This is a genomic window from Caulobacter sp. GW821-FHT10C03, assembly GCF_059415485.1.
Genome location: NZ_JBWKNI010000011.1, coordinates 113252 through 154810 on the forward strand (window position 1 = coordinate 113252; position 41559 = coordinate 154810).

At 68.4% G+C, this 41559-nt stretch carries 38 protein-coding genes and 2 tRNA genes (1 of these 40 running past the window's edge); 10 read left to right on the forward strand and 30 right to left on the reverse strand.

Annotation, left to right across the window (positions count from 1 at the left end; genetic code table 11):
- The 7 genes from AC07NG_RS15805 to zwf all read right to left on the reverse strand — a co-directional run.
- Positions 1-1439, reverse strand: the start of a protein-coding gene (locus AC07NG_RS15805) for a TonB-dependent receptor (protein ID WP_487290961.1). Its footprint begins 1528 nt before the window's first position; only the first 1439 of its 2967 coding nucleotides appear in the window; the start codon lies at positions 1437-1439; its stop codon lies beyond the left edge, outside the window.
- Between the two features lie 360 nt (positions 1440-1799).
- On the reverse strand, positions 1800-4727 hold the full coding sequence (locus tag AC07NG_RS15810) for a TonB-dependent receptor plug domain-containing protein (protein WP_494595032.1): 2928 nt from the start codon (positions 4725-4727) through the stop codon (positions 1800-1802).
- 348 nt (positions 4728-5075) lie between these two features.
- Complete coding sequence (locus AC07NG_RS15815) at positions 5076-6098, reverse strand: LacI family DNA-binding transcriptional regulator (protein ID WP_492856933.1); 1023 nt, start codon at positions 6096-6098, stop codon at positions 5076-5078.
- A gap of 233 nt (positions 6099-6331) precedes the next feature.
- Positions 6332-7321: a glucokinase gene (gene glk / locus AC07NG_RS15820; RefSeq protein WP_494595035.1), complete on the reverse strand. Its 990-nt coding sequence runs from the start codon at positions 7319-7321 to the stop codon at positions 6332-6334.
- Positions 7322-7337: 16 nt separating this feature from the next.
- A complete protein-coding gene (edd, locus tag AC07NG_RS15825; RefSeq protein WP_110119355.1) occupies positions 7338-9149 on the reverse strand; it encodes a phosphogluconate dehydratase in 1812 nt (603 codons plus the stop codon).
- A gap of 5 nt (positions 9150-9154) precedes the next feature.
- Positions 9155-9856 carry a 6-phosphogluconolactonase gene (gene pgl / locus AC07NG_RS15830; protein WP_494595037.1) on the reverse strand — a complete coding sequence of 234 codons (702 nt, stop codon included), beginning with the start codon at positions 9854-9856 and terminating at the stop codon, positions 9155-9157.
- The gene (gene zwf, locus AC07NG_RS15835) at positions 9856-11322 is read right to left on the reverse strand and encodes a glucose-6-phosphate dehydrogenase (protein WP_487290955.1); all 1467 of its coding nucleotides are present in this window, start codon (positions 11320-11322) and stop codon (positions 9856-9858) included. The genes pgl and zwf overlap by 1 nt, the downstream gene beginning before the upstream one ends.
- A gap of 199 nt (positions 11323-11521) precedes the next feature.
- Between zwf and AC07NG_RS15840 the strand changes: the two genes are divergently transcribed.
- Positions 11522-12034 (forward strand): GNAT family N-acetyltransferase, encoded by a 513-nt coding sequence (locus tag AC07NG_RS15840; protein ID WP_494595040.1) that lies wholly within the window; start codon positions 11522-11524, stop codon positions 12032-12034.
- A gap of 202 nt (positions 12035-12236) precedes the next feature.
- On the opposite strand, the gene AC07NG_RS15845 is transcribed toward AC07NG_RS15840, so the two are convergent.
- The 17 genes from AC07NG_RS15845 to hisD form a co-directional block, all read right to left on the reverse strand.
- Positions 12237-12386 carry a hypothetical protein gene (locus AC07NG_RS15845; RefSeq protein WP_199232610.1) on the reverse strand — a complete coding sequence of 50 codons (150 nt, stop codon included), beginning with the start codon at positions 12384-12386 and terminating at the stop codon, positions 12237-12239.
- 69 nt (positions 12387-12455) lie between these two features.
- A complete protein-coding gene (locus AC07NG_RS15850; protein WP_494595042.1) occupies positions 12456-13334 on the reverse strand; it encodes a transglutaminase family protein in 879 nt (292 codons plus the stop codon).
- Positions 13335-13638: 304 nt separating this feature from the next.
- Complete coding sequence (locus AC07NG_RS15855; protein ID WP_494595044.1) at positions 13639-14307, reverse strand: TetR/AcrR family transcriptional regulator; 669 nt, start codon at positions 14305-14307, stop codon at positions 13639-13641.
- A 151-nt stretch (positions 14308-14458) separates the two neighbouring features.
- Positions 14459-14535, reverse strand: a tRNA-His gene (locus AC07NG_RS15860).
- A 178-nt stretch (positions 14536-14713) separates the two neighbouring features.
- Positions 14714-15454 (reverse strand): energy transducer TonB, encoded by a 741-nt coding sequence (locus AC07NG_RS15865; protein WP_492856928.1) that lies wholly within the window; start codon positions 15452-15454, stop codon positions 14714-14716.
- A 10-nt stretch (positions 15455-15464) separates the two neighbouring features.
- Complete coding sequence (locus tag AC07NG_RS15870) at positions 15465-15899, reverse strand: biopolymer transporter ExbD (RefSeq protein WP_110133137.1); 435 nt, start codon at positions 15897-15899, stop codon at positions 15465-15467.
- 5 nt (positions 15900-15904) lie between these two features.
- Positions 15905-16813 carry a MotA/TolQ/ExbB proton channel family protein gene (locus tag AC07NG_RS15875; RefSeq protein WP_487290950.1) on the reverse strand — a complete coding sequence of 303 codons (909 nt, stop codon included), beginning with the start codon at positions 16811-16813 and terminating at the stop codon, positions 15905-15907.
- A gap of 591 nt (positions 16814-17404) precedes the next feature.
- Positions 17405-17722 carry an addiction module antidote protein gene (locus tag AC07NG_RS15880; protein WP_494595047.1) on the reverse strand — a complete coding sequence of 106 codons (318 nt, stop codon included), beginning with the start codon at positions 17720-17722 and terminating at the stop codon, positions 17405-17407.
- 45 nt (positions 17723-17767) lie between these two features.
- On the reverse strand, positions 17768-18070 hold the full coding sequence (locus tag AC07NG_RS15885; protein ID WP_494595049.1) for a type II toxin-antitoxin system RelE/ParE family toxin: 303 nt from the start codon (positions 18068-18070) through the stop codon (positions 17768-17770).
- Positions 18071-18295: 225 nt separating this feature from the next.
- Positions 18296-18371: transfer RNA gene (locus AC07NG_RS15890), tRNA-Phe, on the reverse strand.
- A gap of 101 nt (positions 18372-18472) precedes the next feature.
- Positions 18473-18643: a DNA gyrase inhibitor YacG gene (gene yacG / locus AC07NG_RS15895; RefSeq protein WP_110133139.1), complete on the reverse strand. Its 171-nt coding sequence runs from the start codon at positions 18641-18643 to the stop codon at positions 18473-18475.
- Positions 18640-19680 carry a ribonuclease E/G gene (locus AC07NG_RS15900; RefSeq protein ID WP_494595051.1) on the reverse strand — a complete coding sequence of 347 codons (1041 nt, stop codon included), beginning with the start codon at positions 19678-19680 and terminating at the stop codon, positions 18640-18642. The genes yacG and AC07NG_RS15900 overlap by 4 nt, the downstream gene beginning before the upstream one ends.
- Positions 19677-20276 carry a Maf family nucleotide pyrophosphatase gene (locus AC07NG_RS15905; protein WP_494595052.1) on the reverse strand — a complete coding sequence of 200 codons (600 nt, stop codon included), beginning with the start codon at positions 20274-20276 and terminating at the stop codon, positions 19677-19679. The genes AC07NG_RS15900 and AC07NG_RS15905 overlap by 4 nt, the downstream gene beginning before the upstream one ends.
- A gap of 13 nt (positions 20277-20289) precedes the next feature.
- Positions 20290-20508, reverse strand: a complete 219-nt coding sequence (gene infA, locus AC07NG_RS15910; RefSeq protein ID WP_004617696.1) for a translation initiation factor IF-1 — start codon at positions 20506-20508, stop codon at positions 20290-20292.
- Positions 20509-20606: 98 nt separating this feature from the next.
- Positions 20607-21065 (reverse strand): arsenate-mycothiol transferase ArsC, encoded by a 459-nt coding sequence (locus AC07NG_RS15915; RefSeq protein WP_494595054.1) that lies wholly within the window; start codon positions 21063-21065, stop codon positions 20607-20609.
- A 4-nt stretch (positions 21066-21069) separates the two neighbouring features.
- Entirely contained in the window at positions 21070-21546 is a 477-nt protein-coding gene (locus AC07NG_RS15920; protein WP_494595055.1) for a UPF0262 family protein, read from the reverse strand.
- 21 nt (positions 21547-21567) lie between these two features.
- A complete protein-coding gene (gene hisD, locus AC07NG_RS15925) occupies positions 21568-22866 on the reverse strand; it encodes a histidinol dehydrogenase (RefSeq protein ID WP_494595056.1) in 1299 nt (432 codons plus the stop codon).
- A 147-nt stretch (positions 22867-23013) separates the two neighbouring features.
- Between hisD and AC07NG_RS15930 the strand changes: the two genes are divergently transcribed.
- Positions 23014-24714: an Hsp70 family protein gene (locus tag AC07NG_RS15930; protein WP_494595058.1), complete on the forward strand. Its 1701-nt coding sequence runs from the start codon at positions 23014-23016 to the stop codon at positions 24712-24714.
- Entirely contained in the window at positions 24711-26486 is a 1776-nt protein-coding gene (locus AC07NG_RS15935; RefSeq protein WP_494595059.1) for a hypothetical protein, read from the forward strand. Before AC07NG_RS15930 ends, AC07NG_RS15935 begins: the two co-directional genes overlap by 4 nt.
- Here the strand turns inward: AC07NG_RS15935 and AC07NG_RS15940 are convergent.
- A complete protein-coding gene (locus AC07NG_RS15940; protein WP_494595061.1) occupies positions 26483-27328 on the reverse strand; it encodes an enoyl-CoA hydratase-related protein in 846 nt (281 codons plus the stop codon). The two genes, AC07NG_RS15935 and AC07NG_RS15940, sit on opposite strands and share 4 nt — an antisense overlap.
- 61 nt (positions 27329-27389) lie before the next feature.
- Complete coding sequence (locus AC07NG_RS15945; protein ID WP_492856918.1) at positions 27390-28982, reverse strand: carboxyl transferase domain-containing protein; 1593 nt, start codon at positions 28980-28982, stop codon at positions 27390-27392.
- A 113-nt stretch (positions 28983-29095) separates the two neighbouring features.
- Between AC07NG_RS15945 and AC07NG_RS15950 the strand changes: the two genes are divergently transcribed.
- Positions 29096-30829, forward strand: a complete 1734-nt coding sequence (locus tag AC07NG_RS15950) for a patatin-like phospholipase family protein (RefSeq protein WP_494595086.1) — start codon at positions 29096-29098, stop codon at positions 30827-30829.
- A 239-nt stretch (positions 30830-31068) separates the two neighbouring features.
- On the opposite strand, the gene AC07NG_RS15955 is transcribed toward AC07NG_RS15950, so the two are convergent.
- Positions 31069-31839, reverse strand: a complete 771-nt coding sequence (locus AC07NG_RS15955; protein WP_494595063.1) for a methyltransferase domain-containing protein — start codon at positions 31837-31839, stop codon at positions 31069-31071.
- A 141-nt stretch (positions 31840-31980) separates the two neighbouring features.
- Here AC07NG_RS15955 and AC07NG_RS15960 point away from each other — a divergent pair, with 141 nt between their 5' ends.
- On the forward strand, positions 31981-32133 hold the full coding sequence (locus AC07NG_RS15960) for a hypothetical protein (protein WP_487292438.1): 153 nt from the start codon (positions 31981-31983) through the stop codon (positions 32131-32133).
- 88 nt (positions 32134-32221) lie between these two features.
- Here AC07NG_RS15960 and AC07NG_RS15965 read toward each other — a convergent pair whose 3' ends face one another.
- A complete protein-coding gene (locus tag AC07NG_RS15965) occupies positions 32222-32620 on the reverse strand; it encodes a hypothetical protein (RefSeq protein ID WP_492856916.1) in 399 nt (132 codons plus the stop codon).
- A 1326-nt stretch (positions 32621-33946) separates the two neighbouring features.
- Between AC07NG_RS15965 and AC07NG_RS15970 the strand changes: the two genes are divergently transcribed.
- Positions 33947-37114 carry a TonB-dependent receptor gene (locus tag AC07NG_RS15970; RefSeq protein WP_494595066.1) on the forward strand — a complete coding sequence of 1056 codons (3168 nt, stop codon included), beginning with the start codon at positions 33947-33949 and terminating at the stop codon, positions 37112-37114.
- Positions 37115-37182: 68 nt separating this feature from the next.
- Here the strand turns inward: AC07NG_RS15970 and AC07NG_RS15975 are convergent, their stop codons facing one another.
- Positions 37183-37344 (reverse strand): hypothetical protein, encoded by a 162-nt coding sequence (locus AC07NG_RS15975; RefSeq protein ID WP_494595068.1) that lies wholly within the window; start codon positions 37342-37344, stop codon positions 37183-37185.
- Between the two features lie 72 nt (positions 37345-37416).
- On the reverse strand, positions 37417-38451 hold the full coding sequence (locus AC07NG_RS15980; RefSeq protein WP_492856914.1) for a glycine zipper 2TM domain-containing protein: 1035 nt from the start codon (positions 38449-38451) through the stop codon (positions 37417-37419).
- A gap of 297 nt (positions 38452-38748) precedes the next feature.
- Between AC07NG_RS15980 and AC07NG_RS15985 the strand changes: the two genes are divergently transcribed.
- The 4 genes from AC07NG_RS15985 (at position 38749) to AC07NG_RS16000 (ending at position 41496) form a co-directional block, all read left to right on the forward strand.
- Complete coding sequence (locus tag AC07NG_RS15985; protein ID WP_494595070.1) at positions 38749-39039, forward strand: hypothetical protein; 291 nt, start codon at positions 38749-38751, stop codon at positions 39037-39039.
- Between the two features lie 109 nt (positions 39040-39148).
- Positions 39149-39964 carry a hypothetical protein gene (locus tag AC07NG_RS15990; protein ID WP_494595072.1) on the forward strand — a complete coding sequence of 272 codons (816 nt, stop codon included), beginning with the start codon at positions 39149-39151 and terminating at the stop codon, positions 39962-39964.
- Between the two features lie 601 nt (positions 39965-40565).
- Complete coding sequence (locus AC07NG_RS15995) at positions 40566-40925, forward strand: hypothetical protein (protein WP_492856911.1); 360 nt, start codon at positions 40566-40568, stop codon at positions 40923-40925.
- A gap of 40 nt (positions 40926-40965) precedes the next feature.
- Positions 40966-41496, forward strand: a complete 531-nt coding sequence (locus tag AC07NG_RS16000; RefSeq protein WP_492856910.1) for a dihydrofolate reductase family protein — start codon at positions 40966-40968, stop codon at positions 41494-41496.
- The last annotated feature ends 63 nt before the right edge of the window (positions 41497-41559 follow it).

Sequence of the window (41559 nt, forward strand, 5' to 3'; positions counted from 1 at the left end):
TCGGGGCGGTACTTCAGGTCGCCGCGGATCGAGGTGTTGTCGATCTGGGTGTCTTCGCCGAACACCCAGTGCGACTTGGCGAACACGCTCGACGGCGTGGTGAACTGCGCCGCATTGGCCGGGGTGAACTTCGGGTTGTCGCCGTTGGCGTAGCTGTAGGTGAAGGTCGCCGGCGCGGTGGCGTTGGGCACCAGGCCCGCCGCCGTGCCGTTGCGCACGGTGTACTGGGTGTAGCGCACGTCGGCGTTGGCGCTGGAGCTCTGGTAGTCGGCGGTCGAATAGGCCCCGCGCACGCTGCCGGTCAGCCGACCGCCGTTGTCCCAGTTCAGGGCGACCTGGAAGTTGTCGGTCTTGGCCTCGGCGTTCTGGAAGTACGAGGTGCCTTCGGCCGAGTTGGCGGTCACCGTGCCCGACTGCAGAACGCCGTTGCCGTCGACGCTGGCGCCGGCCGCATAGGTGGCGTTCTCGTTGGCGAACGGGAACTTGATTGAGGACTCGCTGGTCTTGATCTTCAGGTCCGAGTGGAACCAGTCGCCGGTCAGCTGCAGGGCGTCGGTCACCGCGAAGTCGAGGTTCAGCGAGGCGCCGAGGCGCTTGCGGTCCAGGTCGCGATAGGTGGCGTAGCGGTATTCCGGCGACCACACGTCGAGGGTCGCGCCGCCGGCCACCGGCCGGTCGTTATAGGCCCAGCCGCCGCGGTTCTCGCCGCCCAGCACGTCGGTGTGGGTCTCGGTCTTGTCGTACGAGATCGTGCCCAGCACGGCGAAGCGGTCGCTGAACTTGTAGCCCAGCACCAGCGAGCCGGTCGGGTTCCAGTCGGTCTCGCCGGCCTTGTTGCCGCGCAGGTCGCCGGCGATCGTGATGTCGTCGCGCAGGCTGCGGGCGTTGCGGGTCTTCAGGTTGATGATGCCGCCGAGACCGCCTTCCAGCAGCGAGGCGTCGGGCGACTTGTAGACGTCGACCCCGCCGATCAGCTCGGACGGAATGCCTTCCAGCGAGTTGGTCTGGTTGATCTTGCCTTCACCGAGACGGAACAGCTCCAGGCCCGAGACGAAGATGTCGTTGTTGAGCACCGTGACGTTCTGGTCGAGGCCGCGGATGCGGACCTTGGTGCCCTGGCCGTTCTCGCGGTCGATCTGCACGCCGGGCAGGCGCTGCAGCGACTCGGCGATGTTCTGGTCAGGGAACTTGCCCATGTCCTCGGCGGTGACCGACTCGATGATCAGGGTCGAGTTCTTCTTGGCGGCCAGCGCGCTCTGCAGCGAGGCGCGGAAGCCGGTGACGATCACAGCTTCAACTTCTGATGGTTCTTGCGCCGCGGCCGGAGCCGCCGCATCGGTGGCCGCGGTCTGGGCCAAGGCCTGGCCCGCACTCAGCAGAACGACCGTGGAGGCCGCCGCCATCAGCGCGGCCCTGGTCGCGTAAGTCTTCGAAATCATGAGCATTCCCCTAGATTGCGGCCGCAGAGAGCCGATCTCCGCCGACAGCGTCGACGCAGTGAGTTCGCCAAGTTTTCGGGATGCCTTGCGCATCCTCCCTTGCTTTCCGGCTCTTCTGGGGAGCCGGCGACTGCAACCTATGAGTAATGCGACAGCGCTGTCAATGGACAACGCTGTCAACCGCGTAACAAAATTCGCTTTCCGTAATTGTACGACTTATCCGTTAAACGGCCCAGGCCTTGCACCACAAGGTGGCGCGACGCTCGCCCCGCCCTGAAAAAAGAAACGCCCCGGCGCACGAGGCGCCGGGGCGTCCACCGTCACGGACAAGCAAGCGTCCGCGACGGGCTGGCGACCGGGCTAGAAATCGGCCGACAGGGCGATGAACACGTGGCGACCCAGCGAGTCGTACATGCCCGGATAGGTGTTGGCGTTGCCGTACGGCGCGCTGGAGACGCCGTAGCCGGAGCTGTCGAGGACGGGCGGATCCTTGTCGAACAGGTTGTTGACCCCCACCCGCACGGTGTTGCCCTTCACCTTGAAGCTCGTGGTGAGGTCGAAGTAGTTGTAGGCCTCGATCTTGGCGTCGAGGGCGTCATAGAACCCGTCGCCGCCCGTCAGGAACGGATCCGACGTGTTCATGTCGAGCTTGGAGCCGCCGATGTAACGCCAGGCCAGCGACAGCTCGACGTCCTTCCACGGGGTTTCCCAGGTGGTGCGGAAGTTGTGGCGCCAGGCCGGCTGCGGCAGGCCGCAGGTCGGGCCGTACAGCCCCTTGCAGTCATAGCTGCCCAGACCCGGCAGCGGCTCGGTGCGGTACTTGTCGCGATAACCGCCGGTCAGCTCGAACTTCAGCCCGCCCCACTCGCGGCCGCCCATCGCCGGCAGCTCGACCGAGTAGTTGGCGTTGATGTCGACGCCGCTGGTCCACAGATAGCCGGTGTTGAGGTTGGTGCTGACGATGTAGCCGTCGGTGCCGATCAGCGAGCCGCTGCTGGAGCGGTGGATCAGCTTGCAGAAGTAGTCCGCGCCGGTGGTCAGGCACTGGCTGAGGATCACGGTCGGCGAGATGCCGCCGATCACGTCGGTGACCTTGATGTCGTACCAGTCGAGCGACAGGCTGAAGCGCGGCAGGAAGGCCGGGGTCAGCACCACGCCGATCGACTTGGTGTCGGCCTTCTCGGGCTTCAGCTCCTCGTTGCCGCCATAGAGTTCGTTGCACTGGCTGGACGGGCATTCGCTGATCACGCCGGTGCCGTACTGGGCGGCGGTGACGCCGGTCGCCTGACACTGGGTCAGGGTCGCCGTCGGGCTGGTGCCGGCGCAAGGATCCGAACCGCCGAACAGGCCGATGCCCTGCGGGGTGTAGAGCTCGAGGATGTTCGGCGCGCGGACGGCGCGGTTGTAGCTGGCGCGCACCCGCACCTGGTCGTCGGGGCTCCAGGTCAGACCGAACTTGTAGCTCTGGGTCTCGCCGGCGGTGCTGTAGTTGGACCAGCGGTAGCCGGTCTCGAAGTCCAGCGCCTTGACGAAGGGCTTGTCCGACAGCAGCGGCGCGCGCAGTTCGCCGAACACTTCGCCGACGTTGAAGGCGCCCTTGACCGGCACGGTGCCGGCTTCCTGGGCCACCTCGTCGGCGGTGTAGTTCAGGGTCTGGCGGCGATACTCGGCGCCGAGCGCCACGCCCACGCCCTGGCTCGCCCAGGGGCTCTTCACGCCGTACTCCGTCAGGTCGCCGCTCAGCGAGCCGCTGGCGATCGACTCGGTGGTCGAGCCGCCGGTGGTGCTGACCGCGCCGATATAGGCCAGGGCCGCGTCGCTGACGTTGCCGACCGTGAAGATGTCCAGCGGCACGCACGACGGATCGGTGCCGTCGACGACCGACTTACAGGTCGCCACGCCGTTGACGTTGACCACCTGCAGGGCGTTGTTGATCCGCGCCGTCGAGTATTCGCCGACCGTGCGCTGTGCGAACTCGGCCCGGCTGTACTGGATGTAGTTGTCGTACGACCAGGCGTCGTTGAGATCGCCGCGAACGCCCAGCGTGCCGCGATAGCTGCGGTGCTTCAGGGTGTACTGGCGCGGCCCGCCGGCGGTCAGGCGATAGCCCAGGTCGCTCATGGTGACGCTGTCGGTCGAGGTGGTCGACCCGCAGAGGATGCCCTTCTGCTGGTCCGACATCAGCGGGTTGTCGCAGTTGATCGTGTATTCGGTGCCGCGCCACAGGCCGGCCGGCGCGATCTGGGCGGTCGTCTTGTCCTCGACGAAGGTGGTGTCGAGATAGACGTCGGCCTTGGGATTGACCTCGTAATGCGCGAACTCGCCCAGGGTGTAGCGCTTGTCCGAGCGCTGCAGGTAGTTGTACGGGCCGAAGTTGAAGGCGTCGGCCGAGGTGTAGGCCCGGAACGTGCCGCTGCTGGTGGTCGTGTAGCGCGTGCCGCCGATGTTGAAGAAGCCGGTGGCGGCGTTGGACGAGCCGACGCAGGCCGGGCTCGTGCCGGCGTTCGAGATCGAGCAGGCCGAATAGTCGCGGCTGTCCTGGGTCACCGCCGACGACTGCCGATAGCCGCCGAACACCGTCAGATTGCCCTTGTCGTCGGGCGTGTTGAAGCCGGCGGCGATGTTGTAGTCGTAGACGAAGCCGTCGTTCACCCACTCGTCGGGCTTGGTGTAGCCGCTGGAATCGAGCAGCGCGCGCTCGGCGGAATCGTTGTTGTGGTGGTTGTTGAAGCTGACCGAGGCGTTCAGCTTCACGCCCTCCAGGTCGTGCTTCATGATGAAGTTGACGACCCCGGCCACGGCGTCCGAGCCGTAGACCGCCGAGGCCCCGCCGGTCACCACGTCGACGCGCTCGACCAGCGCCGCGGGAACCGTGTTGAGGTCGGCGACCGGGAAGGTCGGGTCGCCGGGCACCAGGCGCCGGCCGTCCATCAGCACCAGGGTGCGTGCCGCCCCCAGGCCGCGCAGATCGACCGAGGCCGTGCCCGTCGCGCCGTTCGACGTCGCCGAGGTGTAGCCCGAGGTCACCTGCGGCAGGCTGTTGAGCATCGTCTCGACGTTGGTGACGCCCTGCTTGGCGATCTCGTCCTTGCCGATGCTGGTCAGGGGGCTGATCGAGGTCAGGTTCGGCTGGCGGATCCGCGAGCCGGTGACGACGATCTGCTCGACCTCGGCAGGTTCGTCGGGACTGCCTGAGGTGGTGGTTTGGGCGGCGGCCGTCAGCGCTATGGCGCTTGCACTGGCCAGGATTCCGAGGCCCAGAACGCCTCGTCGATAGCGCAGCTTCATTTAGTTCCCCATTGCTGTAACGCCCGCTCCCGGGGCGCCTGGGGAAATGGTGGAACGGCGGAATATCGGATTCAATAAACGGTATACGATGAACATCGATTTCAGCGAACATTGTCCGCGCGGCCACACCTTTGGCGCCCGAAATCTAGTCAGCTAGAGAGATGGAAACGCGTGATCCTGGAAAGATCAGACACGGTAATCGGAAAAGTAGCGCCCCGATATTTTTGCGCAATGTTGCGCTGGCCACCACCATGCTCTCTATTGGTCTTGGAAGGTCGAATCCGACCCAGGCGCGATTCGAGCGCGATACGAGAAATCTCTGTAGAGCGCGCGCCTGGCGGTTGAGCCTCAGCCCGCCGCCGGGCCGGTCGACTCCCGGACCACCAGCTCGAAGTCGAGCAGGCGCGAGGGCGGCGGAGCCCCCTCCTCGCCCTTCAAGTCGCCGCTGAGCAGCAGGTCAGCGGCGGCCGCCGCCATGGCCTGGATCGGCTGGCGCACGGTGGTCAGCTGCGGCCAGACGACCTTGGCGCCGGGCGTGTCGTCGAAGCCGGCCACCGACAGGGTCTCGGGCACGTTCAGGCGCAGGCGGTTGGCCACGGCCATCACCCCCAGGGCCATGTCGTCGTTGGAGGCGAAGATCGCCGTCGGCCGGTCGTCGCCCGCCAGCAGGGTCTCGGCCGCCTCGAAGCCCGAGCGGAACGAGAAGTAGCCCTGGGCCACGCGGTCCTCGCGCACCGTCAGGCCATGGTCGGCCATGGCCTTGGCGTAGCCGTCATAGCGCAGGTGGGCCGCGCCGTGGTCGGGGTGGCCCTTGATGAAGGCGATGTCCTTGTGGCCCAGCTTGATCAAGTGGGCCGTCATGTCATAGGCGGCCGCCACGTCGTCCATGCGCACATAGGCCGAGCGATCGAGATCCTTGTCCGGCGACAGGCGGACATACGGCACGCCCTCGGCGTCCAGAACGGCCAGCACCCGGGCGTTGTCGCAGACCGGCGGCGTCAGGATCACCCCGTCCATGCGCAGGGTGGCCAGCATCGGCTCCACCTGCTCCTCGATGTCGCCCGTGGAATCGAGCGGCTCGACGATCAGGTGATAGCCTTCCGTCCGACACCGTCCGATTGCCCCCAACTGCACGTCGGTGACATAGGCGGGGCTGGGGTTGTCGAAGAACACGCCGATCAGATAGGCCTTGGAGCCCGCCAGGCTCCGGGCCGAGATGTTGGGCCGATAGTTCAGCGAGGCCACGGCCTCCTGCACCCGATCACGGGTGTCGGCCTTGACGTTGGGCTCACGGTTGAGCACCCGCGACACGGTCTTGATCGATACGCCCGACAGGCGGGCGACGTCGTGGATCGTAACCTTGGCGTTCAAGTAAGAGCCTCGCGCGGCGTGATTCAGCCTTCAAGCGAGACAACAGGCCATGACAACCTTGTCAAGGCGACCCCTTTTTGGACGGGGCTGCTGAAAACGGCGGTTCGGGGACCGCCTCCCGTGGTGGAAACCTCGTCCTTCGACAGGCTCAGGATGAGGTTTCTAGACGTCCCAAACGCTGGCCGCGGTCCTCATCCTGAGCCTGTCGAAGGACGAGGACCACGCACTGAGCCCTACGAAATCGAAGCCTGGCCATCCGGCGTCATCGCCACGGCCGCCCCGATCAGGGCGGTATGGGGATGCAGGATCACGTGGGTTGGGATGGCCTTCACGTAGTCCGACAGACGGCCCTTGGCCTCGAAGCGTTCGCGGAAGGCGCTGGCTTCCAGCAGGTCGACGATCCGGGGGGCGATGCCGCCGGCGATGAACACCCCGCCCCGCGCGCCGAGCGCCAGGGCGAGATCCCCGGCCGTCGAGCCGAGGATGGCGCAGAACCGCTCGACCGTGGTCTTGCAGCATTCGCGGCCGGCCACGGCGCCTTCGGTGATGGCCTTGGCGGCCAGGTCCTCGACCGGGCGGCCCTCGATCTGGGCCAGCAGGACGTGCAGGTCCTCCATGCCCTGGCCGGCCAGGATCCGCTCGACCGACACGCGGCCGTACTTGGCCTGCAGGCCGCGCAGGATCTCGATCTCGATGTCGTCGACCGGGGCGAACGAGATGTGGCCGCCCTCGGTGGTCAGAGGGGTATCGCAGCCGTGGCGGCGCACCATGCCGGCGGCGCCGAAGCCGGTGCCCGGGCCGATGATGGCGAGATCGCCTTCGCCCGAGGTCGGCAGCGGGCCGATCTGGCGCAGGTCCTTCGGCGACAGGCGCGGCGCGGCCAGGGCCTGGGCCGTGAAGTCGTTGATCAGGCGGGCGTTACGGAAACCGCCCGTGCGGCGCAGGCTGTCTTCCGACAGGCGCCAGTCGATGTTGGTGAAGTGAACGGCGCCGTGCTCGATCGGGCCCGCCACCGCGACCACGGCCTGGTCGGGATGCTTGACCCCCACCTTGGCCAGATAGTCCTCGATGGCGTCCTCGGCCGTGTCGTAGTCCTCGCCCTTGTAGGCGGTGGGCTCGATCAGGCGGGGATCGGGGCCGTCGAAGTCGACCAGGGCGAAGCGGGCGTTGGTGCCGCCGATGTCCCCGACCAGGCCGAGCCCGTGTGCGTTGGCGCCGTTCATGGGTTTCCCGTTCCCTTTAAGCAAACAGCACGGACGCGCCGGCGTCGGCGGCGCCGACCCCGTGTCGCATCCAGCTGAAAAGTTCGCGCCCGAAGCCCGGCTTGGACGCCGGGACTGGTGCAGGCGTGCGGGCGAGGAGTTCGGCCTCGTCCACATGGATGAAGAGCTCGCCGGTGTCGGCGTTCATGGTGATGACGTCGCCGTCCTGGACGTAGGCCAGAGGCCCGCCCTTGGCGGCTTCCGGCGTCACGTGGATGGCGGCCGGCGTCTTGCCCGAGGCGCCCGACATGCGGCCGTCGGTGACCAGGGCCACCTTGAAGCCGCGGTCCAGCAGCACCGAGATCGACGGCGACAGGTTGTGCAGCTCGGGCATGCCGTTGGCCGACGGACCCTGGAAGCGCACCACGACGACGACGTCGCGCTCCAGCTCGCCGCGCTTGAAGGCGGCGATGAAGTCTTCCTGCTCCTGGAACACCGCGGCGGGCGCGGTGATCACGTGGTGCTCGGGCTTGACGGCCGAGATCTTGATCACGCCGCGACCAAGGTTCCCGGCTAGCAGCTTGAGGCCGCCTTCCTTGCTGAAGGGGTTGTCGACCGGGCGCAGGATGGCCTCGTCCAGCGAGGTCTCCGGGCCTTCGCGCCACTTCAGCTCGTCGCCGTCCAGGTAGGGCTCCTGGTGATAGTTCGACAGCCCGGGACCGGCGATGGTCAGCACGTCCTCGTGGGCCATGCCGGCCTTCAGCAGTTCGCGCACCACGAAGGCCATGCCGCCGGCGGCCTGGAAGTGGTTCACGTCGGCCGAGCCGTTCGGATAGACCTTGGCCAGCAGCGGCACGGCCTTGGAGATGTCGTCCAGGTCTTCCAGGGTCAGGATGATCCCGGCCGCCCGGGCCATGGCCACGATGTGCAGGGCCAGGTTGGTCGAGCCGCCGGTGGCCATCAGGCCGACGACGCCGTTGACCACGGCCTTCTCGTCGATCACCCGGCCGACCGGGATCCAGTCGTTGCCCTTGTGAGTGACGGCGGCGACGCGGCGGGCCGATTCCTTGACCAGGGCGCTGCGCAGCGGGGTGTTGGGATGCACGAAGGCCGAGCCCGGCAGGTGCAGGCCCATCAGCTCCATCAGCATCTGGTTGGTGTTGGCCGTGCCGTAGAAGGTGCAGGTGCCCGGGCCGTGATAGCTGGCGCTTTCGGCGGCCAGCAGTTCGTCGCGGCCGACCTTGCCCTCGGCGTAGAGGGCGCGGATGCGGGCCTTTTCCGAGTTCGGCAGGCCCGAGGTCATCGGGCCGGCCGGCACGAACACCGCCGGCAGGTGGCTGAAGGCCAGCGCGCCGATCACCAGGCCCGGCACGATCTTGTCGCAGACGCCCAGATACATGGCCGCGTCGAAGGCGTCGTGGGTCAGGGCGACGGCCGTGGCCATGGCGATGACGTCGCGCGAGAACAGCGACAGTTCCATGCCCGGGCGCCCTTGGGTGACGCCGTCGCACATGGCCGGCACGCCGCCGGCGAACTGGGCCGTGGCGCCGACCTCGCGGGCGGCCTCCTTGATCAGCGCCGGGTATTCTTCCAGCGGCTGGTGGGCCGACAGCATGTCGTTATAGGCCGAGACTATGCCCAGGTTCGGCGCGTTCGGATCCAGCGCCCGCACCTTGTCGGCCGCCGGCGAGGCGGCGAAGGCGTGGGCCCAGTTGGCGCACGACAGCTTGGCGCGGCCCGGCTGGGCCAGGGCGGCGGCCTCCATCTGGGCGATGTAGGCCTCGCGGGTCGGGCGGCTGCGCTCGACGATCCGCTGGGTGATCTCGGCGATGACGGGATTGAGGGCCATCAGAACTACTCCGCCCAGAGGATGCGGACCGGCACGCGGTCCTGATCGAGAATCTTGGCCACCGGCAGGCTCGGATCGACCGAGCCTTCCAGCAGTTCGCGCTTGGCCTGGCCGGTGACCAGCAGGACGATCAGCGACGTCTGAATCAACGCCTTGAAGGTCAAGCTGATCCGCGGAAGGTCGGGGGCCGGCTCACCTTTCGGCACGGCCAGCACCAGGCGCTCGTTATCGAGGTCCAGCCCCTCTTCCAGCACCGGGTTGCCCGGGAACAGCGAGGCGAAGTGGCCATCGCCCCCCACGCCCAGCAGGGTCACGCCGAACGGCAGGGCCTCGGCGACGCCGGCCTCCGCCGCGTCGGCCGCGGCCTGCGGCGAGGCCGGGTCGGCGTAGAGCGGCGCGAAGCCAGCCTTGGCCGCCTCGCCCTGCAGCAGCGAGCGGCGCACGAGGCCCTCGTTGCTGCTCGGGTCCGACGGCGGCACGAAGCGCTCGTCGGTCAGGGTCACGGTCACCTTGTCCCAGGGCAGGGTCAGGGTGGCCAGGCGCTGATAGACCGGCTCGGGCGTGGAGCCGCCGGTGGCGGCGAACCCGGCCTTGCCGTGGGTCGCCACCGTGGTGGTCAGGGCGTTGGCGAGCGTCGAGGCCGCGGCGTCGTACAGGGCCTCGCGGGTCGGGAAGACTTCGATCTTGGGCATGTTGCGCGTACCCATCACGACTTCCAGGCGCGGCCCTGCGGCGCGATCAGCGACGCGGCGCTGGCCGGACCCCAGGTGCCGGCGGCGTAGGGCGCCGGCTCGATATTGGCTTCGGCCCAGGCCTTGGCCACGCCGTCGACGAAGCGCCACGCGGCCTCGACCTCGTCGCGGCGCACGAACAGGGTGCGGTCGCCGCGGAAGGCGTCCAGCAGCAGCTTCTCATAGGCGATCCGGCGGCGGCTGCCAGGTGCGGCCATGTTCAGCGACAGCGGCAGCGACTGCAGGCGCATGCCCTCTTCCGACAGACCCGGACGCTTGGTCATCACCGACAGCGAGATGTCTTCTTCCGGCTGCAAGTCGATGACCAGGCGGTTGGCCTGCATCTCGCCCTGGGTCACGGCGCCGAAGATGTTGTGCGGCACAGGCTTGAACTGCACGACGATCTGGGTGCGGCGGTCGGGCAGGTTCTTGCCGGTGCGCAGGAAGAACGGAACGCCCGCCCAGCGCCAGTTGTCGATGCCGACCTTCATGGCCACGAAGGTCTCGGTCTTGGAGCCCTTGCCCACCTCTTCGAGATAGCCGGCCCGGGCCGTGCCCTCGACCACACCGGCCACGTATTGGCCGCGGACGGTGTCGTGCGCCACGTTGTCCTTGGTGAAGGGCCGCAGGGACCGCAGCACCTTGACCTTCTCGTCGCGGACGGCATCGGGGTCGAAGCCCGACGGGGCCTCCATGGCCACCAGGCACAGCAGCTGTAGAAGGTGGTTCTGCAGCATGTCGCGCAGGGCGCCGTACTCGTCGTAATAGGGCCAGCGGTCGCCGACCTTCTCGGTCTCGGCGATCGTGATCTGGACGTGGTCGATCGACTTGTTGTCCCACAGCGGCTCGAACAGCACGTTGGCGAACCGCAGGGCCGTCAGGTTCTGGACCGTCTCCTTGCCCAGATAGTGGTCGATGCGGAAGATCTGGCTCTCATCGACCACGGCGCCGACCGCGGCGTTGGTGATCTTCGAGCTTTCGAGATCGCGACCGATCGGCTTTTCCAGGATCAGACGCGTCGTGGGGCCGGTCAGGCCCGCGCTCTGCAGCGCCTGGCAGGCGGACGGATAGAGGCTGGGCGAAACGGCGAAGAAGATCACCAGCGAGTCGTGCGGGCCGATCTTGTCGGCCAGGGCCTTGGCCCCCTCCTCCTTGGTGATGTCGACCGGAAGATAGTCGAGGCGGGCGGCCAGGCGCTCCCAGGCGGCCTCTTCCACGTTGGCGCGCTTGCCCAGGTGCTCGCGCACCAGCTCGCGGTAGCCAGCGCCGGTGAGGTCGCCGCGCGCCACGCCGAAGATGCGCAGGTCATGCGGCAGCAGCCGGTCGACTTCCAGGAAATACAGCGATGGCAGGAGCATGCGCAGGGCTAGGTCGCCGGCGCCGCCCAGCAGCACCAAAACCTCGCGGCCCGTTTCGCCGTCTTCGGTCTTTTTCTTGGTCACTTTTCGTCCACCCTATGACAACGTTGTCATGACACGCCCGTGCGCGCTTGGCAAGCACGCGGTCGTCCCGGCCCCTTGGGCGACCCTGGCGCGCGCCCTACCTAGGCGGTTTGTCGGCCGGTCGCCATAAGACCAATCGCTTTTCGAAAACGCGCGAGGGCGCTTGTCCGCCCAGCCTTTTTCGAGGCATCACCTGCCCATGAGCACGACCCTGCGCCGCGCCGTCGCCGAAGACGCGCAAACCCTGTCCGCCCTGGGGGCGCGCACCTTCACCGAGACCTTCGCGCACCTCTATCCGCCGCAGGACCTGGAGACCTTCCTGGCCTACGCCTACGGCCTCGAGCGCACGCGGCGCGACCTCGCCGATCCCGACAAGGCCAGCTGGATCCTGGAGAAGGACGGGACGGCGATCGGCTACGCCCTGGCCGGCCCCTGCGACCTGCCACACCCGGACGTCCAGGCCGACCACGGCGAGCTGAAGCGAATCTACGTGCTGAAGGACCACCAGGGCGGCGGTAACGGCTCACGCCTGCTGAACACGGTCCTGGACTGGCTGGAAAAGGACGGCCCGCGCCCCCTGTGGATCGGCGTCTGGTCCGAGAACTTCGGCGCCCAGCGCCTCTACGGCCGCCTGGGCTTCGCCAAGGTCGGCGAGTACTTCTTCCCGGTCGGCCAGGTGCGGGATCTGGAGTTCATCCTGCGGCGGGGGTGAGGGCCCGCTTCCCCTTCCCCTAAGCTCGTCATCCTGGCCGCACGCCCGCGAAGGCGGGCGGAAGAGCCGGGACCCAGGGGACTGGGCGCAGCAGTCAGATCAAGCGCCTCACGCAGGGGCCGCCGCCATGCGTCGCCCCCTTGGTCCAGGGCCTGCGGTCCGCTTCGCGGCCCTCCGCCCGGGATGACGATTTTTCGGTGACCTAGTGCCCCGGACGCGGCTCGAACGAGCGCTTCTCGTCCTTCAGGTCCACGCATTCCTTGGCCGGCTTCTGGCCGTGCTGGGCCTTGGGCTCGGACTTGGGGATGCAGTAGTTGGTCATCGGGTTCTGGTGTTGGAACGGCTTCGTCATCATGGCCTCGCCTCCTCCCGCCTCAAATCTCATCCTGCGCGCCTTGCCGGCGCTTGTCGTTGATCTTCGTCATGCCGCTTCGCACAGCCCGTCCTGCTGCTGCACGTCGACCACCACGCTGAGTTCCGAAAGCCCCGGATCGCCGATCACCGTGCCCGACACCGGCAGGGCCTCGGCCGGGGTGCGGGTGGCCGCCACGCGGATCAGGTCCTCGGATTCCGCCAGTCCGTTGGTGGGGTCGAACTCGGTCCAGCCGAGGTCCGGCAGGAACACCTCGCACCAGGCGTGGGTCGCCCCCGCGCCCCTCATCCCGCCGTGCGAAGGGCTGTAGAGATAGCCGGTGGCGAACACCGCGGCGTAGCCCAGCCGTCGCAGGGCCTCGACCATCAGCCAGGCGAAGTCGCGGCAGGTGCCCGCCCCGCGCGCCACGGTCAGGGCCGGGCTCTGGGTGCCTTCGGCCGCCCTGGCCTGATACTCGAACTGGTCGTGGATGGTGGAGTTGAGCCGCAGCAGGAACTCCAGCGCCGGCTCGTCCGGCCGCTCCATCTGCTCGCGCAGCCAGCGCAGCATCACCCGGTCGGCGTCCTCGGTGGCGGGGCGGATGAAGGGGTCCAGCACCGCCCGGTCCTCGCGGCCGTAGACGATGGGCGAGACGGTGTGCGGGTCGGCCACGGCCTGGTCGGTCAGGGGCGCGGGAAAGCGGTCGATGACCAGGCGGCTGGTGATGGTCAGGAAGTCGGCCTTCCCTTCCGGCTGGAAGGTGCAGACGCAGTTGCCGTTGGCGTCGTAGCTCCACCGCGTCTGGCCGGGCAGCGAGGTCGCCAGCGAGGCCTCGACGATGCGGATGGCGTGGCTGTCGCGCGGCCGGATCAGCAGCCGGTGCGGCCCGAACGCCACCGGGCGCTCGTAAGCGTATCGGGTCTCATGAGTGATGCCGAGCCGAGCCATGGGGCCACCTTAACCCTCGGCTTTGACGAACGTTCCTCACATACCGGTGATTCGTGCATACGCGCTAAACCCTCTCTCTTTGAGAGAGGGAGGGGCCCGCCGCGCAGCGGTGGGAGGGTGAGAGGTTTCACCGCTAGCAGGCAAATCCGACGCGTAACGCCGGGCTGTCCGGGATATGCAGGAACGGCTTCCAAGACCCGGCTGAACCGCTGCGCCCTATCTGGTGAGTTTGTTACCTCTCACCCTCCCACGCCTTCGGCGCGGGCCCCTCCCTCTCTCTCAGAGAGAGGGATCTGAAGCCCCCTCAGGCCGCGAACCCGGCCTCGGCGAAGCCCAGCATCCGGTCCAGCAGCGACACCACGTCGGCCTCGCTGGTCTGGCCTTCCGACAGCACGTTCAGGCGGTCGAACTCGGCGAAGCGGTTGTTGTGCAGCATCCCCAGGGTGAAGTGCAGCCGCCAGTAGACCTCCTCGGCCGACAGCTCCGGCCGCGCCTTCAAGAGGGCGTCGGAGAAGCGGCGCAGGTGCGAGACGTCGGTCTTCAGCACGGTGCGGATCTCGTCGGTGCCCTCGCTGCGGGCACGGATCAGGAACTGCAGCGAGATGCGGCGCTCGTGGTCGGGGGCCAGCCAGCGCAGCGGCGGGGTCAGCAGGGCCGCCAGGATCTCTCGCACCGGCGGGGTCCCGGCGTTTCGGTCGTTGGCCTCGTGCAGCATCTTGGCCCGCTCGCGATTGAGCTCGGCCGTGCGCCGCTTGAAGATTTCGAACAGCAGGGCGTCCTTGGAGCCGAAGTGATAGTTCACCGACGCCAGGTTCACGCCCGCGGCGGCGGTGATGTCGCGCACCGACACGTTCTGGAAGCCGTGCAGCGCGAACAGCCGCTCGGCGGCCGTGAACACCAGGTTCTTGGTGACGGCTTCGGTTTCCTGGGCCTCGGCCTCTTGGCCGGCGGCGATCTCGGTGGTCGAACTCAAGACTTCAATCCCCTTACCCATAGGGAACCCTTACAAGCGTTTGATTTCGGCGCAAGCGACAAGATGCGCCGCGGGCTGAGGAATTCTCCAACCGGAGCCAGGAAACGAAAAAGGCCCGGCGTCGCCGCCGGGCCTTTTCAACGTTCTCGCGTGGTACCACCTCTCGGGCTCGAACCGAGGACCTCTAGATCCACAATCTAGCGCTCTAACCAACTGAGCTAAGGCGGCTCCGCGAGAGGCGTGTTCTTAGTCGGACCCGCCGTCGGGATCAAGCGGCGAAAAGCCCCGAAACGGAGAAAATCGCGCCCCGAAAACGCCCCGCTCCGACCGCAGGAGAGAGGGCAAAGAAAAACGCCCCGGAGCGGATGCTCCAGGGCGTCTTCTTGGGATCGTTCCCAGGTCGTCGCTATTGCGGGACCTGGAAGGTGATCGGCACCGTGATCTCGCCGCCGTCCACCGGAGCCCCATCGAGGGTCTTCGGCTTCATGCGGAAGAGGCGCGACAGCTTCAGGGCCGCGTCGCCGAAACCGTAGTCGGCCGGAGATTCCGACACGACCGAGCAGTTCTCGAGCGAACCCTTGGCGTTCACCGTGCAACGGATCGTCGCACGACCACCGGTTTCCGTCCGCTGTGCACGGTCCGGATAGTACCGGGCCATGTCGTCGGCGTTCGGCTTACGCGCCCAATCGGGACGCGTCACGACCGAAGCCCGGGCGGGCGGAGCCGTCACCGGCGCCGGCGGAGCCGACGAGACGATCGGCGGCGCCGTCTGCTCGACCCGCTCCTTGACGGGCGGGATCGGGAGCGGCGGCGGCGGCGTCACGTCCGGCGGCGGCGCGATCGGCGGCCTCGGCTGCACCACCGCGGGAGGCGGCGGCGGAGCGTTGGTCGGCGGCGGCGGCGGGGGCGGAGGAGGCGGCGGCGGAGGCGGCGGAGGCGGAGGCAGCTCCACGTCCACAGCTTCGTCGCTGTACTCCTTCAGCACCGCTTCGAACTTCTGCTTCGCGAGGTACGCGAAGAGGAGCCCGTGCAGCCCGAGGACGATGATCAGGGCCACGCCGAAGGTGCCGAGGCCCTTCTTACGGCGCGGACCTTCCGAGGTCAGCGGATCGTAGTGGCGATGCTCGGGCGTTTGTTGTTCAGCCATGCATCACCCCTCAGCTGTTCTCATCCCGGCCGATAAGGGCCACGCTGTAGAACCCGTTGTCCTGGAGGGCGTTCATGACCTCCATAAACGAGCCGTAGCGAGTCTTTTCGTCCGCGCGGATGAAGATGCGTTCCTTGGAGGGATCGCGTCTGCCGATGTTCTTCGTCAGGTCTTCACCCATCGTGTCGATCGAGGTCCGGTCGTCGCCGATGTACAGCTGACCGTTCGCCTTGATGGAGATGTAGACCGGTTTCGGCGGGTTGGGGGTCGCTTTCGCCACCGCCGGCGGCAGGTTCACTTCGATCGACACGGAGGCCAGCGGAGCCGCCACCATGAAGATGATCAGAAGGACCAGCATGACGTCCACGAAGGGCGTGACGTTGATCTCGCTGTTCTGTTCGACGTTGAACCTGTCGCCGCCGCCACCCGAAAGTTTGGCGGCCATCGGTCTTACGCCCCCTTGTCGAGCTGACGCGAGATAGCGTTCATCAGTTCAGCAACGAAACCTTCCGAACGCGTGCCGTAGGCCGAGATGCGGGTCTGGAAGTAGTTGTAGAAGATAACCGCCGGGATAGCGGCGAACAGACCGATACCGGTGGCGAGCAGGGCTTCAGCGATACCCGGCGCGACGACGGCGAGGTTGGTCGTGTTGGTGTTCGCGATGCTGATGAACGAGGTCATGATCCCGTACACGGTGCCGAACAGACCGATGAACGGACCACCCGAACCGACCGAGGCCAGGAACACCATGCCGCCCGACAGGCGCTTGGCCAGCGAGGCCTGCACCGCGTTGATGGCGTAGGTGGCGCGAGCGATCGTCGAGTCGCGGTGTTCGCCGCCGACTTGCAGACCGGCTTGACGCGACAGTTCGACTTCTTGGGCGGCCGCGGCGGCCATGTCGGCCAGCGGGTTGCCTTCGAATTCTTCCGACGAGCCGATGCGGGCGATGTCCGCGATCGAGCGAGCGCCGCGGAAGGCTTCCAGGAACTGGTCGGTTTGCTTGTTCAGGCTGCCGAACTCGAGCAGCTTGGTGATCAGCAGAACCCACGAGAAGACCGAGGCCAGCAGCAGGCCGATCATCACGACCTTAACGACGATGCCGGCCGCGAGGAACATGCCGACCGGGGTCAGCGAGTGCGACTTCATCTTTTCGGTCGCGGCTTCACCGGCGTTTTCCTCGGCCGGAGCGGCGTCGGCGGCGGGAGCCGGGGTTGCGGCCGGGGTCGCGGCCGGAGCGGCGGCTTCGGCGGCGGCCGGCGCAGGCGCGGCGGCGTCCTGAGCGAAGGCCGGGGCGCTCGCCATCAGCGCCATGGCGCCGACGAGAGCGATGAGGGGGGTCTTCCGTTTAATGTCGAGCATCTGTCGCCAGTTCCTGATTGGTCTAGCACGTTTGGACCGAGGGTCGTCGCGCGAGAGCGTCTCCACCCTAACTTGAAAAGCCCGCTTTCCCACCCGATCTCTCGGATGTTGGGCAGACCCGCTTCGCTGCGCTCGACCCGTTACGCCCCGCTTGGAAGGCTCATGCCCGCCCAGAAGGATCGTTTCGAAGCGCGAGTGACCGCGGCCCCTTTCGAGGCTCTGGTCTTACCGCAATGTTAGAATTGCGGCATGGGTCCTTTGGCAACCCCTTTTCGCACCGTCAAGGGGGCGGCCAGGGCATAAATTTACGACAGTCAGCGCTCGAAAGCGGTTATTGCTGCACTGCACAAAACGCAAATCAGGAATTCAAGGCGGTTTTTCCCTAACAAAGGGAATATTGGCGCCGCATCGCAGCATGCCGACAAAACAGCGATCTCCCGGCGACTGCCCGGAAGCTGGTCAGACAACCTCCTCAGGAGGCGCCTCAGAATCCCTGGCGGCGCTTCCAGATGTCCTGACCGGACAAGAATCCGTCGGCCGGGCGACTTAAGGAAAAGCGGGGAAACGCACGAGAAGTCGGACCCGAGCTTGCTAAGCCGCTTCCGCAGGCTCTCCCATGCGCACCGTCAATTGCAGGCCCAGCGCCTGGGTCACCTTCAGCACGGTCTCGAAGCGCGGGTTGGCGTCCTCTTTCAGCGCCTTGTAGAGGCTCTCGCGGCCCAGGCCGGCCTTCTCGGCCACCTCGGCCATTCCGAGCGCCCGGGCGGCGACGCCCAGGGCGTGCTGGATGTAGGCCGCATCGCCGGTCTCCATCGCGTCCGCCACGAAGAACGCGACATCCTCCGGCCGATCGAGCAACCGCGCGGCGTCGAACGAGACGGTCTCCGTGGACGTGGTCTTCTGGGTCATGGTCATCATCTCCGTTAAAGGCGGCGGCGACCGCCCTCCCCCTGCTCATCCGGGCGGGGGAAGCCCTCGTGCGAGTTCCTTGGCCTTGGCGATATCCCGCTCCTGGGTCGACTTGTCGCCGCCCGCCAGCATCACGATCACCACCTCGCCGTGGCGGACGAAGTAGAGGCGGTAGCCAGGACCCGTATGGATCCTCAGTTCGATCACGCCGTCACCGACCGCCTTGGCGTCGCCGAAATGGCCGTATCCGAGACGCGCAACGCGGGCGGCGACCTGTCGCCTGGCGATCGGGTCGCGCAGGGCTTCGGTCCAGGCGCTGAACTCGACGGTCTGGCGAACCTCGATCATGCCGCAAGTATCCATACGGATACAAATTTGTCAAGGATTTCGTATCCAAACGGATACGCACAGCCACCCCCCACGAATGCCCACGCGATCGGCGCCAACTATGGCCCTGCCCCGCCCCAAGACTGCTCAAGAGCCATGACGCTTGCCCGCAAACGCAGAGGACGCGCTTTTCCAAGCGACGATCCGGGACCTGCGCAACCTGCTGAACTGTGAGGAAAAAGAAGGTGGTGCCTGGGGCCGGAATCGAACCAGCGACACGCGGATTTTCAATCCGCTGCTCTACCAACTGAGCTACCCAGGCCCTTGGACCTTCGAGGCGGTTAAGGCCGCCCCGGCCTCGCCCTACGGCGAGGAGCCGGGTCTATAGGAGAGCCCGCCCGGCTTGTCCAGCGCCCTTTTCGACTAATTGTCGAAGTCTGTGGACAGCGGGTTTTCCTCGTCGTCCTGGGCGCCAGGAACCACGTAGCGGTCCGACAGCCAGCGCTGAAGATCGACGTCCGCGCAGCGCTTGGAGCAGAAGGGCCGGGCCTCCGGCGTCGCCGGCTTGCGGCAGATCGGACAGGGGCTGCTCATGACGCGGAGACCTCGATGCGGTCGTTCGGCCAGCCGGGCTCGGCCGTGACCGTGAAGCGCCGGCCCAGGCGGTCGGCGACGCCGGCGTCGAGGCCGGCGAAGGAATCGGCGACCGACGGCGCGCAGCGGGCTGCGAGGCGCGCGCCGGGATCGGCCCGCCCTTCCCGCTCCAGGGCCCGCGCCAGGCGGCGGGCGGCGTATTGCGGCGTCCAGGCCCCGTTGCGCCCGACCAGGCGCTCCATGACCGGCGTGGCGCGGCGCGGCACGGCCATCTCCAGCGCCCCGAACTTGCTGAGCCCCCCGATGGCGACGCCCGGATTGTCCGGCGCGAAGGCCACGCGGGCGGCCGAGGTCAGGGCCTGGCCGTCATGGCCGCGCCCCACCAGGTCGAACACCACCAGCCCGCCCAGCCCCTTCAGGCGCAGCACGCGGGCGGCGACGGCCAGGGCCGCCAGATTGGCCTGGCGGGCGGCGCGCTTGGCGTCCCCCTCGCGGCCGCCCAGGTCGACGTCGATCGAAACCAGGGCGCGCGTGGCCTCGACGGCCACGTCGCCGCCGCCGGGCAGCGAAAAGACGGTTTCCAGTATATCGGCCTCGGCCGCCTCGACGGCCTCCAGGGCGCGTTCGCCCTGGGTCGGCGAGCCGGACTTCACGAAGTGGCGCAGCTGCTCCTCAAGCGTCGGAGAGGGCGCCAGCACGCGCGGCTCCCCCTCCCCCTCGGCGATGAAGCGGGCCACGGCCGACTTGTCGGCGCGCGAGGCGGTGCGGATCTCGATCTCGACCAGGCCGCCCTGCACCAGCTTGGGCATGTCGGGCTTGATCGGCAGCAGCACGTCGGCGCCGCCCGGCAGGGCCACGAAGGCGGCCCCGAAGGCCTTCTCGATGGATTTCACCCGGGCCACCCCGCGAACGCCCTCGGCGTCCAGCGGATCATCGCCCGGCCACTGCACGATCAGCCGCTCGGGCCGGCCGTCCAGGGTGACGACGCCGACGGTCTCGCCGACGCCCTTGTAGAGGTATGCGCGACGCTCGCTCATGCGGCGGCCGCGCGGCGGGTCCAGCCCCGTCCTTCGAGCATGCAGAGGGTCTCGTACAGCGGCAGGCCGACCACGCTGGGATAGGAGCCCTGCAGGTCGACGATGAAGCCGCCCGCAACGCCCTGCACGCCGTAGCCGCCGGCCTTGCCGCGCCATTGCCCGCTCGCGACGTAGGATTCGAACTCGGAGTCCGACAGCCGCTTGAACACCACCCGGGTCTCGATCACCCGCGAGCTGATCCCGCCGTCCGGACCGATCAGGGCCACGCCCGTCAGCACCTTGTGGGCGCGACCGGTCAGCAGGCCCAGGCAATAGCGGACGTCCGCCTCGCTCTCGGCCTTGGGCAGGATGCGGCGGCCCACGGCCACCACCGTGTCGGCGGCCAGCACGAAGTCGCCCGGCGAGCGGGCGGCGACGGCGCGCGCCTTCTCCTGCGCCAGGCGCAGGGCGTGGCGACGCGGGGTCTCGTCGCGCAGCGGCGACTCGTCGATGTCGGCGGGATCGACCCGGTCGGGCGTTACGCCGACCTGGGCCAGAAGGTCCAAGCGCCTGGGGCTCGCACTGGCCAGGACCAGCGAAGGCTGGGCGACCGTCATGTGCGCGCCCGGCTTACTTGAAGCGGTAGGTGATACGGCCCTTGGTCAGGTCGTAGGGCGTCATTTCCACGAGCACCTTGTCACCGGCCAGCACGCGGATGCGGTTCTTGCGCATCTTGCCGGCGGTGTGGGCGATGATCTCGTGATCGTTCTCGAGCTTCACGCGGAACGTGGCGTTGGGCAGCAGTTCGCTGACCGTGCCGGGAAACTCGAGCAGTTCTTCCTTAGCCATCAGGCCTCTCAAAAGGGGTTCAATAGCAACGCGGCCCGCGCGACCCGAAAACGAGTCGTGACGCGAGCCGCGGCTGCGAGGCGGGGCTTATAGCGCATTCACCCCCCAAACGTCGATGGTGTCCCGAAACGCCGACGAATCGCGGCCGAAAGCATGTCGCGAACCTCGCGATAGGCCGTCAGCATCGCCTCGCGCGAGCCCTCGGTCACCAGGGTCGGATCGTGGGTCGGCCAGTACTCGATCTCGACCGAGCGGTCGCGCGACAGCTCCACGGCCCGGTGCTGGGCTTCCGGCGTCAGCGACACGACGACGTCGAAGCTGTCGTCCTCCAGCTCGGCGAAGGTCTTGGGCTTGTGGGTGGCCACGTCGACGCCCAGCTCGTCCATCACCGCCACCACGAAGGGGTCGATCCCCTCCCCGGCCGGATCCGGCTTCAGGCCGCAGGAGTCCACGTACGCCCGCGTGCCATAGAAGCGCTTGAACAGCGCCTCGGCCATCGGTGAGCGCACGCGGTTGTAGTTGCAGGTGAACAACACCGCATCGGGCAGATCCGACACGCGCTCAGCCCCGCCAGTGCAGCGCGCAGATCAGGGTGAAGAGGCGCCGGGCCGTGTCGAGGTCGGTCTTGACCTTCCCCTCCAGCCGCTCGCGCAGCAGGCCCGAGCCCTCGTTGTGCAAGCCCCGCCGGCCCATGTCCAAGGCCTCGATCTGCTGCGGCGTCGAGTTGCGGATCGCCTGGTAGTAGCTGTCGCAGATCATGAAGTAGTCGCGGATCACCCCGCGGAACGGCGACAGCGACAGCAGGTGCCGCTTCTCGTAGCCGCCGCCGACGATGTCGAGCGCCAGCCGGTTCTCGATCAGCGAGAGCTTCAGGTCATAGGGCCCGCTCTCGGCCTCGGCCGGCTGGAAGTAGTTGCCGTCCAGCAGGTCGAAGATCGCCACCTGGCGCTCCTGCTCCTGGTCGCGCGAGGCGGCCGCCAACGAATCCTCGTCGATGGCGATGCTCTTCAGGAAGTGCTTGCTGCGGTCTTCGGACATCTTGGCGGCGAGGTTGGCGCGTCAGTCTTTGGAAGGCAACCGGCCCGGAAGCCGAATGGACGCCGACAGGGCGTGGGCCGGCAGCCCCTCGGCCTCCGCCAGCGCCGCCGTGTGCGGACCAAGGATGCCGAACGAGGCCGCGTCGCACTTCACGATCGAGGTGCGCTTGATGAAGTCGTAGATCGACAGGCCCGACTGGAAGCGCGCCGCGCGGCTGGTCGGCAGCACGTGGTTCGAACCGGCCACGTAGTCGCCGATGGCTTCCGGCGTCAGGCGGCCCAGGAAGATCGCCCCGGCGTGGCGCACGCGGTCCGACAGAGCTTCCGGGTTCTCCAGGGCGAACTCGACGTGCTCGGGGGCGATGGCGTCCACCAGGGCCGGGCTCTCGTCCAGCGGGGCGATGATCACCGCGCCGTGGTCGCGCCACGAGGCGGCGGCGTCCTCGCCGGTCGACAGGGTCTTCAGGCGCTCGGTCACCACGGCCTCGACGGCGGCGGCGAAGTCGGTGTCGTCGGTGATCAGGATCGACTGGGCGGCCGGGTCGTGCTCGGCCTGGCTCAACAGGTCGGCGGCGATCCAGTCGGGATTGTTGTCCTTGTCGGCGACCACGACGATCTCGGACGGACCGGCCAGGGCGTCGATGCCGACCACGCCGTACAGGCGGCGCTTGGCGGCGGTGACATAGGCGTTGCCGGGGCCGACAATCTTGTCGACCGGCTGGATCGGACCGGCCCCGTAAGCGAGAGCCGCGACGGCCTGGGCCCCGCCGATGCGCCAGATCTCGGTGACGCCGGCTTCCTTGGCAGCCGCGAGCACCGCGGGCTGCAGTTTTCCGGGCGGGGTGACCATGGCGATGCGGTCGACGCCCGCCACCTGGGCCGGCACGGCGTTCATCAGCACGGTCGAGGGATAGGCCGCCCGGCCGCCGGGCACATAGACGCCCACGGCCTCCAGCGGCGTCCAGCGCCAGCCCAGCTCGACCCCGGCCTCGTCGGTCCAGGCCTGGTCGGCCGGACGCTGGCGAGCGTGATAGACGCGAATGCGTTCGGCGGCGAAGGCGATGGCCTCGCGCACCTCTTGCGAACACTCGGCGGCCCCGGCCTCGATCTCAGCGGCGGTGACGCGGACGGTCTCTTCCGTCAGGTCCACCTTGTCGAAGCGGCGGGTGTAGTCGAGCACGGCGTCCAGGCCGCCATGCTTGACCGCCTCCAGCACGTCCGCGGTCGCGGCGTCGACATCGGCCGGCGAACCGCGGCGCTCGTCGAGAAAGGCCTTGAAGGCCTGGGCGAAGTCGGGGCTGGAGAAGTCGAACCTGCGCATGGCGCCTAGATGCGCGTTTTTTCCGCCGGGGCAAGGGAGAAATCCCCCATCCGCCATCAGCCCGGCCTCCCGGCCTTGGTTCTCGCCGCGCGCGAGGCTAAACCCAAGCTTGAGTTTGTATGAGCTAAGCGTGACGGGGGACGTGGCGTGATCATCGGCATCGATCTGGGAACCACCAACAGCGCCGTGGGCGTCTGGCGGGAGGGCGGGGTCGAACTCGTGCCCAACAGCCTGGGTTCGGTGCTGACGCCGTCGGCGGTGGGCCTGGACGACGACGGCGCCCTGCTGGTCGGCCTGGCCGCCCGCGAGCGCCGCTCGACCCACCCGCACCTGACCGCCACCGCCTTCAAGCGCTACATGGGCACGACCCGCGCCACGCGCCTGGGCAAGCAGTCCTACCTGCCCGAGGAGCTTTCGGCCCTGGTCCTGGCCCGGCTGAAGGCCGACGCCGAGGCCTGGCTGGGCGAGCCGGTGACCGAGGCCGTCATCACCGTGCCGGCCTATTTCAACGACAAGCAGCGCAAGGCCACCCGCCGCGCCGGCGAGCTGGCCGGGCTGAAGGTCGAGCGTCTGCTCAACGAGCCCACCGCCGCGGCCCTCGCCTACGGCATCCACGAACTGGCCGACGAGACCCGCTTCCTGGTGTTCGACCTGGGCGGCGGCACCTTCGACGTCTCGGTGCTGGAGATCTTCGAGGGCGTCATCGAGGTGCGCGCCTCGACCGGCGACAACCGGCTGGGCGGCGAGGACTTCAACAAGGTGCTGGTCGACCGCATGCGCGCCGCCCACCGCGAGGCCCTGGCCGCGGACCTCGCCAGCGAGGCCCTCTCCACCCGCCTGGACGCCGCCGCCGAAAAGGCCCGCCGCGCCCTGACCACCGCCGACCGCGCCGAGATGGCGATCGTCTGGAAGGACCAGCCCTACACCCTGGAAATCACCGCCGAGGACTTCGAGGCCGCCGCGGCGCCGCTGCTGGCCAAGCTGAAGGAGCCGGTGACCCGCGCCCTGCGCGACGGCGGCCTGCGTCCCGACGAGCTGAAGGAGATCGTCCTGGTCGGCGGCGCCACCCGCATGCCGGTGGTGCGCCGCACGGTGACCCGGATGTTCGGCCGTTTTCCCTCGACCGCCGTCCATCCGGACGAGGCCGTGGTGCGGGGCGCGGCCATCCAGGCCGGCCTCAAGAGCCGCGACGCGGCGCTGAAGGACGTGGTCATGACCGACGTCTGCCCCTACTCCCTGGGCGTCGACGTCGCCGAGCACGGCCCGATGGGCTCGATGCGCACCGGCATCTTCTCGCCGGTGATCGAGCGCAACACCGTCGTGCCGGCCAGCCGCATGAAGCTGTTCAGCACCATGCAGGCCGGCCAGCGCAAGGTCGCCTTCGGCATCTACCAGGGCGAGGCCCGGATGGTGGCCGACAACGTCCGCCTGGGCGAGGTAGAGATCGCCGTGCCGCCCGGCCGCGCCGGCGAGGTCCAGATCGAGTGCCGCTTCAGCTACGACGTCAACGGCCTGATCGAGATCGACGTGCTGGTGCCCCAGACCAACGAGCGCCGCCAGCTGGTCATCGTCGACGAGGACGACAAGAACGCCCCCGACCTCGAACAGCGCCGCGCGGCGCTGGCCGCCCTCAAGGTCCACCCGCGCGACGCCGACGCCAACCGCGCCGCCGTGGCTCGCGCCCAACGCTGCTACGAGCTGTTCCTCGGCGACATGCGCGAGCATGTCGGCGCGCTGCTGTCGCGGTTCGAGGGCGTGCTCGACGGCCAGGACCCGCGCCAGATCGAGATCGCTCGCCAGCAGCTCCAGGCCGCCCTGGACGAGATCGAAGGCGAGAGCTTCCTGTGAGCGGCCTCATCCACGACGAGGACGACATCTGGGCGGTGCTCGGCGTCGAGCCGACCCGCGAGCGCGACGTCATCCGCCGCGCCTACGCCCGCAAGCTGCGCGTCACCAATCCCGAGGACGACGCCGAGGCCTTCATGCGCCTGCGCGAGGCCCACGACGAGGCGATTCAGCGCGCCCAGTGGGACTGGATGTGGGACGACGATGAGAGCGAGGACGGCGACGACGAGGCCGCCGACGCGGCGGTCGCCTCTCCCGAGTTCGTCAAGCTGGTCATCGAGGCCGGCGCCCTGACCACGCTGCTCGATGGCCGTCCCGCCGCCCCGGCCGCGCCGCCGCCGCCCCTGCCCGACGCGCCCACGCAGGAGGTCGAGGAACTGCGGGCGAGGCTCGAGCGCCTGGAGGCCCTGCTGGGCGGCCAGGACCGCCCTGCCGCCGCCGAACTGACCGCCGCCTTCCAGGCGGTGCTGAACGCCGAGGCCCTGGACGAGATCGCCGTCGCCGACGCCGTCGAGGCGCGGATCGCCGACCTGCTGCTGCGCGCCGCCCCGCGCTCGGACCCGCTGCTCGCCCCGGCGATCGAGGCCTTCCGCTGGCGACGCACGGACCTGCGCTTCGAGCCCGGCCCGACCGTCCAGGCCGTCATCGAGCGCTGCGACTTCGTCGAAAGCCGCGACCGCATGCTCCAGTTCGACGCCTACGCCCGCCAGGTGATCGAACTTCTGCAAGGCCCGCCGACCGCGAAACCGCCGCTGCTTTGGCGCGTCGATCCCGGGTTCGACCGGGCCATGAAGGACATGCTGGGCCGCATCGGCGCCGACAACGGCGCGCTGATGGCCGACTTCGACGCCGCGACCGTCGCCCTCTGGCGCGAGCGCTATGCAGGTCCCCGCCTGTCGCCGGGCATGGCCGCGGCCGTCGCTTCGGCGGCCCTGCTGGGACCGATCGCCGGCATCTTCCTGGACAAGGGCTGGCCAGGCGTCATCGGCTGCGCCCTGGGCGCGCCGGCGCTCGTTCTCGGCGGCCTCATGGCCTACCTCTTCGGCTATCTGCGCCTGAAGGCGGCATGGACCGCGCACCGCTCGTGGCGGGCCGGCGCCTGGGAGCGGATGGGCTGGTCGCCGGCCAGCCTGCTGCTGATCGCGGCCGCCGCCCTGCTGCCCGGCGGCGAAGTCTCGGCCGCGCTGCTCGCCCTCCCCTGCGCGGCCGTCCTCCTGTGGACCTTCGTGACGACCGACGAGATCGAAGGCGTCGCCAATGCGCTGCACTATCGCCTGCTCGCCCAGGCCATTCCCGTCGCTTGGTGCCTCTCGCTGACGATCTTCGCGCCGACGGCGCTGAAGCCGGCCATGCTGCTGGCGCTGGCGACCGCCGTCACGATCGATTTCCGCGGCGGTGTGGTGACGACCCAGGCCTGGCACCTGGAAATGCGTGAGGTCCCGCGTATCTCCACCGTCCTCGTCATGCTGGCCGCGACCATCGCCGCCATCGTCGCCGCCTGGAACCTGAGCGCCGAGCCTCAGGACTGGGCGCCGCTGTGCGTGGCCATCGTCATGATCCTGGCCGTCGGCCACCGGCCGGCCGTCGCCGCCATCGGCGAGAACCCGCTGAAGATGCGCTACTACGTGATGTTCGCGCTGTTCTGGGCCGGGCGGGTGATCGACATCGGCGACGGCGCCTGGCTGGCCACCAGCGCTGTCTGGATGCTGGGCGGCGTGGCCGTCGGCCTGGGCATGGCCCTCTATGCAGAGGGCCAGCGACAGTCGGCGCCCTAGCCCTCGGCCACCCAGCCAGGCTTCCTCTTGGCCAGGAACGCCCGCACGCCTTCCTGCCCCTCGTCCGAGACCCGGCGGCGGGCGATGCGGCGGGCGCTGTCGTCGATCAGTCCGCGGTCGATCTTCTCGAAGGCGAAGTCGTTGACCAGGGCCTTGGCGTCGCCGATCGCCCCGGGAGCGCAGGGGATGACTTCCTCGATCAGCGCGTCCTGGGCCGCGACCAGCCCCTCGACGTCGTCGAACACCTCGTCGACCAGCCCGTAGCTCCAGGCCGCGTCGGCGTCGAACACCCGGCCGGTGGCGAACAGCAGCTTGGCCGTGCGCGGACCCAGCGCCGCGATGACGTAGGGGCTGATGGTCGCCGGAGTGAGGCCAAGCTTCACCTCCGAGAAGGCGAACTTGGCGTCGGCCGTGGCCAGCGCGTGGTCGCATGCCGCCACCAGACCGGCGCCGCCACCGAAGGCCGCGCCCTCGACCAGGGCCACGGTCAGCGCCGGAATGTCGTGCAGCGCCTTGAGCATATGCGCCAGTTCCAGCGCGTCGGTGCGGTTGTCGTCCTCGCTCCAGTCGGCCGCGGAGGCCATCCATTCCAGGTCGGCGCCGGCGCAGAAGGTCCCGCCCACGCCGCGCAGGAACACCACCCGCACGCCCTCGGCCCCGTGCAGGGTCTCGAAGGCCTGGGCGAGCGCGGCGATGGTCGCCGAATCGAAGGCGTTCTTCTTCTCCGGCCGGTTGATCCACACCGTCACCGCCCCTTCGGGCGTCGAGTCGATATGGACCAGCGGGCTCATGGCGTCGGTGTCCGGCACCTCGACGATCGGGTCGGCGATGGGGTTGGTCATGAGCACGCTCCTTTTGGGGAAGTCTAATGATACGCCTAAGGCCGAGGTTCCGCTTGAACCATCACATCCTGAAGACGCCGAAGGTCGTCTCGGGAATCGGCGCGTTCAGACTGGCCGATATGGCCAGACCCAGCACGTCGCGGGTTTGAGCCGGATCAATGATCCCGTCGTCCCACAGCCGCGAGGTGGCGTGGTACGGGTTGCCCTCGTCCTCATAGCGCTGGCGGATCGGGGCCTTGAAGGCCTCGGCCTCTTCGTCGGTCCAGGTCGCGGCGTCGCGGTGCACCGTGGCCAGCACGCTGGCGGCCTGCTCGCCGCCCATGACCGAGATCCGCGAATTGGGCCAGGTGAACAGGAAACGCGGGGAATAGGCCCGGCCGCACATGCCGTAGTTGCCGGCCCCGAAGCTGCCGCCGATCAGCACCGTGAACTTCGGCACCTCGGCCGAAGCGACAGCCGTCACCAGCTTGGCCCCGTCCTTGGCGATGCCGCCGGCCTCGTACTTGCCGCCGACCATGAAGCCCGAGATGTTCTGCAGGAACACCAGCGGGATCTTCCGCTTGCAGGCCAGCTCGATGAAGTGCGCGCCCTTCAGCGCGCTTTCGGAAAACAGCACGCCGTTGTTGGCCAGGATCGCCACCGGCTGGCCCCAGATCCGCGCGAAGCCGCAGACCAGGGTCGTGCCGTACAGCGCCTTGAACTCGTCGAACACCGAGCCGTCGACGATGCGGGCGATGATCTCGCGCACCTCGTAGGGCGCGCGCACGTCGGTCGGCACGACGCCGTAGATCTCCTGCGGGTCGTACAGCGGCGGCTCGGCGTCGGTGACCACCGCCTCATGCCGCTTCTCGGCGTTGAGGTTGGCGACGATCGAACGAACGATCTCCAGCGCGTGCTCGTCGTCGTCGGCCACGTGATCGACCACGCCCGAACGACGCCCGTGGGTGTCGGCCCCGCCCAGTTCCTCGGCGCTGATCACCTCGCCGGTGGCGGCCTTCACCAGCGGCGGGCCGGCCAGGAAGATGGTGCCCTGCTCGCGCACGATGACGGTCTCGTCGCTCATCGCCGGCACATAGGCCCCGCCGGCCGTGCACGAGCCCATGACGCAGGCGATCTGGGCGATGCCCCTGGCGCTCATCCGGGCCTGGTTGAAGAAGATGCGGCCGAAGTGGTCGCGGTCGGGAAACACCTCGGCCTGGTGGGGCAGGTTCGCGCCGCCGCTGTCGACCAGATAGACGCACGGCAGGCGGTTCTGCTCGGCGATCTCCTGGGCGCGCAGGTGCTTCTTCACCGTCATCGGGAAATAGGCGCCGCCCTTCACCGTGGCGTCGTTGGCGACGATCATCACCTCGCGACCCGACACCCGGCCGATTCCGGCGATGATCCCCGCGCCCGGCGCCTCGCCCTTGTAGAGGTCGAAGGCGGTCAGCTGGCCGATCTCCAGGAACGGCGAGCCGGGGTCGAGCAGACGCTCCACGCGTTCCCGGGGCAGCAGCTTGCCGCGCGCCGTATGCTTCAGGCGCGCGCTCTCGGGGCCGCCCAAGGCCGCCGTCGCGACCCTTTCGCGCAGTTCCTCCGCCAGGGCCGTGTTGTGCGCAGCGTTTTTCGCGAACGAAGCGCTGTTCTTGTCAATAAGCGTGTTCAGCTTCGGCATAAGCGAGGCATAGCCTTTTCCGTTTCCGTCCGAAAGCGGCGATATTTCACCCACATTGGCAAAGCTCGCCGCATCGGTTTAGCGTCCCGTCCGTGGTCACCCTTCCCGACTTCATGGCCGACACGGCCCTGGCCCGGTTGTTCTCGCGCGAGCGGCGCGAGGGCGACGCCGCCTGGTTCTCGTTGCCGGGCGGCTCCCTACTCTATGCGCCGGGCGAGGCCTCCGACCACCTCTACTTCCTGCGCACCGGGCGCCTGGGGGCCTTCCGCCGCGACGAAGGCCAGGAGCCGCAGTTCCTCGGCGTGATCCGCCCGGGCGAGCCGGCCGGCGAGATGGCGATGATCGCCGGCGCCCCGCACTCGGCCCACATGGTCGCCCTGCGCGATTCCGAGATCCTGGCCCTGCCCCGCGCCGCCTTCTTCGAGGCGGTCGAGCAGGACCCCGACGTGATGATCGAGCTGTCGCGGCTGATGATCCGCCGCGCCCGCCAGGCCGGGGCCCACGCCTCCATTGGAGATCCGTCCGTCTACGGATTCATCGCCGCCGGCGACTGCCACGCCATCCGCCCGATCGTCGAGCGCATCGGCCGCTGCATCGCCGCCCTGGGCTACGCCGTCACCGTCGAGGGCGGCGAGAGCCTGCTGGCCCCCACCGAGTGGTTCAGCCGCGTCGAGCGCTCCCACGACTTCGTGCTCTACGTCGCCGAGGCCCACGAAACGGCCTGGAAGCACGTGGTCGGCCGCCAGGTCGACCGGCTGTTCCGCGTCGGCCGCGGCGACCAGGCCCCGCCGCCCGAACCGCCGGCCTACGCCTCGCGCCCGCTGCAGGCCCAGCGGCTGATCGACCTGATCCTGATCCAGCCCCCGAACGCCGAACGCCCGCAGGGCTCGCAGGCCTGGCTGGAGGCCACCGACGCGGCCCGCCTCTTCCACCTGCGCGAAAACCGCCTGGCCGACGTCGAGCGCCTGGCCCGGGTGCTCACCGGCCAGTCGGTGGGCCTGGTGCTCTCCGGCGGCGGCGCGCGGGCCTACGCCCACATCGGCGCCATCCAGGCCCTGCGCGAGCGCGGCGTGCCGATCGACTTCGTCGGCGGCGCCTCGATGGGCGGCATCGTCGCGGCGGGCCTGGCCATGGGCTGGGACGACGGCGAGATGGAGGCCCGCATCCGCAAGGCCTTCGTCGACACCAGCCCGCTCGACGACATCGCCTTCCCCCTGGTCGCCATGACCCGCGGCGAGAAGGTGAAGGCCCGCCTGCACGAGCACTTCGGCGACATCGACATCGCCGACCTGTGGCTGCCGTTCTTCTGCGTCTCGTCGAACCTGACCTCGGGCGCCTACCACCTGCACCGCTCGGGGCCGCTGCACCGGGCCCTGCGCGCCTCGATCTCGCTGCCCGGCGTGCTGCCGCCGGTGGCCGACGGCGACGCGGTGCTGGTCGACGGGGCGGTGATGAAGAACTTCCCGGCCGACGTCATGCGCGCCTTCCAGCTGGGCCCCATCATCGGCGTCGACGTCACCCGCGGCCGCAGCATCACCGCCGCCGACATCGCCCGGCCGCCGTCGCTGTGGAAATGGCTGTTCTCGGGCGAATGGCGCAAGGGCCCGCCGATCGTCGCCCTGCTGATGCGCGCGGCCACCGTCTCCACCGGCCGCGACCTCGCCGCCAGCCGCGAAGCCAGCGACGTCCTGATCACCCCCAAGCTCGACAAGATCGACATCCGCGACTGGAAGGCCTTCGAACCGGCCGTCGCCGCCGGCTTCGAAGCGGCGGCGATGGCGCTCGACAGCCTGGAGGTCCCGGTGGCGGAGCTTCGGCGCAGGAAGAGCCTGGCGGAGATGGAGTAGTTTTGTCGGTCCCTCTCTCTTTGAGAGAGGGAGGGGCCCGCCGCGAAGCGGTGGGAGGGTGAGAGGTTTCACCGTCAGCCGGCAAACCTCGATCCCTTCAACTACGAGCGAGATCCCGCGACAACTGCCGAATACCCGACTAGCCGCGCTCAGTTCGGAAAGAGTGTAACCTCTCACCCTCCCACGCCTTACGGCGCGGGCCCCTCCCTCTCTCTCAGAGAGAGGGACCGAAAAAGCCCCTACCGCCGCGCCACCACGAACAGCCGCGTAAACGGCAGCAGCGTGATCCCATCCGCCCGCTTGGGATAATCCACCGCCAACCGCGTCCGCCAGGCGCTCAGGAACGCCGCCGTCTCGGCGCCGTCCAGCCGCTCCAGATACGGCCGCAGGCTGGTGCCCGAGGTCCAGTCGATGATCGGGTCCTCGCCCTCCAGGGCGTGGACATAGGTCGTCGCCCAGACGTCGAGGTCGGACGCCAGGGGCGAGAGCCAGTCGTGATAGGCGCGGGGGTCGTGACCCGCCCGCACGCCGTCCAGGTCGGCCAGCTTGCCGGCCCACGGCCCGTCGGCGGCGACCTCGCGCAGGCTGCGTCGCCAGCCGGCGTCCTCGACCTGCGGGATCTGGCAGGCCAGCACCCCGCCCGGCGCCAGGCTTTCCAGCAGGCGCGGGAACAGCGTCTCGTGGCCGTCCAGCCACTGCAGGGCGGCGTTGGTGAAGATCAGGTCGGGCGGGATCTCGGGGCGCCACGCATCGATGTCGCCCAGGATCCAGTCGACGTCCGCCCCCTGCCCCTTGGCGCGGGCCAGCATCTCCGGGCTCGAATCCAGGCCGTGGACCACAGCCTCGGGATGCCGCGCGGCCAGCAGGGCGGCGTGCTCGCCGGGGCCGCAGCCCAGGTCCCAGATCTCGCGCGGGGCCAGATCGCGGGGGATCTTCAGCATCAGGTCGAGGGCGGGGCGGTCGCGATAGGCGCGATAGCGGGAATAGACGTCTGGATCCCAGGCGGGCATGGCGCGACTCGCTGCGACAATTCGCGCGCGACCATGACGGCCCGCGACTGTTTTGTCGCATATGAAACTATCTCCGGCGTTCCTATCTTTACCAACAACGGGCGCCGCTACCGGCGCCGTCTTGGACAAGGAACCACCGCCGTGACCCGCATCGCCGCTTCCGCCGCCTCCGCCCAAGCCCAGCGCCCCCGCGCCGTGGCCCTGGCCGCGCGCGTGAACGGCCCCCGGGTGGCGGCGCTGGCGCTCAATCTGGGTCTCTGGTCCCTGATCCTCCTGGCCTGGCGCGCCCTCTAGCCAGCCCCAGGAGGTGCGGCCCCGGATCGTGCATTGTCCCCCCTTTGCGCGGTCCGGGGTTGCTCCCCCCCCTTGTCGACGAAGAAGCCTAGTCGGTGACGACCCTGCGCTCGACGACCCGGCCGTCCGGGCCGAGCCTCAGCACCAGCCATTCGGAATCGATACCGAACAGCCCCCGCTCGTCGCCCAGCCAGTAGACCAGGTCCTGGTCGGCGAAGTAGTCAGTCTTGGTCGGCTCGCCCAGCAGGTCCACGACCTCTCCCCGCGTCCGCCCCTCCAGCCTGTGGGTCAGCAGCAGCGCGCTGACCATGGTGACGCGCTGGTCCATCCGCGCCGGATCCTTCCAGCGCGCCTGGCTGAACAGCCGCACCGGCAGATAGCCCGTCATCCAGGCGCCGGCGGCCGTGACGGCCAGGACCAGGCCGAGGAAGACCCCCAGGCAGCCGTGCAGGACGGGTTTTCGCGGGGCGGGTCGGTTTTCGCTCATGCCCCCGCATAGCACGCGCCTGCGACACCGCGCCTCTTGCCAACCGCCCGCGCGCACCCAAACTTAGTCTTGCGTCAGGGTGTGACGCGCAGCCGAAAGGAGGTGACCCAGTGTCTCATTTGTCGAAAGCGAATGCGCTGGAAAGCTCCGTGAAGATCGAAGGTCTGAACTGACCCCAGCGCTTTAGCGGACAAATGCCGTCTTTCGGTCGTGCATCAGCACAGGCCGACGAGCGGATCGGAAGCCTCGGACCCACGTCCGGGGCTTCTTTCGTTTCAGGCTTCAGGCTTTGAAGGAAATCTGACAGCCCGACACGGGCGTCACGGCCCGCGTCGCGGGCGAAAGTCGAGACTCGCCAGGCGCTTTGACGCCCAGGCGAGCCCCCCCATTGAATGGATCGTCCGCCTCCCTGCGGGACGCGGACGAGGAAGTCGGGCGCGCTCGCAACCCCTTGCGAAACCCGCCCACGCGACAGCGTCGGTTACGGCACAAAAACACAAAGCCGAGAACGCCGTCATTTATCGCTGGTAACAAAAGACCGCTCAAAGACACCAGTGTCGTCACGGGTGGCGTCGGGCCGTGAACTGACCCTGGAAGACGCCGTCGAAACGGACCGGTGGAAAACTTGTCCCTCCCTGCTGCCTACCCCGTACAGCCGGCGGCGAGGGCGGAACGAGCGAAGGGACCAAGCGGGCGGATTGCCATCTTCTGTCGTCTCCTCTCGATCCGATCTTGTCGTCGGCCGGGCGCGCGGACGCGCCGAATGTCGACACGATGAGCAGGATTAGCGCCAAAATCAAGCACTAATCCCGATTGTTGCGAGAGCATTCCACCATGTGGGAACACAGTGCTTTAATTGTCACATAATTACGGGCAGCCCCCGACTCGGTGGGAAATTATCTCCGCGACGTTGACTCTTTGCGTCAGCTTGGAAATGGATGGATCGCGCCCGTAGCAGAGACCAAAGGTCCGCGACGAGCGACAGACCGCCTCATAGAAGCGACGCCGCGTGTACGCTCACGCCAGGCTCGCACCGGATCGAGAAAGACAAGCGACACGGGACCGCCATCGGCGTCCGTCGTCGCCAGGCAGGCCCCACCCCGTGCTCGCCGCCAGGACGTCTGCCCGCGCATGCCGCCGGGCGCCGCCTCTCGTTCCCCTCCCATCGCCGCGGCCAAGGCCCGGACGCCTCCGATTCGACTGCCGGTCATCGTCGGACGCGCCCATCGCCCTGGCCTCCATCTCAGCAAATCGGCCGGCCGCGCCGCATGGCGCCGCACGGCCCGAAAGACAGGGCGGAAACGCCCTCGCACTTGGAGGAATACTATGAAGGTCGACAGCAAGATCCGGCGCGAAGCCGGGCTGATGCGCACCACGGGGATGACCGCCATCCTGCTGATGATCGGCGGCGGCGCCGCCTTCGCCCAGACGGCCCCCGCGCCGGCGCCCGCCCAGGCCGCGCCCACGTCTTCTGCTGACTCCAACGTCGAGAACGCCGTCGAGGAGATCGTCGTCGTCGGCACCCGCGCCAGCCTGCAGTCGGCCATGAGCCGCAAGAAGCGCGCCGGCACCGTCTCCGACTCGATCGTCGCCGAAGACATCGGCGCCTTCCCCGACAAGAACGTCGGCGAGGCCCTCGGCCGCGTCACGGGCGTGCAGCTGGCCCGCGACTTCGGTGAAGGCAACGCCGTCTCCATCCGCGGCGTCGAGCCCGACCTCAACCGCGTCGAGATCAACGGCGTCAGCGCCCTGTCGACCGCCAGCAACCTGTCGGTCTACGGCGGCGGCGGCCGCTCGAACGACTTCCGCGAACTGCCGTCGGAAATGGTCAAGTCGATCGACGTCTTCAAAGGCTTCACCGCCGACATGACCGAAGGCGGCGTCGGCGGCACGGTCTCGGTGACCACCCGCAAGCCGCTGGACTTCAAGAAGCCGACCCTGTCGTTCACCGCCTCGGCGCAGAACCTCGACACCCTGCCCGGCTGGAAGCCGCGCACCAGCGTGTTCGGCGCCACCCAGCTGTTCGACGGCCGCCTGGGCCTGATGGGCAACGTCAACTACGACCGCGTCCTGACCCGCGGCGACTTCGTCGACAACAACGCCTGGGCCCTGCTCGGCGACTTCGACAACTCGGCTGAAAAGACCCTCGACTACTACAGCCAGACCTATGGCCGGGCCGTCAGCGACTACATCGCCGGCATCCAGACCGAGGCCGGCTGCGCCACCGCCGTCACGCCCGACGCCTCGCTGCTGACCACCGCCCAGACCCGCACCGCCTGCGAAAGCCAGTGGTACGACTACAGCCCGCGCGTGCCGCGCTACCGCGTCTGGACCCGCGACGACACCCGCACCTCGGCCGAGTTCACGGCCCAGTACAAGTTCACCGACAACCTGAGCGCCTTCGTCACCTACCAGAAGAACAAGCGCGAACAGGTTCTCAACGACATCAACTACGGCACGGGCCTGACCAACCTCGACCCGCTGAACCGTTCGGCCAACAGCTGCGCCCGCGTCACCGCGGCCACCGCCCAGAACGTCCCGGGCGTGAAGGTCGACGCCAACCACAACGTCACCGAATACGTCGTCGGCGACTGCCTCACGACGGCCAACCGCGGCGGCAACAACGCCTTCAGCATCTCGTCGCGCGACTTCAAGCAGACCAACGATTCCGACTACATCACCTTCGGCGCCAACTTCCAGAACGACCGCTGGAAGATCGATTTCGTCGGCGCCCGCGGCAAGACCAAGACCCTCAACCTGACCAACAACGCCTCGGTGTCATTCAACACCCCGGGCCTGAAGGTCACCGTCGATCCGAACAACGACTCGGTTCCGGTGTTCACCTTCGCCCAGGGCTTCAGCCCGGCCGACGCCGCCGCCGTCAACCAGTGGCAGATCCAGTACCGTCCGTCGGACTCCAAGAACTCCGAGGACCAGTACAAGATCGACTTCGAATACCGCGCCGACCTGCCGTTCCTGAAGAGCGTCAAGTTCGGCGGCCGCTATTCGAACGCCGAGACGGGCGGCTACGGCTACGGCGGCTTCATCGTCAGCGGCGGCGCCAACCTGGCCAGCGCGCTCGACGACACGGTGATCTACGCCAACTCGGTCAACTCGACCGCCACCGTGGTCAACGGCCAGGCCGCAGACCAGACCGCCGCGATCCTGGGCAACGCCTACCAGACCACCTACTGGAACTCGACCGAGACCTGGTCGCGCGCCTTCTCGAACGCCCTGTTCGCCCAGGCCATGGTCGACCTGCCGGACAACTTCTACTACGGGGGCTCGGGCCTGCCGAACAGCTGGAAGTATCCGTCGTTCAAGGCGATCTCCCAGTACCTGGATACGTCGCACTTCAACCTGGACAACCTGTACACGACCACCGGCAACGACGGTAAGACGTACAACCAGATCCCGTACGCCGTCACCGAGAAGAGCGACGCCCAGTACATCCGTCTGGACTACGGCTTCCCGCTGCTGGGCCGCGACATCATCGGCAACTTCGGCGTCCGCCGCGTCCACACCCAGACGACGGCCGCCGGCCAGTACACCCGTCGCGAGACCCGCCTGGTCAACGGCGTGGCCTCGACCGCCGTGGTGGCCAACACCCTGACGTCGATGACCAAGGACTACACGGTCTATCTGCCCAGCTTCAACATCCAGGGCTGGCTGATCGACAACCGTCTGAGCGCGCGCTTCGGCTTCGCCCAACTGATGGCCCGCCCGCTGGTCAACTACCTGATGCCCAGCATGACCTGCACCATCAACTACACCAACGACGGCACCTCCGACGACGGTCCCGACAGCTGCGACGCCGGTAACCCGGCGCTGAAGCCCTATCGCGCCAACCAGTACGACCTGTCGTTCGAATGGTACCCCGATAGCGACACCCAGCTGTCGGCCGGCTTCTTCTACAAGGACATCCGTTCGTTCTACCTGTCCTCGCGCTCGAACCTGGGCCAGCAGGACGTGTTCGGCGACGGCACCCTGTACTTCTACAACACCTATGTGAACGGCGACGGCGCCAAGATCTCGGGCGTCGAACTGACGGCCAAGACCGCCTTCACCTGGCTGCCGGGTCTGCTGTCGGGCCTCGGCGCCGACGTCAACTACACCTACCAGAAGGCCTCCGACGTGGGCGTCTTCAGCGGCGTCGACGGCTCGGCCCTGCCTTATCCTGGCCTGTCGAAGAGCAGCTACAACGCCACCCTGTGGTACGAGAAGGGCCCGATCAGCGCCCGCCTCGCCTACAACTACCGCTCGGGCTACCTGCTCACCGCCTCCGACACCCTCGGCCAGCCGGTGTTCAAGGACGCCACGGGCTATCTCGACGGCAAGTTCACCTGGCGTCCGGGCCCGCAGGGCCTGTCGCTCTTCGTCGAGGGCAAGAACCTGACCAAGGAAGACGAATCCAGCTGGGCCGGCGACACCCGCCTGATCAACAGCAACTACTCGGGCCGCCGCTTCTTCGTCGGCGCCTCGTACAAGTACTGAGAAGCGTGGCAGCCGAAAGTGTAAGCGGTTTCGGCGCCTGCCACGCGCCAACATTAAAATGGGCGAATTCACGCTCGGCGTGAAGGGCCGCTCCGGGAAACCGGGGCGGCCTTTTCTTTGGTCCGGATGCGAACGGCGACGGGGCGCGGCCCGGCGAACAGGCGGAAGGCCAGGAGCAAGGCGAACGCCGTCGCCACGCAGGCGGCGGCGGTGATGAACAGGAAGGTCATGAAGGGCCTTTCTTGATGCGGTCGGGCGCCCGCGCCGTCTTGGCGGGACGCCCGGCCTGACGACCCGAAGGCCTAGCGGTCGTCGCGAACGTCGCCGCTGATGCTGTCGCTAAGCCGATCCAGCCGCGCGGTGATGATCGCCCTGCCCTTGGGACCCAACGCGCCCTGGCGGGTGCGCAGCGACTGTTCCTGTCGCTCGATCGCGGCCAGGGTCCGCGTCGCCTGGCGCGCCTCGCCCCGGCTCAGACGGCCGCTATAGGCGCCGCGGTTGATGCGTTCGGCCAGTTGGGCCTGGCGGTCGTCGATGCTCAGCGGGCGCCCATCCATGGAATACCGGCCGCTGGGATATTGGCCGGCGGGATAGTCGACGCGCCGGGCGCGCCCGTCCGTCGAGATCCAGGCGCCGCGAGCGTCGTAGTAGCCGACCGTCTCGCCGCGCACCCAGCGCCCCCTGTCGTAGTAGCCGGGCTGGGGATCGGCGATCCAGGCGCCGCTGGCGTCACGCCGTCCGCTCGCCTGACCGGCCATCCAGCGCCCATCGGCGTCGTAGCGGCCCGTCGCGGGGCCTGAAATCCAACGCCCGGAGCGGTCGTAATAGCCCGAGGCCGTCGCATCGACCCACTGGCCGCCCCGGCCGTAATAGCCTTGGGCCGAAGCGGGCGCCCACAGGCCGTCGGCGTAGTAGCCGGCGGCCTCGGCGTCGGCGCTCGCCTGCACCCATCGCCCGTTCTCGGCGTAATAGCCGCGCGGGGCGCCCGCGACCCATTCGCCGCTGCGGTCGAAATAGCCGGCGGCCTGGCCGCGAGCGACGGCGTTGGCGTGCCACGCGCCTTGATTGTCGTAGTAGCCGTAGGCCCGGGCGCAGTCCGCTCCGCCCTTGGCCATCTGGTTGCCGATCAGCGCGCCGGCGACGCCGCCGATCACCGCGCCCTTGCCGCGATCGTCGCGGCCCGCCACGGCCGCGCCCGCCACCGCGCCGAGACCGGCGCCGGCGACCGTTCCGGCCACGCGACTGCTCTGCCGCTGCTCGCAGGTCTGTTGAGCGAGCGCGACGGTGGGGATCAAGGCCGCGGCGCAGGCGCCGGCGACCAGAGTTTGAATGCGCATTGTATGGGGTTCCTTGGGATGAGACATGCTCTTCCCGACAGCCCCATATGGTTATGCGCCCCACAATATTCAATGCTGCGCAGAAATTATTCTGCAAATATTATATAGCTTCACCTTGGATATAAGACATTTGAAAATATTCACCTACAGAACACGAACGAGAATTTTCTGTAACGCCGCCATTGTCTTTATCTATTTTATGGAAAAACGGCTGAACCATCGCCGTGTTCGCACGCTCTTCAATAGGCGCCTTATAGGCGCCCAACCCGATGCGAGCCTCACGCGAAAGGATGCGCCATGCCGGCCTTCGAAGAGTCGCTTGAAGTCGTCCTCGGCTATCTCGACCATCCTCCGATCGAGGGAACGCTGGAGGACGCCGCCTTCCTGGCCGCGCTGGACCATGTCCTGACAGCGTCCATCCCAGAGGACGACGAGGATGCCGAAGACATCCTCCCCCTGGACGACGACCTGCGCTCGCGGCTCGAAGCGGCGGCCCATCGCCGCCACGCGTCCCATCCGTTCGGCGAGCATCCCGGCGGCATCGGCCCGACGCTGGGCATGGACCTGCGCCTCAAGCGTCCGCATTAGCGGCCAACAACCGCCAAGCCGCGACCACATACGCTCGGGAATAAACGCCCGATTGGCAGAACGCCGGTTTCCGAATAGCCTCGCCTGCAGGTTCGGAAGGGGGCTTTCGATGCCGTATCGGCGCGCGCACTTCTACGTCCTGGCGATCTTCCCGCTGGCGGTGCTGGCCTTCTGGCCGACCTACCTGTCGCAGGTCTCCACGGCCTCGATCGATCTCCACGCCCATGGGATCACCGCCACCTTGTGGCTATGCCTGCTGGTCGCCCAGAGCGCCCTGATCCATGGCGGAAACCGCGCCACGCACCGCACCCTCGGCTTCTGCAGCCTGGCCCTCTTCCCGTTGTTCCTGGCTGGCGGCTCGGGGATCTTCCTGGGCATGGCCCGCCGCCTGGTCGCCAACGTCTCGCCGTTCTACGACCTCTACGCCGCGCGCCTGGCCTGGCTCGACATCGTCGCCGTCGCCGGCTTCGCCTGGTTCTACCACCAGGCCCTCGCCCGCAGGCGCACGATCGGCCCCCACGCCGGCTACATGCTGGCCACCAGCATCTTCCTGCTGCCGCCGATCCTGGGCCGCCTGGCGCCGATCCTGCCGCCCCTGGCCATCGCCGGCCCGCAGGACTTCTGGAAGCTGGACGTCGGCTTCCAGCTGGCCAACGCGGTCACCGCCGCCATCGCCCTGGTCGTCGCCGTCCGCGCCGGGCGCGACGGCCGCCCCTTCGTGCTCGCCGCCCTGCTGACCGCGCTCGGCGCCGTGCTCTTCCAGTTCGCCGGCCCGCTGCCGGCCTGGCGCGCCCTCTTCGTCCGCGCCGCCGACCTGCCGCCCCTGCCCTTCGCCCTGGCCGCCGCCATCGCCGGTTGCGTCGTCGCCTACGCCGGCTGGCGGGCGGGAGAGGACGCCCTGCCCAAGGCCGCCGCGGCGGCTTGAGGTTCCCTCCCCCGTAAAATCCCCGCGAAAGCGGGGACCCAGGTGTTTTATCGTCGAGCGCCGCACGTTTCAGAAAAAGCCTGGGTCCCCGCTTTCGCGGGGATTTTACGGACGGAGAGAGCGGTATCCCCGCCTCTCCCGCTCACAACCCCTTGAAATCCCTACGCCCGACGTCCCTCCATCCGACGCCGCTCAGGCCGGCGCATAATCACCAGGTCTCGAGGCGATGGGGAGGGCGCGCGGCCAGCGACCTTCGCGGCTTCGGGATGCGATCGAGCGGGACTGGGGCGGATTGGGAAGATCCGTCGCGTCCGGGGACCTGGCGCTGGCCAGGCCCGCCCGCCGTCGGCTTGGGCGAGGATTACAGAGCACCCCTCTCCTCGTCGCCGTCCGACAGGGAAACCTCGAAGGCGGTCCTGGTAAGGCGTTAAGAGCGCCGCCGCCCGGGAAGCCGGCAGCCAAACGACCGCGCGGAGCGTCTAGGCTTCGTCGAAACGGTACACACAACAGCACCTCCGGGCGTCGCCCGGGCGCTCCGCCCCCTCCCCGCCCCGCGCGCCGTTCCGGTCCGCGGCCGTCGACGCATGTCAGGAGCAGATCCATGGCCAGGCCCAGGTCGAGAGCCCAGCCCCGCCGCGAGCGGAGCAGTTTCGTCCACACCCCGTTCTTCCAGCTGCCCGCGGAGCGGCGGCGCGAGATTGATGACGTCCTCCACGCTATCCGGATGGAGGTCGCCGCCTGGCGCGTCGAGCACGGCATACCCGAAGAGAGCAAGATCACCCTCAGGCAGATGCCGGACAGCGTGCTGGACAAGATCCACTCGATCCTGCCGTGGTTCATCGAGAAAATGATCTGGAACACCGGCGGCGATCCGCGTCGCGAAGGCCTGCTCGCGCCGTTCTGGCCGCGCGAGAAATCACCGCCTCGCCCCAACTGGTGCCCGCCTGCGCGGCCGCGCTAGACTGGGTGCGTCAGCAGCCCTCGGCAGGGAGATCCGCGGCATGGCCAGGCTCGTCTTCGGCATGAACCAGTCGCTCGACGGCTATGTCGACCACACGGGGTTCGCGCCCGGCCCCGTGCTCTTCCGCCACTTCATCGACCAGGCCCGCGAGCAGGCGGGCAGCGTCTACGGCCGCCGCCTCTACGAGATCATGGCCTACTGGGACGAGGAGCAGCCCGACTGGGGCGCGCCCGAACGCGAGTTCGCCCAGGCCTGGCGCGCCCAGCACAAATGGGTCGCCTCCCGCACCCTGACCTCGGTCGGCCCCAACGCCACGCTGATCCAGGGCGACCTGGCGACCGCGATCGCCGACCTCAAGGCCCGGGTCGACGGCGAGATCGAGGTCGGCGGCCCGAACCTGGCGCGCAGCCTCACCGACCTTGGCCTGATCGACGCCTACCGGATCTACCTGCACCCCGTCGTGCTGGGCGCCGGCACGCCCTACTTCGCCGCCGCCCGCCCCCGCCTGCGCCTCGTGGCGACAGACCGCATCGACGACGACGTGATCCGGCTGACCTACGAGCCGGCCTAAGAGATCCTCCCCCTCTGGGGGAGGTGGCCCGGAGGGCCGGAGGGGGGACGTTTTCAGCTTCCG

Bases quoted from the DNA above. Each gene is read 5' to 3' on its own strand.
- AC07NG_RS15845 (WP_199232610.1), bottom strand. From the start codon at position 12,386: ATGACGAAGCCGTTCCAACACCAGAACCCGATGACCAACTACTGCATC.
- infA (WP_004617696.1), bottom strand. From the start codon at position 20,508: ATGGCTAAGGAAGAACTGCTCGAGTTTCCCGGCACGGTCAGCGAACTG.
- AC07NG_RS15900 (WP_494595051.1), bottom strand. From the start codon at position 19,680: ATGAGCGAGCGTCGCGCATACCTCTACAAGGGCGTCGGCGAGACCGTC.
- AC07NG_RS15990 (WP_494595072.1), top strand. From the start codon at position 39,149: ATGCCGTATCGGCGCGCGCACTTCTACGTCCTGGCGATCTTCCCGCTG.
- hisD (WP_494595056.1), bottom strand. From the start codon at position 22,866: ATGCGCAGGTTCGACTTCTCCAGCCCCGACTTCGCCCAGGCCTTCAAG.
- AC07NG_RS15940 (WP_494595061.1), bottom strand. From the start codon at position 27,328: ATGACCAACCCCATCGCCGACCCGATCGTCGAGGTGCCGGACACCGAC.
- AC07NG_RS15870 (WP_110133137.1), bottom strand. From the start codon at position 15,899: ATGGCCGCCAAACTTTCGGGTGGCGGCGGCGACAGGTTCAACGTCGAA.
- pgl (WP_494595037.1), bottom strand. From the start codon at position 9,856: ATGGGTACGCGCAACATGCCCAAGATCGAAGTCTTCCCGACCCGCGAG.
- AC07NG_RS15970 (WP_494595066.1), top strand. From the start codon at position 33,947: ATGAAGGTCGACAGCAAGATCCGGCGCGAAGCCGGGCTGATGCGCACC.
- glk (WP_494595035.1), bottom strand. From the start codon at position 7,321: ATGAACGGCGCCAACGCACACGGGCTCGGCCTGGTCGGGGACATCGGC.
- AC07NG_RS15865 (WP_492856928.1), bottom strand. From the start codon at position 15,454: ATGGCTGAACAACAAACGCCCGAGCATCGCCACTACGATCCGCTGACC.
- edd (WP_110119355.1), bottom strand. From the start codon at position 9,149: ATGGCCCTCAATCCCGTCATCGCCGAGATCACCCAGCGGATCGTCGAG.
- AC07NG_RS15985 (WP_494595070.1), top strand. From the start codon at position 38,749: ATGCCGGCCTTCGAAGAGTCGCTTGAAGTCGTCCTCGGCTATCTCGAC.
- AC07NG_RS15980 (WP_492856914.1), bottom strand. From the start codon at position 38,451: ATGCGCATTCAAACTCTGGTCGCCGGCGCCTGCGCCGCGGCCTTGATC.
- AC07NG_RS15975 (WP_494595068.1), bottom strand. From the start codon at position 37,344: ATGACCTTCCTGTTCATCACCGCCGCCGCCTGCGTGGCGACGGCGTTC.
- AC07NG_RS15880 (WP_494595047.1), bottom strand. From the start codon at position 17,722: ATGACCCAGAAGACCACGTCCACGGAGACCGTCTCGTTCGACGCCGCG.
- AC07NG_RS15920 (WP_494595055.1), bottom strand. From the start codon at position 21,546: ATGTCCGAAGACCGCAGCAAGCACTTCCTGAAGAGCATCGCCATCGAC.
- AC07NG_RS15965 (WP_492856916.1), bottom strand. From the start codon at position 32,620: ATGAGCGAAAACCGACCCGCCCCGCGAAAACCCGTCCTGCACGGCTGC.
- AC07NG_RS15995 (WP_492856911.1), top strand. From the start codon at position 40,566: ATGGCCAGGCCCAGGTCGAGAGCCCAGCCCCGCCGCGAGCGGAGCAGT.
- AC07NG_RS16000 (WP_492856910.1), top strand. From the start codon at position 40,966: ATGGCCAGGCTCGTCTTCGGCATGAACCAGTCGCTCGACGGCTATGTC.
- yacG (WP_110133139.1), bottom strand. From the start codon at position 18,643: ATGAGCAGCCCCTGTCCGATCTGCCGCAAGCCGGCGACGCCGGAGGCC.
- AC07NG_RS15905 (WP_494595052.1), bottom strand. From the start codon at position 20,276: ATGACGGTCGCCCAGCCTTCGCTGGTCCTGGCCAGTGCGAGCCCCAGG.
- AC07NG_RS15875 (WP_487290950.1), bottom strand. From the start codon at position 16,813: ATGCTCGACATTAAACGGAAGACCCCCCTCATCGCTCTCGTCGGCGCC.
- AC07NG_RS15885 (WP_494595049.1), bottom strand. From the start codon at position 18,070: ATGATCGAGGTTCGCCAGACCGTCGAGTTCAGCGCCTGGACCGAAGCC.
- AC07NG_RS15840 (WP_494595040.1), top strand. From the start codon at position 11,522: ATGAGCACGACCCTGCGCCGCGCCGTCGCCGAAGACGCGCAAACCCTG.
- AC07NG_RS15950 (WP_494595086.1), top strand. From the start codon at position 29,096: ATGGCCGACACGGCCCTGGCCCGGTTGTTCTCGCGCGAGCGGCGCGAG.
- AC07NG_RS15850 (WP_494595042.1), bottom strand. From the start codon at position 13,334: ATGGCTCGGCTCGGCATCACTCATGAGACCCGATACGCTTACGAGCGC.
- AC07NG_RS15945 (WP_492856918.1), bottom strand. From the start codon at position 28,982: ATGCCGAAGCTGAACACGCTTATTGACAAGAACAGCGCTTCGTTCGCG.
- AC07NG_RS15810 (WP_494595032.1), bottom strand. From the start codon at position 4,727: ATGAAGCTGCGCTATCGACGAGGCGTTCTGGGCCTCGGAATCCTGGCC.
- AC07NG_RS15955 (WP_494595063.1), bottom strand. From the start codon at position 31,839: ATGCCCGCCTGGGATCCAGACGTCTATTCCCGCTATCGCGCCTATCGC.